The 57,671-nt window shown below is 59.0% G+C and carries 42 protein-coding genes and 1 tRNA gene (1 of these 43 running past the window's edge); 10 read left to right on the plus strand and 33 right to left on the minus strand.

Features of this window, described 5'->3' with window-relative positions; genetic code table 11:
* Positions 1 to 26: 26 nt before the first annotated feature.
* The 7 genes from radA to rpsF form a co-directional block, all read right to left on the minus strand.
* On the minus strand, positions 27 to 1,394 hold the full coding sequence (gene radA / locus A15D_RS03870; RefSeq protein ID WP_102790850.1) for a DNA repair protein RadA: 1,368 nt from the start codon (positions 1,392 to 1,394) through the stop codon (positions 27 to 29).
* A gap of 192 nt (positions 1,395 to 1,586) precedes the next feature.
* Entirely contained in the window at positions 1,587 to 2,648 is a 1,062-nt protein-coding gene (alr, locus tag A15D_RS03875) for an alanine racemase (RefSeq protein WP_102790851.1), read from the minus strand.
* Between the two features lie 82 nt (positions 2,649 to 2,730).
* Positions 2,731 to 4,125 carry a replicative DNA helicase gene (gene dnaB / locus A15D_RS03880; RefSeq protein ID WP_102790852.1) on the minus strand — a complete coding sequence of 465 codons (1,395 nt, stop codon included), beginning with the start codon at positions 4,123 to 4,125 and terminating at the stop codon, positions 2,731 to 2,733.
* 258 nt (positions 4,126 to 4,383) lie between these two features.
* On the minus strand, positions 4,384 to 4,836 hold the full coding sequence (rplI, locus tag A15D_RS03885; RefSeq protein WP_102790853.1) for a 50S ribosomal protein L9: 453 nt from the start codon (positions 4,834 to 4,836) through the stop codon (positions 4,384 to 4,386).
* Positions 4,837 to 4,854: 18 nt separating this feature from the next.
* Positions 4,855 to 5,085, minus strand: a complete 231-nt coding sequence (rpsR, locus tag A15D_RS03890; RefSeq protein WP_022983792.1) for a 30S ribosomal protein S18 — start codon at positions 5,083 to 5,085, stop codon at positions 4,855 to 4,857.
* 14 nt (positions 5,086 to 5,099) lie between these two features.
* Positions 5,100 to 5,414, minus strand: a complete 315-nt coding sequence (gene priB / locus A15D_RS03895; RefSeq protein ID WP_022983793.1) for a primosomal replication protein N — start codon at positions 5,412 to 5,414, stop codon at positions 5,100 to 5,102.
* 2 nt (positions 5,415 to 5,416) lie between these two features.
* A complete protein-coding gene (rpsF, locus tag A15D_RS03900) occupies positions 5,417 to 5,758 on the minus strand; it encodes a 30S ribosomal protein S6 (RefSeq protein ID WP_102790854.1) in 342 nt (113 codons plus the stop codon).
* 286 nt (positions 5,759 to 6,044) lie between these two features.
* Here rpsF and A15D_RS03905 point away from each other — a divergent pair, with 286 nt between their 5' ends.
* Together A15D_RS03905 and A15D_RS03910 are read left to right on the plus strand one after the other, a co-directional pair.
* The gene (locus A15D_RS03905; protein WP_102790855.1) at positions 6,045 to 6,752 is read left to right on the plus strand and encodes a hypothetical protein; all 708 of its coding nucleotides are present in this window, start codon (positions 6,045 to 6,047) and stop codon (positions 6,750 to 6,752) included.
* A gap of 2 nt (positions 6,753 to 6,754) precedes the next feature.
* Complete coding sequence (locus A15D_RS03910; RefSeq protein WP_102790856.1) at positions 6,755 to 7,345, plus strand: hypothetical protein; 591 nt, start codon at positions 6,755 to 6,757, stop codon at positions 7,343 to 7,345.
* A gap of 202 nt (positions 7,346 to 7,547) precedes the next feature.
* On the opposite strand, the gene rlmB is transcribed toward A15D_RS03910, so the two are convergent.
* Together rlmB and rnr are read right to left on the minus strand one after the other, a co-directional pair.
* Entirely contained in the window at positions 7,548 to 8,318 is a 771-nt protein-coding gene (gene rlmB / locus A15D_RS03915; RefSeq protein WP_102790857.1) for a 23S rRNA (guanosine(2251)-2'-O)-methyltransferase RlmB, read from the minus strand.
* A gap of 133 nt (positions 8,319 to 8,451) precedes the next feature.
* Positions 8,452 to 10,884: a ribonuclease R gene (rnr, locus tag A15D_RS03920; RefSeq protein WP_022983798.1), complete on the minus strand. Its 2,433-nt coding sequence runs from the start codon at positions 10,882 to 10,884 to the stop codon at positions 8,452 to 8,454.
* A gap of 126 nt (positions 10,885 to 11,010) precedes the next feature.
* Here rnr and A15D_RS03925 point away from each other — a divergent pair.
* Positions 11,011 to 11,097 (plus strand) — tRNA-Leu (locus A15D_RS03925).
* 97 nt (positions 11,098 to 11,194) lie between these two features.
* Positions 11,195 to 11,431 (plus strand): hypothetical protein, encoded by a 237-nt coding sequence (locus A15D_RS03930; protein ID WP_022985236.1) that lies wholly within the window; start codon positions 11,195 to 11,197, stop codon positions 11,429 to 11,431.
* A 43-nt stretch (positions 11,432 to 11,474) separates the two neighbouring features.
* Here A15D_RS03930 and A15D_RS03935 read toward each other — a convergent pair whose 3' ends face one another.
* From A15D_RS03935 to A15D_RS04035, 21 genes are all read right to left on the minus strand, one after another.
* The gene (locus A15D_RS03935) at positions 11,475 to 12,167 is read right to left on the minus strand and encodes a hypothetical protein (RefSeq protein ID WP_102790858.1); all 693 of its coding nucleotides are present in this window, start codon (positions 12,165 to 12,167) and stop codon (positions 11,475 to 11,477) included.
* 92 nt (positions 12,168 to 12,259) lie between these two features.
* Entirely contained in the window at positions 12,260 to 13,858 is a 1,599-nt protein-coding gene (locus A15D_RS03940; RefSeq protein WP_102790859.1) for an alkaline phosphatase, read from the minus strand.
* Between the two features lie 12 nt (positions 13,859 to 13,870).
* Positions 13,871 to 15,430, minus strand: coding sequence for an alkaline phosphatase (locus tag A15D_RS03945; RefSeq protein ID WP_102790860.1), 1,560 nt, complete (start codon positions 15,428 to 15,430; stop codon positions 13,871 to 13,873).
* Between the two features lie 169 nt (positions 15,431 to 15,599).
* Positions 15,600 to 16,892: an adenylosuccinate synthase gene (locus A15D_RS03950; RefSeq protein ID WP_022985240.1), complete on the minus strand. Its 1,293-nt coding sequence runs from the start codon at positions 16,890 to 16,892 to the stop codon at positions 15,600 to 15,602.
* Between the two features lie 149 nt (positions 16,893 to 17,041).
* Complete coding sequence (locus tag A15D_RS03955; protein ID WP_102790861.1) at positions 17,042 to 18,214, minus strand: ATP phosphoribosyltransferase regulatory subunit; 1,173 nt, start codon at positions 18,212 to 18,214, stop codon at positions 17,042 to 17,044.
* Positions 18,211 to 18,399 (minus strand): DUF2065 domain-containing protein, encoded by a 189-nt coding sequence (locus A15D_RS03960; protein ID WP_022985242.1) that lies wholly within the window; start codon positions 18,397 to 18,399, stop codon positions 18,211 to 18,213. The genes A15D_RS03955 and A15D_RS03960 overlap by 4 nt, the downstream gene beginning before the upstream one ends.
* Before the next feature lie 102 nt (positions 18,400 to 18,501).
* The gene (locus tag A15D_RS03965; protein ID WP_102790862.1) at positions 18,502 to 23,310 is read right to left on the minus strand and encodes a CshA/CshB family fibrillar adhesin-related protein; all 4,809 of its coding nucleotides are present in this window, start codon (positions 23,308 to 23,310) and stop codon (positions 18,502 to 18,504) included.
* A 2-nt stretch (positions 23,311 to 23,312) separates the two neighbouring features.
* Complete coding sequence (locus A15D_RS03970) at positions 23,313 to 26,186, minus strand: hypothetical protein (RefSeq protein ID WP_233192068.1); 2,874 nt, start codon at positions 26,184 to 26,186, stop codon at positions 23,313 to 23,315.
* A 19-nt stretch (positions 26,187 to 26,205) separates the two neighbouring features.
* Complete coding sequence (locus A15D_RS03975; protein ID WP_199175755.1) at positions 26,206 to 26,817, minus strand: OmpA family protein; 612 nt, start codon at positions 26,815 to 26,817, stop codon at positions 26,206 to 26,208.
* Complete coding sequence (locus tag A15D_RS03980) at positions 26,814 to 33,077, minus strand: hypothetical protein (protein WP_233192054.1); 6,264 nt, start codon at positions 33,075 to 33,077, stop codon at positions 26,814 to 26,816. The genes A15D_RS03975 and A15D_RS03980 overlap by 4 nt, the downstream gene beginning before the upstream one ends.
* Before the next feature lie 159 nt (positions 33,078 to 33,236).
* Positions 33,237 to 36,203, minus strand: coding sequence for a DUF11 domain-containing protein (locus A15D_RS03985; protein ID WP_102790864.1), 2,967 nt, complete (start codon positions 36,201 to 36,203; stop codon positions 33,237 to 33,239).
* A gap of 177 nt (positions 36,204 to 36,380) precedes the next feature.
* Positions 36,381 to 36,851 carry a hypothetical protein gene (locus tag A15D_RS03990; protein ID WP_233192056.1) on the minus strand — a complete coding sequence of 157 codons (471 nt, stop codon included), beginning with the start codon at positions 36,849 to 36,851 and terminating at the stop codon, positions 36,381 to 36,383.
* A gap of 341 nt (positions 36,852 to 37,192) precedes the next feature.
* A complete protein-coding gene (gene hflC / locus A15D_RS03995; protein WP_102790865.1) occupies positions 37,193 to 38,251 on the minus strand; it encodes a protease modulator HflC in 1,059 nt (352 codons plus the stop codon).
* Entirely contained in the window at positions 38,251 to 39,426 is a 1,176-nt protein-coding gene (gene hflK / locus A15D_RS04000) for an FtsH protease activity modulator HflK (RefSeq protein ID WP_102790935.1), read from the minus strand. The genes hflC and hflK overlap by 1 nt, the downstream gene beginning before the upstream one ends.
* A gap of 47 nt (positions 39,427 to 39,473) precedes the next feature.
* Complete coding sequence (gene hflX, locus A15D_RS04005) at positions 39,474 to 40,853, minus strand: ribosome rescue GTPase HflX (protein ID WP_102790866.1); 1,380 nt, start codon at positions 40,851 to 40,853, stop codon at positions 39,474 to 39,476.
* Positions 40,854 to 40,976: 123 nt separating this feature from the next.
* On the minus strand, positions 40,977 to 41,261 hold the full coding sequence (hfq, locus tag A15D_RS04010; RefSeq protein ID WP_102790867.1) for an RNA chaperone Hfq: 285 nt from the start codon (positions 41,259 to 41,261) through the stop codon (positions 40,977 to 40,979).
* Between the two features lie 243 nt (positions 41,262 to 41,504).
* A complete protein-coding gene (gene miaA / locus A15D_RS04015) occupies positions 41,505 to 42,527 on the minus strand; it encodes a tRNA (adenosine(37)-N6)-dimethylallyltransferase MiaA (protein ID WP_102790868.1) in 1,023 nt (340 codons plus the stop codon).
* Complete coding sequence (gene mutL, locus A15D_RS04020) at positions 42,527 to 44,350, minus strand: DNA mismatch repair endonuclease MutL (RefSeq protein WP_102790869.1); 1,824 nt, start codon at positions 44,348 to 44,350, stop codon at positions 42,527 to 42,529. Before mutL ends, miaA begins: the two co-directional genes overlap by 1 nt.
* Positions 44,351 to 44,358: 8 nt before the next feature.
* The gene (locus A15D_RS04025) at positions 44,359 to 45,738 is read right to left on the minus strand and encodes an N-acetylmuramoyl-L-alanine amidase (RefSeq protein WP_233192058.1); all 1,380 of its coding nucleotides are present in this window, start codon (positions 45,736 to 45,738) and stop codon (positions 44,359 to 44,361) included.
* A 12-nt stretch (positions 45,739 to 45,750) separates the two neighbouring features.
* Complete coding sequence (gene tsaE / locus A15D_RS04030; protein ID WP_102790871.1) at positions 45,751 to 46,179, minus strand: tRNA (adenosine(37)-N6)-threonylcarbamoyltransferase complex ATPase subunit type 1 TsaE; 429 nt, start codon at positions 46,177 to 46,179, stop codon at positions 45,751 to 45,753.
* Complete coding sequence (locus A15D_RS04035) at positions 46,169 to 47,680, minus strand: NAD(P)H-hydrate dehydratase (protein WP_102790872.1); 1,512 nt, start codon at positions 47,678 to 47,680, stop codon at positions 46,169 to 46,171. Before A15D_RS04035 ends, tsaE begins: the two co-directional genes overlap by 11 nt.
* A gap of 83 nt (positions 47,681 to 47,763) precedes the next feature.
* On the opposite strand from A15D_RS04035, the gene queG reads away from it, so the two are divergent.
* Positions 47,764 to 48,819: a tRNA epoxyqueuosine(34) reductase QueG gene (gene queG, locus A15D_RS04040; RefSeq protein ID WP_102790873.1), complete on the plus strand. Its 1,056-nt coding sequence runs from the start codon at positions 47,764 to 47,766 to the stop codon at positions 48,817 to 48,819.
* A 57-nt stretch (positions 48,820 to 48,876) separates the two neighbouring features.
* Here the strand turns inward: queG and orn are convergent, their stop codons facing one another.
* Positions 48,877 to 49,422, minus strand: a complete 546-nt coding sequence (gene orn, locus A15D_RS04045) for an oligoribonuclease (RefSeq protein ID WP_022985259.1) — start codon at positions 49,420 to 49,422, stop codon at positions 48,877 to 48,879.
* An 81-nt stretch (positions 49,423 to 49,503) separates the two neighbouring features.
* Here orn and rsgA point away from each other — a divergent pair, with 81 nt between their 5' ends.
* The 5 genes from rsgA (at position 49,504) to A15D_RS04070 (ending at position 55,229) form a co-directional block, all read left to right on the plus strand.
* Positions 49,504 to 50,553: a small ribosomal subunit biogenesis GTPase RsgA gene (gene rsgA / locus A15D_RS04050; protein WP_102790874.1), complete on the plus strand. Its 1,050-nt coding sequence runs from the start codon at positions 49,504 to 49,506 to the stop codon at positions 50,551 to 50,553.
* Between the two features lie 103 nt (positions 50,554 to 50,656).
* Positions 50,657 to 51,472 carry a sulfurtransferase gene (locus A15D_RS04055; RefSeq protein WP_102790875.1) on the plus strand — a complete coding sequence of 272 codons (816 nt, stop codon included), beginning with the start codon at positions 50,657 to 50,659 and terminating at the stop codon, positions 51,470 to 51,472.
* A gap of 28 nt (positions 51,473 to 51,500) precedes the next feature.
* On the plus strand, positions 51,501 to 52,364 hold the full coding sequence (asd, locus tag A15D_RS04060; RefSeq protein WP_102790876.1) for an archaetidylserine decarboxylase: 864 nt from the start codon (positions 51,501 to 51,503) through the stop codon (positions 52,362 to 52,364).
* Between the two features lie 135 nt (positions 52,365 to 52,499).
* Entirely contained in the window at positions 52,500 to 53,633 is a 1,134-nt protein-coding gene (locus A15D_RS04065) for an alpha/beta fold hydrolase (protein WP_102790877.1), read from the plus strand.
* 528 nt (positions 53,634 to 54,161) lie between these two features.
* Entirely contained in the window at positions 54,162 to 55,229 is a 1,068-nt protein-coding gene (locus A15D_RS04070; RefSeq protein ID WP_102790878.1) for a glycosyltransferase family 9 protein, read from the plus strand.
* A 128-nt stretch (positions 55,230 to 55,357) separates the two neighbouring features.
* Here A15D_RS04070 and A15D_RS04075 read toward each other — a convergent pair whose 3' ends face one another.
* Both A15D_RS04075 and A15D_RS04080 read right to left on the minus strand, forming a co-directional pair.
* Positions 55,358 to 57,457 (minus strand): metallophosphoesterase, encoded by a 2,100-nt coding sequence (locus A15D_RS04075; RefSeq protein ID WP_102790879.1) that lies wholly within the window; start codon positions 57,455 to 57,457, stop codon positions 55,358 to 55,360.
* Positions 57,454 to 57,671 carry the final stretch of an alkaline phosphatase gene (locus A15D_RS04080; RefSeq protein WP_102790880.1) on the minus strand. Its footprint extends 1,534 nt past the window's final position, so the window shows 218 of its 1,752 coding nt (coding positions 1,535-1,752); the start codon falls outside the window, past its right edge; it ends in the stop codon at positions 57,454 to 57,456. Before A15D_RS04080 ends, A15D_RS04075 begins: the two co-directional genes overlap by 4 nt.

Here is a 57,671-nt window from a genome sequence, read left to right on the forward strand (position 1 = left end):
TATTCACTGTTAACTATTAACTGCTCTTAGAGGTATTCCAGCGCCTGCGCCACATTGCTCACCCCAATCACCTCCACCCCGTCCGGCAAATTCCGGGGCAGGTTCGCTTTTGGCACAATCGCTTTCTTGAAGCCATGTTTCACCGCCTCATGGAGACGCTCCTGCCCCTGGGGTACCGGGCGAATCTCTCCGGACAACCCCACCTCACCGAAGACCACCAGTTCACGCTCCAGTGCCCGGTCTCGGAAGCTGGAGACAATGGCAAGCACCTGCGCCAGGTCCGCTGCGGTTTCCGTCACCTTCACGCCGCCCACCACGTTCATGAACACATCATGGTCGCCCACCTGAATGCCACCATGGCGATGCAACACCGCCAGCAACATGGCCAGCCGGTTCCCTTCCAGGCCGACACAGACCCGGCGGGGGTTACCAAAGTGGGAAGCATCCACCAGCGCCTGCAACTCCACGAGCAGCGGGCGCGTGCCCTCCCAGACCACCGTCACCAGTGACCCGGAAGCAATCTCGTCGGCACGGTTAAGGAAAATTGCCGAGGGGTTCTTCACTTCTTTCAGGCCTTCGCCGGTCATGGCAAAGACACCCAGTTCATTCACCGCGCCAAAGCGGTTTTTCAAGCCCCGCAGCGTCCGGAAACGGGAGTCCGTGGATCCTTCCAGCATCAGCGAACAATCGATCATGTGTTCCAGCACCTTGGGGCCAGCCAGGGTGCCGTCCTTGGTCACATGCCCCACCAGCAACAACACCGTGCCCGTCTGCTTGGCGAAACGGGTCAGCGCGGCGGCACATTCCCGGACCTGAGCCACACTACCGGGGGCCGACTGCAGCGCTGAGAGATACATAACCTGGATGGAATCCACGACCAGAATCCGCGGCTGCTCCTTGCGGGCCAGCTCAAGGATTTGCTCCACATCGGTTTCCGCCGCCAAGCGCAATTTGTCTTTGGGTAATTTCAGACGATCCGCGCGCATGGCCACCTGGGAGAGCGATTCCTCACCAGTGATGTAAAGGGACTTCTGGGTGTCCGCCAGCTTGCACAGGGTCTGCAACAACAGGGTGGATTTTCCCGCGCCCGGGTGCCCCCCGATCAGAATGGCCGACCCCGGCACCAGGCCACCACCCAGCACCCGATCCAGCTCACCCATACCGGAACCAATGCGCGGCGTTTCCTCCAGCACGATGTCGTTGAGGTTTTGCACCTCCGAGAGCTGACCGCTAAAACCACCACGACTACCCGCCCCTTTTGACGCAGGAGTAGCCGGGTCGTGAACGAATTCCTGCAAGGTATTCCAGGCACCGCAGGACGGACACTGCCCCTGCCATTTCGGCGTATCTCCACCACATTCCGTGCAGACAAAAGCGATTTTTTTCTTGGCCACAACAAACCCTTCTTGTGCAGACGAATCTATGAAACCGCTGCAGGAACGTAGCGCAGCGGAGTAACGCACAAAGTGCGGCCCCAAAGGGGTGAGCGCAGCGAATAACACCGCGTGAGTTGCGAATACGAGCGTTAGCGAGTAACGCGACACCATTTTGTCCGCGCCTCAAATGGCGCTACAGCGACCTTCGGATTAAACGACAATACGTGCCGGACGTGCGGTGATCTGACAGAACAATTCATAGCTGATAGTGCCACAGGCCTTCGCCACCGCATCCACCGCTACCGCATCGCCCCACAGTTCCACTTCATCGCCCACCTGTGCATCAATCCCGTTCAGGTCGATGGTCAGCATATCCATGGAGACACGACCGACCAGTATCGTGGGCTGCCCGTTGACCGCCACCGGGGTGCCACTGGGAGCATGACGGGGATAGCCATCCCCGTAGCCGACCGCCACCACGCCGACACGCCCCGCACAGGCCGCGGTCCAGGTTGCCCCGTAACCCACGGACTCGCCGGGCTGAATATCATTGATCGCGATCAGACGGGCACTGAAGCGGTGACTGACCTGCAAGTCCAGATCGCTGGCACTTTGCCAGTCAAGCGGCGAGGAACCGTACAACATGATTCCGGGGCGAACCCGTTGCCCACGGGCATGGGGGTAACGAATCAGCGCCGCGGAATTGGCCGTGGACAGTGGTAATTGCAGACGCTGTGCCACCTCTGTGGCCAACAGAAGCTGCTTTTCAGAAACGCTATCCGTGGCGTCATCAGCACAGGCGAAGTGGCTCATGATACCCAGCGGTTTCATGCCCGCTGCCGCCAACTGCTCTGCCGCCTGCAGCGCCCATTCCGGGCGCAGGCCCAACCGGTTCATCCCCGTATTGAGCTTCAACCAGATGCGGGTAGGTGCCGGCTTTGCCAGCAGCAACTGAACCTGCCAGAGCGAGTGGACCACCACCTCCAGCGAACGCCGCCGCGCGTGTTCCAGTTCATCCGCATCAAAGAAGCCTTCCGCCACCAAGATCGGCCCGGCGATGCCGCTATCCCGCAACGCCACGGCCTCTTCCATCACGGCAACGCCAAAGCCCTCTACCGCCGGCACCATGGCCTGCGCTGCCGTAAGCAGCCCGTGCCCATAACCATTGGCCTTGACCATGGCAAAGAGCTCAGCGTCACCGGCAAGTCTCCGGGCACGGCCGGCGTTGTGCGCCAATGCGGCTGTGCGAATCTCCACCCGGGTGCCCCGCATTACACACGGCTCCCGTGCAAACCCGTATCAAGGCTTGCCCTACACTGACCCGCTAACTTGCCGTTTGAATCGTGCAACGCAATCACTCATCCATTGCAGACAGCTGGGCGTAATACTCTGGCGCCAGATCATCAAAGCGCGAGTACTGGCCCAAGAATGCCAGACGCACGGTACCGATAGGACCATTCCGCTGCTTGCCGATGATCACTTCTGCCACGCCCTTCTCGCTGGTTTCCTTGTTGTACACCTCATCGCGATAGAGAAAGGTGATCAAATCCGCGTCCTGCTCGATGGCTCCGGATTCACGAAGATCCGACATCACCGGGCGCTTGTTGGGGCGCTGTTCAAGGGAACGGTTCAACTGGGACAGGGCCAGCACCGGGCAGTTCAGTTCTTTGGCCAGGCCTTTCAGCGAGCGGGAAATCTCCGAAATTTCGTTGACCCGGTTATCCACCCCCGGCACCTGCATCAGCTGCAGGTAATCGACCATGATCGCTCCCAGCTCGCCGCCACACTCGCGCGCCACCCGACGTGCACGGGCCCGCATTTCCAGGGGGCTCAGCGCCGGGGTGTCATCGATAAAGAACTTTTGCTCACTGAGCATGTGGATCGCCGAGGTCACCCGCGGCCAGTCGTCTTTTTCCAGCTGCCCGGAGCGCACGGCGGTCTGGTTGATTCGCCCCAGCGAGGCCAGCATCCGCATGACAATGGATTCTGCGGGCATTTCCATGGAGAACACCAGCACCGGCTTGCCGGCCTTGATCGCCACGTTTTCGCACAGATTCATGGCAAAGGTGGTTTTACCCATGGAAGGACGGCCGGCGATAACCACCATATCCGCGGGCTGCAGACCACCGGTCATTTTATCCAGCTCGTCAAACCCCGTGGTCACACCGGTGATCGCGCTCTTGTTCTTGTACAGCTCATCAATACGATCCACGGTCTTCTTCAGAACCGACTTGATGTCCTGGGGGCCAGAGCCTTTTTTCTGCTGCTCGGCAATCTCGAAAATGGCGGACTCGGCCTTGTCGAGAATTTCCAGCGACTTGCGACCTTCCGTATTGAAAGCACTTTCCGCCACATCATGAGACACATTGATCAGCTGACGAAGGATGCTGCGCTCGCGCACAATTTCCGCGTAAGCGGTGATGTTCGCAGCACTGGGAGTATTGCGCGCCAGCTCGGACAGGTAGGTCATGCCACCAATGTCGTCCAGCTGCCCCAACTGGGTTAGCGCCTGGGATACCGTCACCAGGTCACAAGGGTTTTCTTCCTCTACCAGTTGCGCGATGACCTCGAAGATCTGGCGATGGGCCTTGCGATAGAAATCCCGTGCACCGACACGCTCAGCCACATCATCCCAGGCGCTGTTATTGAGCAACAGGCCACCCAGGATTGCCTGTTCGGCCTCCACCGAATTCGGCGGCACCTTCAGGTTTTCAGGCAAATGTTTATCCAGCGGCAAAGGTTCGTTCATGGGGTAACCAGGATCCAGTGATGGGTTATGAGCTACAAGCTGCAACACGGGCACAGTCATCATTATTGGAGAGGCCATCACCCGCGCCCCGGACTACCAGCGCGGCTGCAGACATTCAAAATCAAGAGAAGCTGTGATCGCGTTGTAGCTTGTAGCTTGTAGCTTGTAGCTTGTAGCTGCCATTAAAAAGGGCACTGCCCTCGCGGACAATGCCCTGATTCTGTCACCGTGCCCAGTAATGGGCAAACCGGTTATCCGTTACTCGGCAGGCACCACGGCCAGCTTGATGGTAGCGGTAACGTCGGCATGCAGCACCAGGTCGATTTCGAACTCGCCGGTGTTGCGCAGTGCGCCGTGAGGCAGCTTCACTTCCGCCTTTTCCACTTCCACACCCGTGGAAGAGGTGATGGCTTCAGCGATGTCACGGGTACCGACAGAGCCGAACAGCTTGCCCTCATCACCGGCCTTGGCGGCAATGGTAACGGTAGCTTCGTTCAGCTTCTCGCCACGCTCCTGAGCGGCAGCCAGCTGCTCGGCAGCATGCTTTTCCAGCTCGGCGCGACGGGTTTCCACTTCAGCCAGATTGGCTTTGGTGGCAGGCAGAGCCTTGCCCTGAGGGATCAGGAAGTTACGGCCGTAGCCGGAACGTACGTCAACCACAGCACCCAGGTCGCCCAGGTTTTTGATAGTTTCCAGCAGGATCACTTGCATGATAGTAGTCCCCTCGGCTTAGCTGTCGTGGCTGTCAGTGTACGGCAGCAGCGCCAGGTAGCGGGCCTGCTTGATGGCAGAGGCCAGCTGACGCTGATAGCGTGCCTTGGTGCCGGTGATACGGCTGGGCACGATTTTGCCAGTTTCGGTGATGTAGGCTTTCAGGGTGTCGAGATCTTTGTAATCGATGTACTCAACACCTTCCGCGGTAAAGCGGCAGAACTTGCGGCGGCGATAAAAACGGGCCATTGGATATCTCCTGTTTAATCCTGATTGAGAGGTTCCAGCGTCTGGGCAATCAGCTGCAGTCGGTCCCGGGCGTCTCCCTTGTAACCAGCGCGGCTAAGGCATCCGGTTACCTTGATTCGCTGACCCTCTTTCAGGCCCTGGGCCTGTCGGGTCATCCCGCCCGCCAGAATCACGGCGATACGGGCCTGGACTTCACGGGGGTGGCCGTCTTCCAGCTGTCGGGAGCGATGCTCCAGCCACAGCCGTTGGCGGGGTACCCCTGCCGGTGTCAGTGCCACCTTTTCAAGGCTGGCGACGATACCGGTGAGTTCGCAGCAATTGATTTCCAAAATTAGCTGGCAGCCCCCTCCTTCTCATCGTTCTTCGCCAGCGGCGACGGCTCGGTAACAGCGTTGTCGCGACGAATCACGAGGTGACGGATTACGGCATCGTTAAAGCGGAAAGTGTTTTCCAGCTCGGCCAGGGTTTCGCCGTCACATTCGATGTTCAACATCACATAGTGGGCTTTGTGGATCTTGTTGATGGAGTAGGCCAGCTGACGGCGACCCCAATCTTCAACACGGTGGATAGTGCCTTTGCCATCGGTCACGATCGCGCTGTAACGCTCGATCATGGCGGGCACCTGCTCGCTCTGGTCCGGGTGAACCAGGAACACAACTTCGTAATGACGCATGTTAGCTCCTTACGGTTGAGACACCTCACGGTGTCAGATCAGCTTCCCCCGGGCCTGTCGGCACCGCGGTGAAGCAAGGAGGCCTGCCCTCCGGAAACCACCGGAATGCAGGAAGCGCGCGATTCTATCCCATTCGCCCCGGACAACTCAAGCCGTGTGGATTGCCAACGGTGCACAGTCCACGTATCCTCAATGAAAACAAAAATGCTACAAACGCTTACAAAAAGCGTCGTTTACCCTAAGCCTCTGATTTACAGAGGAAAACAACAACAATCGGGATACGACCATGCACTACAGAGCCCTGGCCTTTGGTCTGTGCAGCCTTAGCTTTCTGAATCCTGTTCACGCACAGGATGCCCTGCCCCCCTGCGGCAGCCCCGTGGCCGTGCCGGAAAAACCGATTCTGGAGGATTATCCGGACTATACGGACTTCCTGCTCCAGATCATGAAATACAAGCAAGCCAGCCGGGATCAGGCCGCCCATCGACAAGCATGCCCGGAAGACTACCTGCCTGAGCACACCGCCAGCACCGACCCGACCGTGATCGACGGGCCGGAAACCCTGGATAGCGCTCTGCAACGCACCCCTCGCATACCCGAGATTGATTATCAGGCACATCGCACCTGGCATGACCGCTCCACGTCTCGCAGCTTTGTCCTGTCTCCCCTGACCGCGCCAGTGCTCTCCACCGAGCGACTGCGCACTCTGCTGGGTAACGCAGGCAGTGACGAACCATTGATCCTGCCGATGACCGTGGTGGGCATGCAGCTCAAAGGCGTAAACGATGGTGGCAACGCACAAGGGCTCGAAGAGCAAACCGCATACCTCCAGCTACCTTATGAGGAACGGCAAGCTCAGATTGCCGCGTTCGTTGCAGAAAACCGGGCCCAGCTCGACGACATGTACACCGTGAATGGACTCACCGTGTATCTCAACAAGGACGATGAGATCTACCTCATTGAGGGGATCGGCTACGGGCCACTGGGGTTCTAGGGATGCTCGGGTCCGGGGTAGGTCAGGCAAGACTCCTGCTCAGTGTTCTCCTTACACTGCCCAGCTTTCTGTTTGCCTCTCCGCTGTCACAGCAACAAGCGAACATTCTCGAACGTGCAGCCGGCCCCCGCCCCGAGATTCAGCACTACGAGCGCCAGGACCAGTTTGTCACCGATCTGCTTGCCTGGCAGACCCGCAAAAACCAGCTTCAGCAACGACTGGAAAACGGTGAAAACATTTCACCTCCGCCCCCGCCCAGCCAAGATGACTGGCATCATGTCACCGGCCCCGAAGACCTCGACACCGCCATCCGCAATGCAGAGGGCTATCAGCAGCCCCGTTATCAGGAAGCACGCCGGTTTGACCGCACCACTCACCTGAGCTTCCCGCTGTCGCCATTGGAAAAGGATCAACTGGCCGAAAAAGCCTTGAGCGCAGACGCACTGCCCGAGCCCCGCCCTGATGAAGACATCCCCGAGGTCATCCTCGAAGAAAACACCCGCCTGCAACGGGAAATGGCCGCCAGCCACGCAGGCCCGGCCCTACCCTCCCTGGAACGCCAGCAGTTTGTGAGCCACTCAGAACTACGGTGAGGCAGTGAACAGTTAACAGTGAATAGTGAACAGTTGCGCGAGCAACGGCTCTGCGGTTTTAAACGCATGAGGCCGCGCCCAATGGTTGGGCGCGGCCTCATACGTTTAAACAGTCAAAACCCCAAGATCGCGACGCTGTTCACTATTCACTATTCACTATTCACTATTCACTATTCACTGTTAACTGTTAACTGTTAACTGTTCACTGCCCCCCGCCCTTCTTCTGCGCACAAACAGCAAACAACACCACCCCTGTCGCCACGGAGACATTCAGGCTTTGCACTTCGCCCGCCATGGGAATTTCCAGTAGCTGGTCGCACTTGTCTTTGGTCAGCCGTTTCAGGCCAGCCCCCTCTGCGCCCATGACCACCGCCAGGGCATCCGGGGCCTGGAAATCGAACAGGGAGGTGCTTCGTGATTCCAGCGCTGTCCCGACGACCTGGACCCCGCGCTCTTTGAGCTGGTCCAGCAAGGTCGCCAGGTTACCCACCTCATAATAAGCCAGACTCTCAGCGGCCCCCACGGCGGTACGGCACGCCACCGGCGTCAGACCCGCCGCGCCGCGACGGGGAACAATCACCGCCTGCACCCCCGCAGCATCGGCACTGCGCAGGCAGGCGCCAAGGTTATGGGGGTCGGTGACATTTTCCAGCACCAGCAAAAACGGGTTGGCCGGCTTGCCGTCCAGCCACTTCAGCAGCGCATTTTCATCTGCGGGACGACGCGGACGGGCACGCGCCACAATCCCCTGATGCTGGGGACCGGCATGCTTCTCCAGCACCTCACGGCGGGCCCGCTGGACCGCAATCCCGAAATCCCTGGCGGCCCGAATCATGGCCTCCAGCCGCGGCTCCTCGCGCTCGGCGCGGGAGTCCTGGACAAACAATTCCAGCACCGCCTCGGGGCGATGGCGCAACAGCGCCTCCACTGCGTGGAAGCCGGAATACATCAGGGGTTTCTGGGCTTTACTCATTGGAACGCCTGCACGCTACACGCACCACGCTACACGCGGTGGGAAAAGAGAAATGCAGGAGCTTGCCTGCAAGCGATTCACGCCAGCGACAGGTGGCAAATCGCTTGCAGGCAAGCTCCTGCAGAATGAAAAGCTAGCTCTTCTTGCTGCGCCGGGCCGCCTTTTTACCACGGGGCGGGCCCTTGCGCTTGGCCTTCGGCTTGGGGATATCGCCCTTGGCAAGCTTTTCCCGCTCGGAGAGCCCCTTCTTGCCGCTGCTCTGGCCGGCAGCGCCCTTACCGGACGCCTTGCTGCCGCCCTTGGGCCGCCCCTTGCGGGACGGCGTCGACGACTCCAGCTGCAGGTCGATCTTGCGGTCTTCCGTATGCACTGCCGCGACCCGCACGGTGACAGAGTCGCCCAGACTGAAGCGACGCCCGCTGCTTTCGCCATTCAGGCTCATGTTCACTTCGTCGAAGTGGTAGTAGTCGCTGTCCAGGTTGGCCACATGCACCAGCCCGTCAATATGCAGCTCGTTAAGCTGAACAAACAGGCCAAAGCTGGCCACGCCGCTGATTACCCCCTCGAAGACTTCACCGATACGCGACTCCATAAACTGGCACTTGAGCCAGGAAATCACGTCACGGGTGGCTTCATCCGCACGGCGTTCGGTCATGGAGCATTGTTCGCCGATCACCACCATGTCTTCCTGACTATAGGGCAGGATTTTCTGACGGGGAATCTCCGGCAGGCTACCAGGATTGTCCACATGGGCGGGCAGCCCCTCGGAGCGAATCAGATAACGGATTGCCCGGTGCACCAGCAGATCCGGGTAACGCCGGATCGGCGAGGTAAAGTGGGTATAGGCCTTGTAGGCCAACCCGAAGTGGCCCTTGTTCTCTGCTTCGTATTTGGCCTGGGTCATGGAGCGCAGCATCATGGTCTGGATCACGTTGCGATCCGGACGCTCCAGAATCTGTTCACGCAGCTGCTGGAACACCGCCGGTTTCGGCGCCCCTTCGGACCAGGCAATGCTCAGCCCAAGCCCCCCGAGGAACTGCTGCAACTTGCTCAGACGCTCTTCCTTGGGCGGCTCATGGTTACGGTACAGGGCAGGCACTCTGGCTTTTTCCAACAGCTTGGCGGCACAGATATTGGCGGCCAACATGGCCTCCTCAATCATGATATGTGCCACATTGCGCACCACCGGCACCATGCCTTCAATCTTGTGGTTTTCGTCGTAGATGATGCGGGTTTCTTCACTGTCGAAGTCGATGGCTCCCCGCTCTTCGCGGCGTCGGCGCAGGGCCAGGAACATCTCGTGATAGGCCCACAGCATGTCCAGGGACTCATCATCCAGACTGGCCACTGTTTCCTGAGCCAACTCGGACTCCGGGTCCTCGATCATCGCGCCCACCTTGGTGTAGGTAAGACGGTGACGCGAACGCATTACGCCCTCACGGAACACAAAACCGGACAGCCGGCCATTGGCCGAGATGGTCATGTCGCAATACAGACAGAGTCGGTCCACATGGGGATTCAGGGAGCACAGCCCGTTGGACAGCGCCTCCGGCAGCATCGGAATCACCCGATTGGGGAAGTACACCGAGTTACCGCGCTTGGCCGCTTCGTTATCCAGCGCCGAGCCCGGATACACGTAATGGCTCACATCGGCGATGGCCACAATCAGGCGCCAACCGCCACGGGGACGACGCTCCACATACACAGCGTCATCGAAGTCGCGGGCATCCTCGCCATCAATGGTCACCAGCGGCAGGTCACGCAGATCCACCCGGTTGGCCTTGGCCTTGTGGGGGACACTATCGCCAAATGCATTGGCCTGTTCTTCTACCCCGTCCGGCCATACATGGGGGATCTCGAAACGGCGCAGGGCCACTTCGATTTCCATACCCGCCTGGTCCGGGGTCGCAATGATTTCTTCCAGCCGAACCAGTACATGGTGATCACGGCTGGGGTACTGGGTAATAGTGGCACGGACATGGTCACCCGGGTTGGGCTTGATGCCGTTCTTGTCCTCGACCAGCACTTCCTTGGTGATGCGGCGGTTTTCCGGCTCCACAAAGCTGATGCCGGCTTCCCGGTAATAGCGGCCGACCACTTCGGTGGTGGCGCGCTCGGTAATTTCGACGATACGGGCTTCTTTCTTGCCGAAACGATTGACCCCGGCATCACTGACCAGCACCCGATCGCCGTCCATGACCTTTTCCATCTGGCGGGGGCCGAGGAACAGGTCACTCTGGGATTTGTCATCGGGAATCAGGAAGCCAAAGCCATCCTTGTGGCCCTGGATCTTGCCTGCAATCAGGTCCATGCGGGACACCACACCAACCTTGCCGTTGCGGTTCTGTACCAGTTGGGCATCGCGCAGCATGGCGCGAATACGGCGGTCGAGACCGACCTCACCGTCCTCGCCCACCTCCAGCAGCGCAGCGATGTCTTCGAAGGCCAGGGGCTTACCCTGGTCATTGAGTACGTCCAGGATCAGCTCACGGCTGGGCACCGGGTTTTCGTACTTTTCCGCCTCTCTTTCGGCGTGGGGGTCGCGGTAACGCTTTTTTGGGGGCATTGAGGATTTTTTCGAAAAGGGATTTGACATTCGTCCATCATATACTAGAATGCACGCGCTTTCGCGATGAACCGAACATGAAACGGTAAAAACTTTACCGGACTCATATACGGCTCAGCACGAAACGCCGAGGTGGTGAAATTGGTAGACACGCTAGCTTCAGGTGCTAGTGGGGGCAACCCCGTGGAGGTTCAAGTCCTCTCCTCGGCACCAATTTCGAAAGGGCTCCCAGACGGGGGCCCTTTTTCGTTTCTGGCCTGCCGTCACCCGTCTCCCGACATTCGATGAGGTCGCTATTGCCATGATACTGATGCGTAATCTGCTTGCCGCCTGGGTACTGGCCACCGGCCTGTTCCTGGCACCGGTTTCAGCCTGGTCTGCCAACAGCCCCGAACAAGGCGCCCGCAGCAGCGAGATCCATCCAGCCATCGCCGCCGCCGACGCCCAGCGCGAGAAGGAAGCCCGCCGCAAGCGTTATCTGCTGCTGTTCCCTGCCGCTGTGGTGGTGATCACGGTAGGCCTGATCGTCATCACCCGTCGCAAATAGTCCCCCGCCGCCGCCATCGCTGATGGCCACTGGGGCAGACGGATCAATGCGCGTGTGAGTGCGCCGGTGCCTGCATCGGTGTGCCATCGGCCTGATAGAACCCGCTCGCACCATGCTCCACAAAGCCCAAAGCAATCATGCGGCGCAGGAAGGGATCTGCTTCGTTATCCCCGACATCCGCAAAATCCGTGCTCTGCCAGGCCGACCAACGGGCAAAGGTGTCCCTCTCGGCGACCTGCTCCAGTGATACCAGCTGCCAGACCGTGTCGTTTTCGGCGATCCGGGCCGGCAGTCCTGCCGTCTCCAGCCACAGCACCCGGGCGCCTTCGGCATTCTCGAACTCACCCGCCTCGCACCCCTGCACGACCGCCACCTGATCACTGACTCGCTGATAACCATTCTCCTGCGGCACCGGCCAACCGGTTACCGCACCCCACTCTGAGGACTTGCCCAGCGCCCGCAAGTCCCCGGCGGGATACCAAATGGTGCGCTGATACTGGGGAAACACCCGCAACAGCGACACCTGATCATCCTGCTGTGACCAGGCACTGATCACGTCTCCACGCTGCCAGGCAACCTGATCATCACCACGATAAAAGTCCACGCTGTAACGCTGGGTGCCGTTATACACATCATATCGGGCATGAATCACGCTCCCCGCCGCAGGCTGAAGACATTGAGCCTGAGCCAGCGGCGAAAGCACCAGCAGCAAAGCGATCCCAATCGTTTTTTTCATTGTGACTCTCCCATTGGCCACACAACCCTGTTTCATATTAGCTCCATACAACAAGGAGGCCTCGCGGGCCTCCTGTTGCCACTGCCGGAGGGTTACTCGGGCAGCAGACCACCCGCATGGGCCATCACATGGAAGATCAGGCTTTGCTCGTTGGTCCCGGTGAGCAGGTGCGCCCCCGGACCGCGAGCCCACACTCCCACATCTTCACCCGCGTGGGTTTCAGAGCTGAGCGGCACCAGTGTTTCCTGGTGGTAACCCGGGCTCTCGGTGTTGACGGCGGCCAGATCCTTGCGACCGGCATCAATGGCAGAGCCGTACCGGGCGTCCGCATCGTGCTCATCGCCCAGCTCGGCAAAGCCCAGGCCATTGGTGTAGCCCAGCGTGGTGTAGGGCATGGAATCCGCAGCCAGGGCCGGAGTGCTTTCCGGTTCACCGCTACCGTCGTTGGTAACCACCTTGCCAAGGATCGGGTTGCCCCGGGTCGGATAGCCCGCAATCGTGAAGACATGGCTATGGTCAGCGGTGACGATGATCAGGGTGTCTTCTTCACTGGTCTTGTCCATGGCGGCCTGAATGGCGTTGGCAAACTCCACCGCATCCGTCAGGGCGCTATAGGCACTACCCGCATGGTGGCCATGGTCAATCCGGCCAGACTCTACCATCAGGAAAAAGCCGTCCTCATCCTTGGACAGGATATCGATACTTTTGCTGGTCATCTCAGACAGGGACGGTTCATCCTTGCTGTTGGCCTGACGGTCCGAGTCGTAGCTCATATGGCTGCTACTGAACAGACCCAGCACCTGGGTAGCGCTGGCGGCATCCAGCGCAGCCAGCTCGGTTCCCGTTTGCAGGTAAGAGCCTGAAGGATGCGCGGTTTTCCACTCGTCGGTCAGGTCGCGGCTGTCAGTACGCTTGCCACCGTCTGCGGTAGGCAGGAAGTGACGGCGGCCGCCCCCCATCACCACATCAATACCATCACCAATGTCGAACGACACCAGCTGATCGGCGATGTCCTTACAGCCATTGGTGGTAGCTTCTGCAGTCAGGTTATCGTCGGATTCCCAGTTACGCTCGGGGCTCTTGGAATAGGTAGCCGCCGGGGTGGCATGGGTAATACGGGCAGTGGAAATGATACCGGTGGCCTTCCCCTGATCTTCAGCCAGCTCAAGGGCGGTTACCAGCTCCTTGCCCTGACTGGAGGCACAATCAGACCGTACCGCGCCTTCCGCTACGCCAATCACCCCGGCCTTGGTTTTCACACCACTCATCATGGCCGTCATGGTGCCAGCCGAGTCCGGGGTTTGCTGGTTGGTGTTATAGGTCTTGATCAAACCGGTAAACGGCATTTTTTCGAAGCTGAGCTGATACTCTTCACCATCGAGACCCTGCATTTGTCCGGCCAGGATGCGTGCCGCCGTCACGGTGGAGATGCCCATACCGTCACCGACAAACAGAATCACGTTCTTGGCCGCACCCACCTCGTTATTGACCTGTTTCTGTGCCGCCGCGGCAACAACCGCCTCACCCTGCTCGTACCAGTCGCTGGCTACCTGTGACGCCGGGAAAGACAGCGCAGCCTCGCCGCCGACATCGCGGCCACCGTCCCCGTTTTCATCGTTATTACTGTCGCCCCCACAGCCGTAAAGCAGTGCCGAGGCGGAAATGGCCAGTGCCAGATATTTGATTTTCATTGTCTTGCTCCTTTACTCAGCAGGGGTCACGGAGGTGGCGGTGGTCATGATATGGAACACCGTGTTTTGCTCCACATTCCCCTGCACCATGTACGCGCCGGCGCCGGCGGCATGCAATGAGATATCCTCACCCGCATGGGTTTCAGAGCCCATCGGAATCAGGGCCTCCTGGTGATAGCCCGGCGCTTCGGTATCCACTGACGAGATATCATGGCGACCGCCGTTTGGCGCCATGGCATAGATGGCATCCGCATCCGTTTCTGCCCCCAGATCGGCAAAGCCAAACCCGTTGGTGTAGCCCAGCGTGGTGTAGGGCTGGCCATCTGCAGCCAGATAGGCATCAGATTCCGGCGCACCGGAACCGTCGTTGGTAACAACCTTGCCAAGAATCGGGTTGCCCTTGGTGGGGTAACCGGCGATGGTGAATACGTGGCTGTGGTCTGCCGTCACGAGAATCAGGGTATCCTCAAGGTCTACCTTGTCTTTGGCTGCCTGCACCGCATCGGCAAAGGCGACCGCATCGTGCAAAGCGTTATAGGCATTGCCGGCATGGTGACCGTGATCGATACGGCCGCTCTCGACCATCAGGAAGTAACCGTCTTCGTTCTTGCTCAGCACCTCAATCGCCGCTTCCGTCATTTCTGCCACGGTGGGCTCATCCGCACCGGTTGCCTGGCGGTCAGCGTCGTAGCTCAGATGAGAGGAAGCGAACAACCCGAGCAGCTTGTCGGTGGCCGCCAGATCCGCGCTGGCCAGCTCCGTGCCCGTCTCGATGTACAGCGCGCTCTGCTCGGTATCGGCGTAGCGGTCTTGCCAGATCTGGGTCAGATCGCGGTCGTCGGTACGCTTGCCGCCATCGGTGGTGGTCTGAAAATGACGCCGACCGCCGCCCAGCACCACATCAATGCCGTCACCATAATCGTAGGACACCAGCTGATCTGCGATATCCTTGCAGCCGTTGGTTTTGGCTTCATCCGTCAGGCCGTCGTCGGACTCCCAGTTACGCTCGGGAACACGGGCATAGGTCGCCGCTGGTGTCGCATGGGTAACACGGGCTGTGCTGACCACCCCGGTGGAGCGCCCGGCTTCTTCCATCAGATCCAGAAAGGTGTTGAGCTCATTTCCCTGAGAGGAAGCACAATCTGCGCGCATGCCCGCATCAGAAATGTTGATCATGCCGGCCTTGTTTTTCACACCACTCATCATCGCCGTCATGGTGCCGGCGGAATCCGGGGTCTGCTGATTGGTGTTATAGGTTTTGATCAGTGCGCTGTAGGGAAAGGTTTCAAAGGACAGGTAGTTCTCTTCACCCTCATCACCTGCCAGCTGCCCCTGAAGAATTCGGGCCGCTGTGAGGGTCGAAATCCCCATCCCGTCACCCACAAAAAGGATGACATTCTTCGCGGTCGCGGCCGTACGTTCCAGCTCCGCTTTTTCTTGTACATTTGATTGGCCGTCGGTGAACCAGGCACTACCGGACTGATAAGCCGGAATGGCGACATCTGCATTGGCAGCAGCACAAACGCCAGCAGCCAGCCCACTAAGGGCAAACCGCACGATACGATTAGGCATGACAAATCCCCGATTGATGAATGAACCAAGAGGGCACTATCTAATCGGGAAGTTATTGCAGTTTGATCTCAGCAAAACGGCAAAAGGATGATTTGTGAACCGGATCCGGAATAGCTCCTGATTTACACACAGAGCCACAAAAAAGGGCAGCCGAAGCTGCCCTTGTGCATCATGCGAACGGATGTCGCTTGATGATGGTTTCTACCCGGTCCGGGCCGGTGGAGATGATATCGATCGGCGCGCCGGTCACTTCCTCGATACGCTTGAGGTAAGCCTGGGCATTGGCCGGCAGGTCTTCCACTGCCTTGACGCCAAGGGTGGACTCGCTCCAGCCTGGCAGACTTTCGTACACCGGCTTCACTTCTTCATAGCTGTCCGCATCCCAGGCACACTCCAGGGAGTTGCCTTCCGCATCCTGGTAACCGATACAGATATTCACTTCTTCCAGTCCGTCCAGCACATCCAGCTTGGTCAGGCACAGACCGGAAATGGAGTTGATCTGGATAGAGCGCTTCAGGGCCACCGCATCGAACCAGCCACAACGACGGGCACGGCCCGTGGTGGAACCGAACTCGTGGCCTTTCTCGGCCAGGTAGCGGCCATTCTCGTCGAACAGCTCGGTGGGGAACGGGCCGCTGCCCACACGGGTGGTGTAGGCCTTGGTGATACCCAGCACGTAATCCAGATACAGCGGGCCCACGCCGGAGCCGGTAGCGGTCCCCCCAGCGGTGGTGTTGGAGCTGGTCACGTACGGGTAGGTACCGTGATCGATATCCAACAGAGTGCCTTGGGCCCCTTCGAACATGATGTTCTCGCCCTGCTCACGAGCGTGATGCAGCACGGAGGTCACATCGGTCACCATGCCGCGCACGTCTTCACCCAGCTTGAGGGTTTCATCCAGGGTTTTCTGGAAGTCCACCGGCTCGGCGTTGTAGTAATTGCGCAGCACGAAGTTGTGGTAATCCATCACTTCGCCAAGCTTGGCCGCGAAACGCTCCCGGTGATAGATGTCACCCAGACGCAGACCGCGACGGGCGACCTTGTCTTCATAGGCCGGACCAATACCGCGGCCAGTGGTGCCGATCTTCTTGTTGCCCCGGGCCGCTTCACGGGCCTGATCCAGTGCCACGTGCACAGGCAGAATCAACGGGCAGGATGCCGACAGACGCAGACGCTCACGTACCGGGACGCCGTTTTCTTCCAGGCCGCCGATTTCCTTCAGCAGAGCATCCAGCGCCAGCACCACGCCATTGCCGATGAGGCACTGAACATCTTCACGCAGGATGCCGGAGGGGATCAGGTGCAGGACGGTTTTCTTGCCGTCGATCACCAGGGTATGGCCGGCATTGTGGCCGCCCTGAAAACGGGCCACCAGCGACGCCTGATCGGTGAGCAGATCCACGATCTTGCCTTTGCCTTCATCACCCCACTGGGTGCCCAGAATGACTACGTTCTTACCCATGATTGCTAGCTGCCTGTTGAGTTAACGCTTGCACGCGGCGCGCTTGGCACACGACACGCTTTACCGTAGACAGAGGACAGGCCGAAGCCCATCTCCGCCACCATCACAACGGCGGAGATGGGCTGTCGCCCATTTCCGCCCTACGAATTCTATAAATCCTGGATGACCCAGCCGTTGTCGCCCTGTACCAGCCTGCGCTGACAGCCCAACAGCTGGGCATCATTGTCTGCGCCCGGTAACGCCAGCACGACCCGCTCGCCCTGATCACGCAACGCGGCCACGGCGGCGGCGAAATCCGCATCCTGCAAAGAGCCTTCGGCGAGAATGCCATTATCGCCCGCAGCCACCGTGCGAGCCGACAGCATTTTCAGGTCGGCACTGAAACCCGTCGCGGGGCGGGCACGGCCAAATACCTCACCAATGTGGTCATAGCGACCCCCCTTGGCCACCGGCTCACTTTCGCCGGGCAGGTATGCCGCAAAGACACAACCGGTGTGGTAGTGATAACCCCGCAGCTCACCCAGATCCAGATGCAGAGTAACGCCACGCTGGCTCAGCACCGAGACCAGCGTATCCAGTTCATCCAGGGCTGCCAGCGCTGCAGGGAAATCCTGAAATATCTCCCGTGCCTCGCCCAGTACCGCCGCATCACCCGCCAGCCATGGCAAGGCTGCAAGCGCCTTGCTGGCGGCGTCCGGCAGGCCGCTGTCGGCCAGGAAAGTCTCCAGTTCGACCCGCGCCTTGCGGACCAGAATATCTTCCAGCTGGGCCTGCTGCGCGTCACTCAGGGAGCAATCCGCCAGCAGGCCACTGAACAGGCCCACATGGCCCAGATCCAGCACGACCTCGTTGTCGACCCCTGCCAGCCGCAGGGTTTCCAGCAACAGGGAAATGACTTCCAGATCGCTGTCCACGCCGGAATGGCCGAACAGTTCAACGCCGATCTGGTACGGCAGGCGGGTACCACCGGCCACGGCAGGACGGGTACGCAGGGCACTGGAGCAATAGCACAACCGTGTGGGCGCATTACGGCGCAGGCTGTGAGCGTCCATCCGCGCCACTTGCGGGGTAATGTCGGCACGCACCCCCATCAAACGCCCGGTGAGCTGATCGGTGATCTTGAAGGTTTCCCGCTCCAGATCCCGGCCAGCCCCATTCAACAGGGATTCCAGAAATTCGATCAGTGGCGGGAAGACCAGTTCGTAACCCCAGCGCTGGTACAGATCCAGGGTACCGCGCCGCAGTTGCTCAATCGCCCGGGCGCGGCCCGGCAAGACTTCTTCCACCCCATCGGGGAGTAGCCACTGTGCTTGCTGATTCATTTCATCACCACCAGAAGGACGGCACCCAACACCATGAGCACCAGCCCCAGTATTCTGAGGGACTGCCCGGGCATCCGCGCCAGCTGAAGCGCGGCCTGACGAGCCCGATCGGGCGCCAAGAAGAGCGGAATGCCCTCGATTACCAGCACCAGGCACAGGGCCTTTATCACTATGCTGAAATCCATGATTCCTGCCAGACAGCCACAAAAAAACCGAACCCTCGGGCTCGGTTGCCGCATTCTATCACGGTCTTACGGTATCAGGTAGGTTGAAGCGGGTGCCCCGGATCAGGGACTAACCCGCACATCGTAGACCACCGAACCCTGATTGCCAGGCTGCAGCTGGCCGCTGAACAACCATTGCAGCGCGCCCTCATAGCCAGCGGCATTGGGGCCATCCGGGGTGGTCAGGTTGCAACCGCTGAGATCCGCCGGCAATGGCGCAGGACAGACGGCCGCCTGGCTCAGACTGCTGAACGCAGGTGTGCTGTCATTGATCGTCACCTCGGTCAGCGGCCGCACCCCTTGATTGGAGAAGGTCAGCCGGTAACGCAGCACATCCCCCGGGGAAGCCTGATTGGCGGTCCCGTCCTGGCTGTCCACATCGTCGGCCGTGCCGGCCAGACCATCCGGACCGATGTTTCGCACGGTCTTGTCCAGAATCAGCTTGCCTGCCGTCAGGCGAGTGGTATCTAGCACCTGGACTGTGGACTGCAGTGCTGTGCCTGCAAAAGTCTGGGTGGCGATCAGCGGACGACTGTGCAGTGCCTCAAGGGGCGCATCGGCAGGGGCAAACACCTTGACCAGCAGACACAGGCTGTCTCCTGCCTGCACCGCCACTCCGCTAACCGGTAGCGCCTCGTCTGCAGCAGACAGTTCGCCATCACAATCCGCATCACGGAACAGGGTATCGGTCCAGGCCGGGCTCGCAGGGACGGTTTGGGCTGCACCGAGGCTGAAATCCACCGAACCGGCAGTGCGTGCCGTAAAGCGATGGCTGTAGAGCAGACTGTTACCGGCATCCACCACGCCCTGACGATCCGGTTCCAGCACCGGCAACCCGGCATCACCAAACAGGATATTGTCCCAATCCACCCCGCTGGGCTGCACCTGCAACAACATTACATCATCATCCGCAGCACTGGTGTTGATGCTGGCTCCGCCATCGCCGGGATTCTCGCTGATGGAACGAAACCCGTTGGCTGTTTGCACGACCAGACACGCATTCTTGCCCACATCCGCCAGCACCGGGACCAAACGCCAGCCCCCGTCCCCGTCGGTAAGGGTTTCAGCCAGAACCGTGTCGGAGTCTTCACACACACCGTTATTGTCGGCATCGTGATACAACACCACCCGCTGGTTGGCGATACCGGGTTCGTTACCGGCCTTGATGCCATCGTGGGCGGTGGCGCCGTCACCATTATCCTCGTACACCCAGCCCGACAAAATCCCCCCGGTATTGCCGGAAGAAATGGTCACCAGGTAATCCTCCACCTCACCATCGAACACAACCTGGCCACCCGCCGGCACGTCCGGGGTGCTGGACAGTCGGAAGCGGGAATAGGTGTTGCCGATAAAGGCGCCCGGCGGAACAAACAGGTTCAGCTCGATCACCCCCGGACTGCTATTGGCGTCCTGGGCATCATTATCACGAACGTTCAGGGCGATCTGTTCACTGGCATCGTCAAAGTCATTATCCCGGTTCCAATCGATCCAGCCCTGAACATAATTTTCACCAACCACATCTTCGGTAAGGGTTACCGTGATCGTGGCGCCCGCACCAGGAATCAGCGGCGGGAAGCTGACCCCGTCTTCTTCCGGGCCATCGGCATCCGCGTTGGCAGAGTTCTGGTCTGCATCTTCGGGATCAGGACCAATCTCCCCCAGATAGGGCGTCGCCGGCTGCAAGGTCGCCACCGTCAGGGTATTAACATCCGTATCAGAGGTGGGTTTGCTCCCACCGGTCGCATCTCGACGTGACACATGGCCGCCGCTTTGCGGGTAACCACCCGCGATATCACCATGGTCTACCTGCAGGAAAACGCCAAAACCCACAGCCTGAACCCCCGAGCCATCCACGATGTGTGAGGTCTGGGTCGCATCTTCAGTCAAGGCGAGCAGAGTACCCGTACCTGGCGCCACCCCTGTAGTCAGCACCAGGCGGCGGGCACCATTTTCAAAACGGGCCTGAAGGTCCGACAGCGGAGCGATCGAGAAAATCTCCCAGGGCTCACCGTCGGTTTCCCAGGTCAGGCTTTCATTTTCATCTGTATCTTCCACGTCAGCAGCAATGATATCTGCCGGCACCCTCTGGCCATTGAGATAGACTTCCCAGCCAATATCGAAGTTAGGCTCTGCCCCATTGGTATTGGCAAGACCTACCGGATTAACCCCCTGGTACAGATCATCAAAACGGTCGCCCGACCAGTTACCGCTGTTATAGATGTTCAGCTGACTGGTAATGTTGTCTACGGTTGCACGGATTTCCACCGGCCCGAATACCCAGGTCTTGCGAACCAGCTCACCAGGCTGGTAATTGTTTTTACTGCCACAGTTCCAGTCCAGCCAGTAGACCGCCTCGCGGTACCCCCCCGTACCGCCACTGGCAATCCCGCCACCCGTCGCATCGGAACCTTGCGGACAGAACACCACTTCACGGGTATTGATCAAATAGTCTTCGACTTCGCCGTCATCAGCGCCATCGCCCGCATTCAGATCTTCCGTGGTCGACCAGCGGAAACGTGCAATCACATCATTGGCGTTTTCCGCCTCGGCTGAGGGTGGCACCAGTACTTCGATAATGCCGTCACCATCCGAGTCCTGCAGGTTAGTCGCTACCTGTTCATCAGCATCATCAAAATCCCCGTCGCGGTTCCAGTCGATCCAGGCCTGCAGATAACCGTCATCGCCATGGACCTCAACCTGAATCGGATCAACCCCCGGCACATTGGCCGGAAACGTGACACCATCATCAAAGGTATCGGCGTTGGCGGAGGCGTTGTCGTAGCCGGTGATATCTTCAGAAATACCATCACCAAGACGCACGCCATCAACGATAATGTGCGACGGGCTTCCATAACTGGCAGGCGCATCGGCGTAGTCCACCAGAACCTGTTCCGGGGCATCAATAACACACACTTTCTGGAGATTATTGGATCCCCCCGTTGAGGCAGCCCAACCAAAGAAGACATTCGGGTCCCCAGCAAAATCTTCATTGGTGAAGTCGCGGTTAACCACCGCGACCAGCGACCCATCAAAACGGTATTGCAGCTGATTGGAAACCGGATTCCAGTCCAGAGACACCGTATGCCAGCCGCCATCTTCAATGTTTCCAAGGTCGACAACGGAACTGAGCAGACTACCGCCCCCTGAACTATCGGTATAATTCACCGGGTCGTAAATTACCGTATGGTCATTGGCAATATCGCCGTAACCTGAACCGTTGTTGTAGGTATCGAACTCAACGGCAACGGCAGGATCGAGCCCACCGACCCCCAGCGCGCCACCGAATATACCTGTAGCGCTACTTCCATCCGGATCGCGCTGAAAGGCAAACGCAATACCATCAGCACCATCTGCATTCTTGGTGCCCAGATAGATGGAAAATTCCACCGTAAACGGAGACAACAGACTGATACGATTCTGCGACCAGGCGGAACCCGCCTGATTCCCCGTCGCTTGAGTCAGCGTGATCTCATTTGTCACACCATTACGAGAGGCGGTTCCGCTTAAGGAAAGATCCCCACTAATCTCGGCATTACAGGTCTGCTGAGCCACCGTTAAGCGGTAGTCTTCCACCTCCCCGTCATTGGCATTCGAGCCAACCCCCGGATTGGTGTTTCTGGTAAATTTGAATCGGGAGTAGGTCTGACCTGCTGATACCGTTGAAGGGACATTAATCGTCACCGGCGTGGAGGTAATAAAACTGCTGGAGTTATTTCCGGTTGTCGTTTCCCCATTATTGGTAACCTGACGATTGGTGATGACCCGCTCCCCGCTATCGTTGAAGTCACCATCGCGGTTCCAGTCGATCCAGGCGTTTAGATAACCACTTCCAAAGGTCGTGATGGAAAGCTCACTTTGCTGCCCAGGAAACACCGACGCATCGCTCAAGGTCGAGCCATTGAGCAAAACGCCATCTTCATCGTCGTACTCAGTCGGCGAGCCACCACTGCCGTCATTATCATCCCCGGTCGCAGCGGATGAAGCCTGATTGGCGGCATCATGATCTGGCACCAACCCACGCCCCAGACCTAGTGACGTGGACACATTCTGGCGCCCCGCCCCGTAACTGGCAGGGGCATCGCCATAATCCAGGTTGCCGTCAACAACATCTTCAAAGTCGTTGATCCTGAATGACAGATAAGATACCCGCCGTGCAGTACTCGTATTGGCCTCGTTTCCATAGGCGTTGTTGTTTTGCACCCTGACGGTGGCGGTGGATGTTTCCGCGAACACCACACTGGCCCGACACTCCGGTTGGGCATTGGTTGCGCCATCATCACAGTTGTCATCACGGCCACGGATGCGGGTGTTATAGCTTCCGGTTCCCGTCGTGGTGACGGTTGTCTGGGTATTGGTAGAGACATATGACCGGGTTGTCGGCCCGGTGGTAAAGTACATGTCATCCGTGTCTGTCTGGGTGTTATCACTGCTGCGGTCCAGATCGAAACCGGTCACCACCATGCGATCCACCGTTACCGGCGTGGTACTCCCCTGAGCGACCAGGGTGAGACGCAGATCCGCATAGGCGATGTTCTCGCCACTGTCCTTGTCTCGCAAGCTTACAAACAGCACACCGCTGTCCACACCCACACACTGGAAGGACCCCGCTTGCTCGTTATCTTCCTGGATGACTTCCACCAGCAGGTCCAACGCCTGACCGCTGTAGATGGTATTGGTCCCGAAGCGGTAGGTGGCAAGGGCGCAGTCGCTGCCGCTGATTACCGTTCGCGTTCCGCTCAGCCCAACACTGACGGCATAAGCAGGAGCACTCACCAGGCAGATCCCAACCACCAGCGCCAGAATCAGCATCTGTATTGCCAGCAGTCTCGTCACCAGCTTGCCTTTGTTTTTTTTGGGGCCTTTGGTTGTCATGATTACTCTACCCTCAGACCGAAGATCAGCACCGCCTGCTGACCGGCTCTCAGCTCACCGATATTGACCGATACATCCCCGGTCGCAGCGTCTCCCGGCGCCACAACATCCGGGACACAATCCCCCGCCGGCGAAGAACAGCGTGTCGCCGCGGCCAGCATGCTGGTATAGGGCTGGGTACGATCATTGATGGTCACCTCATACATGCTTTGTGAGCCGCTATTGGTCGCGGTCAGCCTGTAGATGACGCATTGCTCCCCCGGCGTGGCCTGAAACGAGGTGTAAACGAAGCAACCATCCGCCGTACAACTCCCTGGGCCATCTGGCACTCCATCGCAGTTGCCATCCAGAGCCTGTTCTTTGGTAATGGCAACATCCGTGTTGTTGACGGTAGTGGTGTCCGTGGCCTGATCAGAAACGGTTTGTGCAGCGCCCTCAGCAGTAACGGTGAGGGTTTTGATATTGACCGTACCGAACGCAGCGTTGGCAGGAGCAAACAAACGGGCAAACACCGAGATGCTTTCTCCAACACTGAGCACGCCGTCACTTCCCGCTGTCTGCAACGGGCTCCCCTCAATAATTAAAGCGTCATCTGGATCCCACTGGCCATTGTCATTGGAGTCCTCATACAAGGTCACTGACCAACCATTATCTGCCGCCGCCGCGGGCGTTGCCGCCAACAAGACATTGGACAGGTCTACGTTACCGGTATTGGTCAACTGGTGACTGTAAGTGGTGCTTGCGCCCGGTGCGACCTGCCCTACCTGATCCGGTTGCAGCGATATCGCCGGGCCTGCCACAACTGTGACCGCATCATGTTTGATATCGCTGACGCCACTGGTGGGCGACAACGCACGCAGATATAAAGACACAGACTGGTTACCCGATTCGCTCTCAGGCACCTTCACCTGAACACACATCAGCCTCTGCCCACCCGCCGGAACAAGACCAGAGTTGGTCAGTGCTGTACCGAGGCTGCTGCAATCGCCACCGCCACCATCACGATGCCAGGTCACCTGCCATTGCGCAGGGAGCTGTCCTGCCACAAAGTTAGTCGTGCTCACCTGCAGGTCATATGTATCCTGACGGGCACCTGTGTTGTTGATATACACCACAAAAGCACCATGACTACCCGGCGCAATAGACAGGGTTCGCACCGGTGTTGCTTCCGGTCCCGCCCCCTCACCCGGTGCGCTGCCATTCACCGGTTGATCGTTGGTCAGGTCCACACTATTAGTAGTAATGGCCAGCAAGATATCGCTGACCGCATTGCTCACCGAGGTATCGCTGACAGAACGCGCGATCTTGGTCACGGTAAACGGGCCACCCAGGGCATCCGGTGGCAGAGTTGCCCGCAGCACCACTTTAACCCCACAGGCGCCATTGAGTGTGTCGGTCACAAACCTTGCGGGACACTGCCCGGACGTATCCGGACGGGGAATTGGACCGGTATCACTGACACCATTGCCATCAGTGTCCACCAACGGGGTAGCACCGTCTGCCTTGTAGAGCTGGAAGACAGAATTCGCCGGGAAAGGCGTGGCCAGCGCGTTGCCCTGACGGTCGTTTGCGCTGTCCACCAGAATATCAAAGCTGTCTTCGCCGTCGCCGGTATTCCAGATGATATTGTCGAATGCGACGGTTCCCCCCTGGCCTACCGCCGCGACCTCAACCCGGTTGCCGGTGTCAGAAATATCATCACTGCCGGTGACACTGTCAGAGGTGTCGTTGTTCGCGACTACCGCAGGCAGGAGCGCGCGCCCTATCACCCGGTAACTGACGGAATTGGTACTGAAAGGTGAAGGCGAGCCGAACACGGTATCGCCGGCCTGGTTCGCATAGCGAAAACGTGCCGTATTCCGCACCCGGTCGCCTGCGGTGATACCACTGTCGATCATGACATCAAAGGTCAGGATGCCGATACCACCCGGTGGCAACTGCTGCACCTCGGCACGGACTCGGTCATGACAATCCGGATTCGTGGCATCCTCATCGTAAGCGCAGTAATCGATCAGATCGGGAGCACTGCCCTGGCTACCATCTTCACCATCATCGGTCAGCACAGTGCTGCCCGTCTGACTCCAGCGGGCAGAACCCGCCACGTAAGTCATGCCTCCGACCACGCCGTCCACCGTCACGGTGGGAAGAATATCCTCAATAACGATATCCGTTGCAGTCTGGTCAGACGCATTGCGATATTCCAACGTCACCGTAATCGGGCCAGCAGGCGATCGCCCCTCCCGTTCGCTCAGGGATTTTGCCACTTCAATGACCGGGCCGTTAACGACATCCGCTTCATCCGTGTTGGTGGCAACAATGGCATTGTCCTCATTGCTGCTGGCCAACAATCGCATGGAAGGCTGCTGGCCAGCCACTACGGCATTGGACAATTCCGCCTCAATCACCAGCGAGAAGGTTTCATCGGCAATCAGCGTTCGTGTCAATGAATCCCAACAGGCGTCAGAATCAGATTGATTAAACAGGGCGCCACCCACATCGGGCTGACCGTCACCATCTTCATCCCGGTACACCGTCCAGGCAGCAAAGTCGTTACTGATATTGTCGAGACAGAATTGATATTGGTCCGGGCCATTACCGGTATTGGTGAGCACATGGGAAAAGTAGACATAGCCACCCGGCACCGCCGGTTTACCCTGATCGCTGACCAGCTCAAGGCCCGGCACATTGCGAATCACGGTTTGCACAAGGTTAGAGGTAACACGCTGCGCCTCAGCTTGTTCGGTACATCCTTCATCAAGACAGGCACGGTAACTGGCCGATGCCTGGTTCTTGATCAGGGTGCCCGCTGCTGGCGTGGCCGCATGAGCAAAAGCTCCGGCCAGCACCAAACAAACAAGCAGAAAACGTTGCAGCATTTTCACCTCGGACCTCCTGTCACTTTACCGGAGCCGGCGCAACAAACTCATCGCCGCCGCTGTTGGCAAAATCCGCACGCATGACCAGCGGACGCCCTGTTGCATCCAGCGGCATCAATTCCACACGACGATTAATGACTCGCTCGTCGGTGGTACTGCCAGATAACAACGGCGCCCCTTCACCAAGATAGGTGGCCTTGATTCGGCTGCCACTGATGCCTGCCGCTTTCAGGTAAGCCACTACACTGTTCATTCTTTTTTTCGAAAGGATCTGGTTAAGATCATCATTGCCTTTCTGGTCGGTGTAGGCCTGCACACTGATTTGCAAGGCGTCGTAGCGCTGAAGAACGGCGACATTGCTATCCAGTCGCGCTTTCTCACTGTCTTTCAGGTCATCCATATCGAACCCGAAATACACCGCCGGCTCCCACTCCTGACTCTCGGTGGCGCCCGCCGCTACCAGCCCATTACCTGTGGTCGCAATGCCGGTCACCATTACCATCCCGGTGTTGGTCACACGAGCCTCAACCGGACACAGCTCATCATACTGAGCGTACAGGGATTCGGTGGTGGCACAACCGCCCAGGCCCGCCAACAACAATCCCGCTATGAACCCTTTCAACCTGTTCATCGCGCATCTCCCATATAACTGCGTTGGCCTGCAGCCTTGCTGCCCAGCCAGCCCAGATCGTCTTCGTCAAACTTGTATTCCAGGCCCACATACACGCCTTCTGCGTTGTAGCCTTCCGGGTCCAGGTCAGCATCGCGGAAGCCCTGGAAGTTATAACCAACACCCATGCGCAGATTGCGACGAATCAGGGCGTTGACGGTAAAACCGTAACTGTAGCGGCGCTCATCAACACCATCGGTGGTGATCGCCCCCGCATGCAGATCGAGATCAAAACGGCGGGTCATGTCCCAGATGATGCGGCCATCAGCCACATAGGCATCCGTGTGCACATTCAGCGCGCCCAGTTCCGTCTCCTGCCACTTGCCACCAACACGACCAGAGAAGATCCAGTCATCGTGAGGCTGGAAGTTATGGTGCGTAGAGAACAGGTGCACAGTGCGATCAGAGCCGGCAGCACCACCCCACTCTTCTTTCCACTTGTACATGAACAGCATGTGGTGACGGTTGTCACGACGCGGGCGACGGGCCAGTCCCAGAGTCACAATGTTATCGCCCTCTTTGGGGTCAGCATCAAAGTACTGAAGGCGCAAATCATCCCGAACAACACCGGACCAATCCGTATTCAGTCGCCAGATATTGGCTGCACTCAAACCATAATACTCACGGTCATCACCAAACCGGGTTTCTACACGGGCAAGGGTGCGACGGTTCTGGTTGCGGCGATCTTCTGCACCGATAGAAAGCGCAGTGGAGTCCTGGCTGTTGCTGCCTTCCAGTGTCTGGATCCATTCAAAGGTCGGGGTGACCGTCAGTCCAGGCTCAATCTCGATGTTGGATTTAACACCGTTAGCCGCCGCCACATCTTCACCACTCACTGCACCACGCAAACGGTATTCAGAGTAGACATCCGTATTGCGTGTAACAGCAGAACGGACCCCGGTGGTAAATTGCTGCGTCTCTACATCATCATCCAGCGTATTGATGCCATTCAGGCTGTTGATGATTTCGTAACGGCTATACAGGCTGGTTTTCTCGGTCAGCTGCATGTCTGCATCCGCTGCGATACGACGGCGTCCCGGATCCTGGAAGGCCTGCTCGTATTCACCACCAATCTGGAAAGGCTTGCCCAGCAGCGTAAAACCACGATCCGCACCGAGGATATAGGTCCCGAAACGCTCGGTATCCTGCGCGTCTTTCTGTTCAATACCCCGCACCCCGCCTCGCAACGCGGTCGCACCGATCCGCTTTTCAGCGATAGCGCCCAGGCTATTCTGTTCATCTGATGCATCCAGTTGCTTGGAGCGAATACCTTCAATTTCTACAGAGAAATCGTTGGTAATCATCTGCTCATGCCCCAGTCGCATTTCTTCACGGGCTTCGCTAATGCCTGCCGCAGGGTTATCAAACCCGCTTTCAGCACGGGCCCAGCGCAACTCGGTGCGCGAACCATCGACCCACAGACGCTCACCATTAACGCTGTAGGCGCGACCCTCCGGCGAACCATCTTCATGCTCCATGGTACCGGTGGAAACATTCACCCGCGTATTTTCATCCACCTTGTACTGTGCTGACACACTGGTGAGATCATAACCGTCGGTATCGTGATCATCCTGGGTACGGCTTACACCAACTTGCAATTGGTCTGTCAGATCGTAGTTGAGGCGGGCCCCCAACACCGTGTACTCCTCAGCCTCACCTTCCACGTTGTAGTTAACGCGCACGTACACCGGATTCAGGTTTTCATCACGCGTTGGAATGACATCATGGAAGCGGATATCGCCGGTGAAGTAGTTCACCGAATAATCCACGTACCGGGTCAGTGGCGTCGTCTCAATCACCAGCCCGGGGTTGTTTCGGTCACGCACGATGATTTCCACGGTTTCACTGTCACGAGCAGGGTTATTGCTCAACGTGAAAAGCAGTGCCGTACCGTTGCCGGGAATTTCTTCGGTGACCTGTTCCATTTCCGGACGGGCAGCAAACAGCTGGAAACGTGCACGGCCGTTGTCATAGATGCCATTCAGGCCGGTCAAAGTACGCTGCGTACGACCCAGGTCGTAGAATTCATAGCCCGGATCCGTAAGGTAATCCCCCCACATCAGGCTGCTTCGGTCTTTTTCGATTTTGGCGTACAGCTTGCTGCGGCTGCGTGCATCGTAACCCCGCACAGAGGCATCACCCGGGATCGGATAGTAATCCGCAGGATTCAAGTCACGACGTACTTCGTCTTCGGTATCCAGATCCTTGTCGGTATCGTAGGCCAGCGTCAGGTGAGCATCGCCACGCACCTGTCCCTTCATGAATACCGCGGCACGGCCATCAACACCGTCGTCAAACTCATCCGCCACATCCGCAGGCGCATTGCCGTTGTCACGCAATCCACCTGCGCGGCTTTGCACCTGCAGAAAACCGGTGGCCAGCAAGGGACGCAGCGGCGCAATCTGCTCAATCTGGATGCTGTCACTGAAGCGGTCAAGGCTTGCGCGGATACGCACCGGCCCGGTGTATTCGGTGCTGCGTAAATGTACCAGTGCGCGACCATCGACCAGCTTCACCTGATGCCCGGGGGTATCGCTCTGCAGGTCGTCTTCCAGCCACCGACCACGATCGGTTTCCACAGTAACGAAGTGATTGCCAACCGCCGGATTGCCCGCAGCATCGTTGAGTCGAATCCGAATGCCCAGAGTGGAGCGACCTCCATCGGCTGGCAGGGTGTCGGCTTCCGATTCAACCGTAATGGAGGTCGGTGCAGCCGGACGGATGAACTTGCCTTCTGCCATCACCCGGGTGTTACCGAACATGTCTTTAGTGGTCACGGTGAGGGTGTTTTCGCCTTCGGCGAGCTGCACCCCGTACCAGGTAGCTACCTGTGCCCGTTCGCGCTTGTTCACAACCTGCTCGCCCAACTGGGTTTTCGCCACAGGTTTGCCGTTCACGTTCAAGATCGGATCGACCCCGGCACGCACCACCACCTGGAAACGACCATCACGGCTCACTTGTCCACGTGGCCACAACCAGGCACCCTGCTCAGCTTGCTCACGGGTAATGGTGGCAGCCGCTTCCTTGGTCTCCACCATGGCCGCTTCAGGGGTCTGCTCATCAACCAGCCGGGTCGTCCCGGTTTCCGCGCCGCTGACACGAGAAACCTGGTCCCAGGCTTCGTTGAGTGAATCATCCCCCGTTTGGGTGTACACACCACTGCCCAGGTCACCGCTACCATCTGCCTGGCGAATGATCGGGTTGGTGGTCTGCTGGCGCAGCGGATCAAAACGGGCGGCTTCATCCAGCATCCAGTCACCGTTCATGGACGCATTGCGCTGCTTGAGCTGTTCTGCCAGCGCCTCAGCCTGGTCCCCAACAGGGCAAGATGCGGCAAAGTCCGCACGATGGTATTCACCGGAACGCAGATCCACAAAACGGCTTTCCGGATCCGCCGCATGACGATTATCAATCGGCTTGAGCTTGACCCCGGCTGGCAGTGTCAGCGGGTCAATCTTGATGGTGTGCAGCCCAGGCTCCAGACCATAAATGCTGTACTGGCCGTTCTCGTCGGTGATAACCCAGGTGCCATCCTGCATGTACAGCTTGACGCCCCCGATGGGCCACTCACCGTCGTTCTGCAGGTTATTACAATCCGCATCCACATAGACCTTACCGAACAGCATGGCCTTGTCAGAAAGCACGCCTTCGTTACGGATTTTCACTTCGACCTGGTCTTCATTGGAGCGGTAGGTTGAACCGGAAAGCGTATTTGCCTGAGCCGTCGCCCGGTTAATACCGTTGCTGTCGACGGCACCCGCACTAAGGCGCAATCCGTAATGCAGTGTGATGGTATTGCCCGGCTGCAACGGCAGTGCATCCACATTGCCACTGGCCAACAAACGTTCAATCCGGAATGTCAGCTGGGGGCCCGGACGACCCTCGGGCTCAGGCATTTCCACCCGATTTCCATTGACCTCCAGCCAGGCGCTGTCATTGATGTAGCGGAAGCCGTAAGGCAGCGAATCGAACACCCGGCCGGCATACAGTTCACCGGTATGGTTATTAGTGATATCGATGCTGTATGACACAACATCACCCACTGCTGCACTGTCTGTTTCAGAGCGCTTGTCGATGACCAGAATGCCGGCATTTAGGCTGGCACTCGGATCCACCGGAATATTCACAAACACATTGGCGGTTCCCAGCAGGAAGGAACCATTGTTGCTTCCTGCCACACGGGCAGCCTTGCGCCCCACCGGTGCCTGGTAGCCTTCAATACCGTAGGAACTGTCATTCACATCGGAATAAAAGGCGCCCGCTGCCGCAGGCGCAACTTCCGACGGGAAGGTGTAACCCGCAGGCGGGATCACGTCCAGATAGTAGCAGTGTCCCGGGGTTGCATAGGGGTACTGGTAATCCCCAAGTTTGGTTGTGTTGTCGGCATTGGTCGTATTGGTGTTTTCACCATCCAGCGACTCGCCGGTGTAGGGATCCGTACCGACCTCGTAATCGCTCTCGGCGAGGTCCGCACAGGAACCCGCACCACTGGCTGACAGGGTTTGCCGTGACTGATACAGAATGACACTGGCTCCTCCCACCGGATTGCCGTTGGTGGAATCAAATACGGTGCCGGCGGGATCTACAGCTGCGATATCACTCACAACTTCATAGTTTTCGATATTCCCGCCTGCGCCATATACCGGAAGCGTATAGCGCGCCGTCAGCGTATCTCGCTGGGTGCTGTTCAGTACACAGGCGTTGGTCAATGCATCAAGCGTCGTCGTATCGCTGTCGTACTGGCGCACATCCTGCTGACTGGCATAGGAGGGGCAAAGCCGATTATTGCCTCTTTCTTCCTCACTGAGCACAATCGGGAAAATGCTGCGAAACTCACCACTGTTGGCGCCGGTTTCGATCATCACCACCCTGACCGAATCCCCCGTCAAACGTGATTCAACGGTAACGATGATCAGCTGCTGACCATTGGGCGTCTGTTGCAGAAAATCGCGCTGGGTTTGCGATTGATTAAGCTGCGATGCAGTCAGACGGATATACACCCCATCGTGCAGCACGTCATGACTGGCCTCAGGGAGCAAACGATAAATATCTGCGGCCTCGAAATCGCCATCATTACCAAGGTCCGGAGTGCGTTCTCCACGAACAACCGCTGGCGTCGGCCGCTCAAACAGGATGGCCGGTCTGACAGCCCCCCCCATCGTGTTACAGACAGTATTACTCTCAAAGTCCGCAAGGCCATCGCCATCAACGTCCACGTGGGCGGTATTGAAAATACGGGTGCCTGCAGTGGTGCCTGAGGCCACAGAGACACCGAAGGTGTAACCGCCGCTCTCGTTTCTTTCAAGGGTATCTGCCGGCATCAGCATGGCAAACCGATCTACTGGCTCACGGGTATCCCACTGTGCATAGCTGATCCACTGATCTTCCGCATCGCCCGCACGGTGCACCACCGGAAAGGACTGAACCGGAGACACATTGGTCACACTGGATGGGCGCAAGGAGACATTGCCAGGAATTTCATCCTCAACCAGCACCCCTTCATAGGGAGCACCATTCACCAACACCGTGCGCGCCTGGGGAGCCGCACTGCCGTTATTGGTGAAGCTGATCCGGTAGTCGAGATTCTGACCCGCCTGAAGAGGCGCTTCACAGCTCTGGCTAGCCGATTTGGTGATATTCAGGAAGGCTCCCCGGGAAACAGTAATCACATCCTGACGAACATCAGTGATCGCCGAATCCTCAAGAGAGGTAGCACTCACCTCAAGACGCAATTCATCGTCCGGGTTTTGTCCAGCCGGAACACTGCCGGTAACAACCAGAGCAACACTTTCACCCGGTTTTAGTTCAGCGGTTTCAAGCAGTTCTGGCTCGCCAGCATCCGCCTGACCATTGCCATTTACATCCAGGTATACGACAGGATTAATCAGATCCCCATTGTCACCTGTCAGATTGTTCACGGTGATAGAGAAGCGATCAGCCACGTTGCCATTATTACTGATGACATGGGGCAGATTGACCGGCTGCCCCGCCGCTACAGTGGCTTGATTATCGGTATCCAGAGTGACTGCCCGCCACGGCGCCACCACCACCTGGGACAGGTTGGAGCGCATGACAATGACTTCGCCATTGATCGGGTCGAAATAGCTGACTTCTGCCTGGTTGCGCAGCACCGTGCCTGCCTCGGTGGCAGCAACGACAACGCCGCTGGCTATCGCCAGCAGCGTCATCGCTACCATTGTCCACACGAGTCTGTTTTTCACGGCGTTTTCCGTCGTTCCCTGGTACAGCCCGAATCAGCGGGCAAAATATTGTGTTTTGCTTTTTCCTCGATCCCTTGGAGGGCTTTCCCAAACGCTGGCAAGGCAGCCCTTGGGAAAGCCCCCCTCTCCCGAAGGAGAGAGGGGCCCCTTGGGAGGGGCTTAGTTCACCTGCACACAGAACTGCGCATTGGCGCTGTCACCGGCTGCAAGATCACCAATGACCCACTCAACCACTGGCGCAGTGCCAGAGTTGGCCACCGTGTTGCTATCCGAGTTGCGAACAGAATCATTCGCCACCAGGAAAGTGGTGTAAGGGGTAGTTTCATCGGTGATGGTCACGTTCTTGGCCGTGGCCGCACCTTCGTTGGTCGCAGTCAGATCCCAGATCACACACTGACCCGGCTCCACCTGCGTGGTCTGGGTAGCAGCGAACGGCGTATCCGGCGTCCAGTCAGGTGTACCGGCATTACAGCCACAGTCAGCATCAACACCGGCCAGCTTGTTCAAACGCACCTGACCCAGAATCACTTCAGTCACGTCGTTGGCCGTGGCGGACGCAGCCGCGCCTGCGGTGGCATCTTCGTTGGTCGCGCTCAAACTCAGGGTGTCCTGGGTGCCTTGAGAAGCAGTAGCCGGAGCAAACACGGTCACTAGCACTTCAACCTTCTCGCCAGCTTCCAGGGTCAGCTCGGGCAGGTTGTCGCTATCGGCATCCGCAACACCGATCTGCACCGGGTTACCCGCCTGATCACGCACCCACAGCTGGCCTGCAGTAGCAAGACCGGCAAGCTGGCTCAGCTCACGGTAAGCATCCGGGGTACCATCGTTGTTGGTATCCACGAACAGCTGGGTGGTATTGGTGAAGCCCGTTTCGCTGTTGGTGGCAGACAGCTCAACCGTCTCGGTGGAGTTACCGTCGTTGGACAGCACATGCGGGTAATCCACATTACCGCCTGGCTGTACCTGGTTGGCGCCGTCAGGAGTGATGCTCAGATCACGGTCCGCCACCACATCAACCGCATCCAGCTTGCTGTTGGTAATACTGCTGTTGGATGGAGAGGTAACCGTGAACGTGATCGGGTAGTCGCCATCACTATCATTGGTGTTCACTGCATCACCGCCGGTGTAATCCGCACGGGCCTGAGCCACGTTGGAGGACACAGTCACATTCGCGATGTAGTGATAAACCGCACCGGCCGGCAGGTTCGGGGTGGCTGTGACCACATCACCTGCATTGCTGGTGTTGTCCACCGTGCCATTGCCATCGGTATCGACACCCACATCCACAAACTGCACAGACCAGCCCGCGGGTACCGTGCCACCCAGGGTGTAGGACTGAGCGTTGCCGGACTCGTTGGCGACATACAGGTTGAATGAAGTGACTGCACCTGCCGCTGCCGTGTTGGTCGTGGTCGGCGTGCCAGTATTGGCGTCAGCATCGACCGCGCTATCACCCATACCGGTTGCGTTGGCAGTGTTGGCAATATCCACGGCCGCCGCATTGATGGTGCTCAATACACCAGCGGTGGTATCAGACTGGGCATTGTCGCCGGCAGAAGTGGCTGTCAGGTTGAACTGGTACGGGCCTGCACCACTGGCGCTGGCCGGCAAATCGGCTTTAACGGTGATGTTCAGCGCTTCCGCCGGATCCAGCTCGCCGGTATCCGGGTTACCGTCACCGTTGGTGTCAGTGATCTGAACCGTGCCCGCAGCATTCCAGAAGGTAAACGTGGTACCTGCCGGGAACGGATTGGTCGCATCGTTGGCTGCGCTCAGCTCGAACACATCCACGCCGTTACCGTTGTTGGTAATGGTGTGCTTGAAGTCGACCACGGCACCACTAGCCGCACTGGCCACAGTGTAGATGTCGTCATCGGTGCCATCGGTGGCATCTTCGGTGTCGTTGGCATCCACAGCGTAGGTCTGCCCAATCACAGTGGTTACCGTGTTGGAGCTTACCGCTGCTTCGGTGGTGCCCGCGTCGCCATCGAGCTCACCCTGGGCCGCAAAGGTGTTCTTGATCTCGGTGCCGGCAGGCGCCGTCGGATCAAAGCTCACCTGATACACGATGGAAACCGTGGTGTTCACACCCAGGCTGGCATCGGTCAGCAGGATACCGGGGATGCCGGTTTCACCACTGGTGCCGTCACCGTCCAGATCCACACCCGCCGGCTCATCGATGGTGGCCAGTGAACCAGGCGCATACATGGTGGTGGCATCCGCCGGGATATTCTGGTCGGCACCCGTGTTGTCCTCGTAGGTATCTCCGTTCGCCGCCAGCAAACCATTCACCGAAGTGATGTCCACGAAGGTGGCATTGGCCGGTACCGCATCGAAGATGTTGACATCGGTTGCCGCACGGCCACCGTTGTTCTTCACGGTCAAGGTATAGGTAATGGTGTTGGTGGAGGTGTTAACAGACGCAGACTTGGTCGTTACCAGTACCGCATCGGTGGTTACCGTCACCTGATCGTTGTTGGTGTCGTTACCATCAGCAGTACCGTCACCATCCGCATCGTAGGTGCCAGCATCGCCGTTGGTACCAATATCCTGAACCAGACCACCATCAGCTGCGGCGTAGACACCGTCACCCTGAGTAGACTGCGCCAACAGGGTTGCATCAATGGTGGTGCCTGCAGCGGTACCCGACGGCACCGGCACGGCCAGAATCAACTCAACTTGCTGATCCGGATCCAGCTCGACCTGGGTAACAACGTTTTCACCGGCATCTGGCTGACCATTGCCGTTGGCGTCCAGGTAGACGTCATAGCTAACCGCCCCCGTCGCACCGCCAGTACGGCCGCTCAGCACAAAGGTGTCACGGGCGTTACCGGTGTTCTTCAGGCTATGGCTGAAGTACACGGTCTCGCCAGGCGCACCGGCTTTATTACCGTCGTTACGCAGGGTACCTGCGTACACTTCTGCAACGGTGACCACCGCCTCGTTGGACTGGGCGGAATAACTGTTACCGTTGGCATCTTCATAGGTTACGGTTGCCTTGTTCTTGATGTCCGTGCCGGCTTCCGTGAGTGCCCAAGCTTGCCCTGCGGCAAACAGCAACCCACCAGAAACCAGGGACACGGCCATTTTCGAAGACAACACGCCCTTATTGAAGGCATGTTTCATGGCTTCATCCTCAAAGTTTGATGTTTTGACTTACCCTCTAGTTTCAGAAAGCCTTGCGAGAGCGGCCCCTCGTCGAAACGAGTGGTCCGCCCCTCCCCATGCGGCTGACCATGACGATCAAGCCGCTCGCGCAAGACTTCCTCGGAGCGTTAGCTCCTACGTCAGCTCCCCCGGGAGCTACTGCACCTTCACCCGGTAGCGATACTGCTGCTCCTGGTCAGGCTTGAGGCTGCCATTTGGCTGCCAACGCACCTGGGTGTAGTCGCTGGGGGGAACCGTGACGTTCTTGCTCTGGCCGTCCGCGTCCTTCACTTCTCGAGTGACGGGCTCAGCCAGGAAACTGGTTCCGTTATCAATGCTGACGGTGAACGATGCGTCCACCTCGGTGTTGGCGCTACCGCCTACATAGGCAGTGTTGGCCGGTACGGGGCCGGTGATCACCAGCCCGGACAGGGGCTGCTCACCGGTATTTCGATAGGTAAGACGGTATTCCACCACGTCACCCGGAGACGCCTGCTCCGTCGCAACGACAGTTTCCTTGCCGCCTTTTTCCGTCACCAGAAAGGTTTCCATCTGGCTGGTCAGTGGTCCCTCTGCCCAAATCAGAGAAGACAGTGACAACAACAGAACAGACAAATACAGCTTCATTGCTAAACTCCCAGTACCGGCATATTCGCCAAAGAAGATTCCCTACTTCCCGACCAAACCACTATGAAACAAGTTTCTGTGATTGGCGTCACAATGCAGCGTTATTTTTTGTCCGCTTTCTGTGACATGGTGCCTATTTTGCACAAAAAACGGCCGAAATGCGTGAAGGGTTTGTAAAAAAAGGGTGAAAGCAATGGGACTTTAGTGCACTTTTCAGGCGTCAGCAGCCTGTAATCAATGACTTACATCCGTGTAAGCTTTTTCCTACAAATAAAAAAACCCGCCAGCGGCGGGTTTTTCTCGATGAACGGTCGAAATGCACAAATGTGCGGTAGTTCGACCTATTTGGCACCCTTGAGATAGCGGAAAAAATCGCTATCGGGCTCCAGAATCAGCACATCTTCCGGATCCTTGAAACTTTCCTTGTAGGCCTGAAGGCTACGGTAGAACCGGAAGAACTCTTTATCCTGGTTATAGGCCTGCGCATAAGTGGCCGCCGCCTGGGCATCCCCCTCACCGCGAATGGCCTGCGACTTGCGGTAGGCGTCCGCGAGAATCTCGGTGCGCTGACGATCAGCCCCGGCGCGAATTTTTTCGGCTTCTTCCCGGCCCTGGGAGCGGTGAGCCGCCGCATCACGCTGACGCTCTGCGCGCATCCGGTCAAACACCCGGCCACGCACCTGATCCGGCCAGTCCACCTGCTTCACCCGGATATCGACAACTTCGATGCCCAGATCTTCCATGGTGGACTTGTTCACTTCCTGACGGACCTGATCCATCAGCGCTTCACGCTGGTCGTTACCCGACGGCTCACCGGCGTCGGCCACGTCTTCGTCGCTGTCTTCCTGTCCGGCTTCACGCAGAATGGATTCATCCAGTTGATCGGTCGGCACTTCCGTGGTTTCCCCCGTGGCCGGGTCACGAATAATCGCGGTATCCCCTTCCACTTTTTCCACGTCACTCTCACCGGCAACCACCTGGAACACCGTGCGCGAGGCGAACTCGTTACGCAGCGCTTCGTTAACGCGCGGATCCAGCAACTCACGGGCGCGACGCTCCATGACCTGCGGGTTGGCAGAACCACCACCCACACTCACGATGTAGCGCTGCACATTGTTGATCCGCCAGACCACAAAGGCATCCACGTTCAGCAGCTTCTTCTCTGCGGTGAGAAAAGACTGGGTGGGCACGTCGTATACCAGCGCCCGGCCATCCACCTTGACGACCTCCTCAAACAGGGGCCACTTGGGGTAAATACCCGGGGAAATGTCCGCCTTTTCGATCCGGCTAAACTGTTTCAGTACCGCTTTCTCGGTCTGGTTAACAATATAGAAGGAGTCCAGCGCCAGCAGGGCGAGGACACCCAGCGCCAGCAGCGCCAACCATCCACGATTATTCATTAGCGCAACTCCTGTGGTCGTGATGTGCTGTACAGGCTACGGCTGGTGCTACGGCCGCTGCCTCCGTCATCGGCACCCGCCTTGGCGGCATCGCTGCTGGCGGCGCCGGGGCTCTGTTGGGGGGTTGCGCTTCTCGCGTCCCGCCCTTTCACCAGCTGCTCCAGGGGCAGGTAAATCAGGCTATTGCCGTTATCCACGTCCACCAGCACCTTGCTGGTAGCCCCAAACACCTGAGTCATGGTTTCCAGATACAGGCGTTCGCGAGTCACGTCAGGGGCCTTGCGGTATTCCGTGAGCAGATCGGTAAAGCGATCCGCATCACCCACGGCGCCGTCAATTACCCGCTGCTTGTACGCTTCCGATTCTTCGGTCAGGCGTTGCGCCTCGCCCCGGGCCTGGGGAATCACCGCATTGCGGTAAGCTTCCGCTTCTTTCTTGAAGCGGTCTTCGTCTTCCTTGGCCTTGGACACGTCGTCAAAGGCATCCCGGACCGCATCCGGGGCTTCGGTCTTGTCCAGCACCACCTGACGCAACACCAGGCCGGTGTCGTAACGGTTCAGGTATTCGTCCAGACGCTGCCGCACTTGCACCCGAATGGCTTCCCGGTTGTCTTTCAGCACATCATCCATGGAGGCAGAGCCCACCACATGACGCAGCGCCGAGCTGGTAGCGTGCTCCAGGATCTGCTCTGGCTGGGCGACCTTGAGCAAGAAGGGACGCGGATCCAGCACCTGATACTGGACCTGCAGGGTCACGCTGACGATATTGGTGTCCTTGGTGAGCATTTCCTCGGTGATCTCGTAGCGGCGGTTCTGCCCCACATCCACCTTCTGGTATTGCTCAAGAATCGGCGCGCGCCAGTTCAGACCCGGCTCGACAATGCGATCGAACTTACCGAAACGCAGCACCACGGCCCGCTCGCGCTGATCCACCTGAAAGAACCCGACCAAACCATAGACCACCAGTGCGATCACGGCGACCACAGCTAGTAGCGGCAGCGGTGAGCCTCCAGGCTTGCTGCCATCGCCACCCGGACGACCGCCCTTGCCACCAAACACATTGTTGATCTTGTCCTTGAGGTTCTTCAGCGCCTCATCCAGATCCGGCGGCCCTTGATCACCGCCGCCACCCCAAGGGTCTTTCGGCTTGTTACCGCCGGGTTCATTCCACGCCATGTAGGTCTCCAGTCCGTCAGGGCCGGCATGGCCCATGACTTGTAATGTCAGCTCACCTTGGGCGAGCGTTCTGAATTGTAGGAAGGCCCATCTTCCCCTGCAACCGAGGCCGCCGATTCCGGGGCCGGCACCACCAGTTCGTCTTCGTTCAGACCCTGCTCACGCAACAGGCGTTCAAAATGAACCCGATTGACGCTGATGCGCAGCAGCATGCTGCCATCCATTGCGGCCTCTTCATCCAGCACCTCACCAGCTTCATGCAGACGGGCGCGCAGGCGCCCTGCATGGGCAGGTAACCGCACCCAGCAATCGACCCAGCCTGCGGCCAGCCGCTCCGCAATGGCCTCGAACAGCAGATCAAACCCGTCACCGGTCTGTGCCGAGATCCACACCCGCCAGGGCTGGCCCTGCTCGTCACGGTCGATCCGTGGCGACTCATCGAGATTGTCGACCTTGTTATAGACATGCAGCACCGGCAGCTGATCGCCACCGATTTCTTCCAACACCTCATTCACCGCCTCCACATTGCTGTCCCGTTCCTCGGCACTGCAGTCGGTGACATGCAACAACAGGGTAGCATTGGCGGTTTCTTCCAAGGTCGCCCGGAAAGCCTGCACCAGCCGGTGAGGCAGGTGGCGAATGAACCCCACGGTATCAGCCAGAATGGCCGGGCCGACACCCGGCACTTTGACCTTGCGCAGGGTGGGATCCAGGGTGGCGAACAGCTGATCCGCCACGTACACATCCCCAGTAGTAATGGCATTAAACAGGGTGGATTTACCCGCGTTGGTATAACCCACCAGTGAAATCAACGGTGTTTCGGCACGCTGCCGGGCCCGGCGCCCCTGCGCTCGCTGCTTTCGCACCTTCTCCAGTCGCGACTCAATGGCACGAATACGGTCTCGCAACAATCGACGGTCAGTTTCCAGCTGGGTTTCACCGGGCCCACGCAAGCCAATACCGCCTTTTTGCCTTTCCAGGTGAGTCCAGCCACGTACCAGCCGGGTGGACAGGTGACGCAGCTGCGCCAGCTCGACCTGCAACACCCCTTCGTGGGTGCGGGCCCGCTGGGCAAAGATATCCAGAATCAGCCCGGTACGGTCCAGCACCCGGCATTTCACCGCCCGCTCCAGGTTGCGCTCCTGGGCCGGACTGAGGGAATGGTTGAACAGCACCACATCCGCCTGGTGCTGCTGCACCAGTTCGGCCAGCTCATCGGCCTTGCCCGTGCCGATAAAGAGAGCCGGGTCGGGCCTGTCACGCTTGCCCGTCAATTCCGCCACCGGTTCCACACCACTGGAGGTCACCAGATGATGAAATTCGTCCAGATCCTCACGGCCCATGGAGTCCGGCAGGTCCAGATGCACAAGAATCGCCTGCTCGCCGGCGCCGGTGCGTGATTGCTCTGTACGATCAAATAAGTCCATAGGTGCCTGATATGGGGACAGTGGGGCCAATTGTAAACCGCCACAAACGAAAAGGCAGGAGGGGAAACGAAAAGAGCCACCCGAAGGTGGCTCTTTTCAGCAAAAAGGCTCGGGCAACCGTGATTACTGGTTACCGTAGCTCTCTGTGCCCTGTGCGCCCGTGGTGCCATTGCCGGTCGACATGGCCGGGTTGCCACCTGCACGCGGGTTGCGCGCCGGGACCACAGTAGAAATTGCGTGCTTGTATACCATCTGGCTGACGGCGTTCTTCAGCAGGACCACATACTGGTCGAAGGACTCAATCTGTCCCTGCAGCTTTATGCCGTTTACCAGAAAGATGGATACCGGGATCCGTTCCTTACGCAGAGCGTTAAGGAAAGGGTCTTGTAGTGAGTGCCCCTTTGACATGGCAAGTCTCCTTGAAATAACAGTAAAAAGTGGTGCCCAACACTCGGGCAATATCAGCGCTTTACCTGCAGTGAAGCCGTCCCGAACGGCCACCGCATGCCTGATGCGCCATCAGACATTTTTTTGTCAACAACCCAGTGAAATGGTTCCAGGTCCCGACCCATAAGCGACCGAAGGCAGACTCCTGACCTCCCCCAGTCGATAAACTGGTTACATTATAAACCAAAATGCGCGTGTACGGTCTCAACTAAACACAGATTTACAGATCTTCGCAAGTTGGCTAAACAGCGCATTGCGCTCCTGCTCGTTGTTACTGTCGAACCGTTCCAGGTTCGGCCATTTTCTTAGCCAGGTGTATTGCCTTTTCGCCAGTTGGCGGGTCGCAATCACACCCTTTTCGACCATGGTCTCATGGTCGTATTGCCCTTCCAGGTAATCCCATACCTGCCGGTAACCCACGGCCTTGATGGCAGGCAGGTCCCGGTGTGCTTCCGGGCGCGCCATCAATTGGCGCACTTCTTCTTCCAGGCCCTGCTCAAGCATGACGTCAAAACGGCGGGCGATCATCGCATGCAACCAGGCGCGGTCTTTGGGCGCCAGTGCCGCACTGTAGACTGGCCAGGGAAGCCCACTGAACTCACTCAGACCATCCTCTCTCATTGTGACAGTCGTATGATGCTCGGCATGAAAGGCAGAAAGCGGCTTGCCCGTGAGCCGATACACCTCCAGCGCCCTTTGCAGACGCTGACGGTCCATGGGCTTCAGGCGGTCGGCAGTGGCCGGGTCTACCCGGGCAAGCTCGGCATGCACCGCTGGCCAGCCTTGCTCTGCCGCCAGCGCAGCAATCTCGGCGCGCACCGTTTCATCCGCTTCCGGCAGCGGCGCCAGACCTTCGACCAGCGCCTTGAAATACAGAATGGTGCCTCCCACCAGCAGCGGCAAACGCCCAGCAGCATGGACCGTCTCAATTTCTCTCAGCGCATCCGTGCGAAAGTCTGCAGCGGAATACGGTTGGTCCAGGTCACGGAACCCCAACAGCCGGTGCGGAGCCGCTTGCAACTCGTCGTTTGATGGCCGCGCGGCACCAATATCAAGGTCCCGGTACACCAGGGCGGAGTCCACATTGATGATTTCGACCGGGAGAGATTGCACCGCCTCAATGGCCAGCGCGGTCTTGCCAGAACAGGTGGGCCCCATTAAAAGCAGCACGGGCAAGACAGGCCGGGTATCCCCGTCATTCTTCGGCGAGGGGCGGGAGGGCGCCATCACTGCCCCCGCATAAACAGGCGATCCAGATCCTTGAGGCTCATTTGAGTCCAGGTCGGCCGGCCATGGTTGCACTGGCCCGAGCGCTCGGTGGCTTCCATGTCCCGGAGCAAGGCGTTCATTTCCGGCACGGTCAGGCGGCGGTTGGCCCGTACGCTGCCATGACAGGCCATGGTGGAAAGCAGTTCATCGAGCTTTTGTTCAATGCGCTCGCTGCTGCCTTGGGCAAGCAGATCGGAGAGCACATCACGCACCATGCTTTCGCTGTCGCTATTGCGCAGCATGGCGGGCACTTCGCGGACCACCAGCGTTTCCGGGCCGGCGCGCTCCACCACGAACCCCAGCCGGGAAAACACCTCGGGCTGTTCTTCGGCAAAGTCGGCTTCCCGCGACGAGACCGCCAACGATACCGGCACCAACAACGGCTGGCTGCGCACCTTGTCCGTGGACCAACTTTGCTTGAGCCGTTCATAGGTAATGCGCTCGTGGGCGGCGTGCATATCGACCACCACCATGCCGTGCTGGTTTTCCGCGAGAATAAAGATGCCGTGCAGCTGCGCCACCGCATACCCCAGCGGCGGCACGGTTTCATCATCACTGGCCGGCGGCATAGCTGCTGGGGCGCCATCCTCAATACGTGGCTGAACCAACGCACCATAGGCATCTGCCTGGCGCAGGCCCTGACCATAGCCACCAGATGCAGGTGGCGGCGTATAAGGGCGGCCGGAGGGCGCGGTAAGCGACATGCTGCCCTGGCTCGGCTCACTCATCGGCATGGGCGAGTCGTCATACACCACCGCAGGCTCGGCACCTTGCCCGGGGCGCACGTCAGCAATGGTCCGGTGCAGGGAGCTGTACAGGAACCCATGCACCATACGCTGTTCGCGGAAGCGCACTTCGTGCTTGGTGGGGTGAACATTCACATCCACCATGGCCGGGTCCAGTTCAAGAAACAGGACATAGGCCGGGTGACGTCCGTGATACAACACATCCGCATAGGCCTGGCGCACCGCATGATTGACCACCTTGTCGCGAATCACTCGGCCATTCACATAGAAATATTGCAGGTCGGCCTGGGAGCGGGAGAAGGTGGGCAGCCCCATCCAACCATGCAGACGGATCCCGTCACGCTCCACGTCCACCGGGATGGCCTGTTCCATAAAGCCCTTGCCGCACAGCTTGGCCACGCGGGCCGCCCGCAGGGTGTCATCCAGACCTGCCGGTAGCTGATGGATCACTTTCTGGTTGTGGGTCAGCCGGAACGCGGTGTTGAATTCACTCAGGGCAATGCGCCGAAACACCTCTTCCAGGTGATTGAATTCTGTCTTCTCGGTACGCAGAAAGCGCCGCCGTGCCGGGGTATTGAAAAACAGGTCGCGCATGGTGACGGTGGTGCCACGGGGATGCCCCGCCGGCGTGACCGACGGCGCCATGTCTCGACCTTCGACCTGGACCTGCCAGCCTTCGGCTTCCCCTTCCACGTTACTGGCCAGGGTCAGTCGCGAGACAGAGCTGATCGCCGCCAGCGCTTCACCACGAAAGCCCAGCGTGCCAATGGCTTCCAGATCATCCAGCCCGCGAATCTTGCTGGTAGCGTGACGAGACAGCGCCAGCGGCAGGTCATCGCGTTCAATGCCATGACCATTGTCACGCACCTTGAGCAGCTTCACGCCGCCCTGCTCCACATCCACATTCACGGACTCCGCCCCCGCATCGAGGGCGTTTTCCAACAGTTCCTTGAGGACAGAGGCGGGTCGCTCGACCACCTCACCGGCAGCAATCTGGTTGGCCAGGCGGGAATCGAGCAATTGGATCTTGGACAAAACGGACCTCAGGTTCGGGGAATTTTCAGCACCTGGCCGACCATGATGCGGTCACCACTGATATTGTTGGCCGCACGGATAGCCTGCTCACTGACGCTGTACTGGCGCGCGATTTCCGACAGTGTATCACCGGGCTGAATCTTGTACTCATCACCTTTGCCACGGCGCTGGGCGGCGTACCAGCTGTTCGGCGGCGGGTGCGAGGTAAAGTAATCATCAATGCCACGCAGGATGGAACGCGCCAGCTTGGTCTGGTGCGCAGACGAACGCAGGTTACGCTCCTCGGTGGGGTTGGAGATAAACCCGGTCTCTACCAGAATGGACACCATCTCGGGCTCTTTCAGTACCGCAAACCCCGCCTGCTCCACCTTGTCTCGCCCGCCATGCAGCTTGGTGACCTTGCCCATTTCCTGCAGCACCTGCCGGCCCAGATAAAGGCTGCCCGCCATGGATCCGTTCATCTGCAGGTCTGCCAGCACGCTAAGCAACGAACTGTCGTCTTCCTCTTCTTCATACACCCCGGCAACCCGGTCGGATTCATTGGCAATCTTTGCCAGATAGCGGGCCTTGGCACTGGTCGCGCCACGATTGGAAAGCGCAAACACCGACGCCCCATGGGCGCGGGCATCGGTAAACGCATCCGCATGAATGGAAATGAACACGTCCGCACCGTGTGTTTCCCGGGCGATCTTGCGACGCTCCGCCAGTGGGACATAGTAGTCACCGTCACGCACCATCACCGCCCGCATGCCGGCCTGGTCATTAACCATCTTCTCCAGCTTTTTGGCGATCTGCAGCACCACGGTTTTTTCCCAGGTCCCACTGGGGCCACGGGCACCCGGATCCTCGCCCCCGTGACCGGGGTCGATCGCCACCACCATCAAGCGTTGCTCTGCGGGTGCCGATTGGGCAGCAGGCTTTTTCGGGGCAGGAGTGGATGCGGCAGCCGTGGCAGCGGCCCCTGACGAGGTGCCATTCAATTCCTTGTCGAACAGATCGACCACCAGACGCCAGCCATGCGGCTCGATGGGTTTGAGCAGGTTGGTGCGGGTGCGCACCCCCTCTTTCATATCGAATACCACACGGGTCTTGTCGCTGTGCTTGCCGACCCGGATATTGGCGATGGGACTGGTGGCGTAATCCAGCGTCTGGATGTCGAAGTCCAATTTGGCTTCCTGCAGATCCAGCACGATACGGTCAGGATTGGCGAGCTTGTCGAGCTTGTGATCCACCGGCGATGGCAGATCAAACACAATGCGGGTGTGGTCCGGTGCCCGGTGCAGGCGTACGGATTCGATGCTCGCCTGGGCCAGGGCAACGGGCGCCCATAGCATGGCAGCCAGCAGGGTGAAGGCGGTCACAAGCCATTTGTTATTGTTACTGCGCATTATCATAGGCGTTCAGTCACCGACCCAGTCCAGGGTCGCCTTTCTTCCGTGGCCATCCACAGCCAGTGTAATGGTCAAATCCGGCGGCGGCACCACTCCGGCCCCGCGCTCCGGCCACTCCAGCAGACACAGGTCACCAGAGCCAAAATAATCCCGCACCCCGATCAGTTCCAGCTCTTCCGGATCTGCCAGTCGATACAGGTCAAAGTGATAGATATGGACGTCACCCAGCTCGTAGGGTTCCACAATCGTATAGGTTGGGCTCTTTACCGCCCCCTCATGCCCCATGGCACGCAGGATACCGCGAACCAGCGTGGTTTTCCCGGCCCCCAGATCGCCTTCCAGATAGACACAGCCACCGCCGGTCAGTCGGGCAGCCAAGCTGGCCCCCAACGCCAGGGTGGCGGCTTCGTCAGCGAGGGTCTGGTGTTCAATGGGCATACAGGCTTCCTTCGTTCAGTTGTTCTCGCAGCGCACCCAGCAGATCGGTGGCGAGCAAGCCGCGCTCACCGGCCTGCCGGGCACACCGGTCTGCCGCCCGGGCATGTGCCATGGCGCCGAGACGGGCAGCATCATAACCGTTCAATCCCTGGGCCCGCAGCGCCGCGATCACCCCGGTCAGCACATCGCCCATGCCCCCGCTAGCCATGCCCGGATTGCCGTCCACGATCAGGGCACGACAACGCTGGCCGGCGGATTCCCCCTGAATCAAGGTACCCAGCCCTTTCAGCAGCACCGTGCCGCCATAACGCGCACTCAGGGTTTCCAGTGTGGCAAAGCGGTCAGACTGTATCTCCGGGTTGCCCACTTGCAGCAACCGTGCCGCCTCACCGGGGTGCGGTGTGAGCACCCAGTCGTGGGCGCCGATCTCGGCATGCGCAGCCAACAGGTTAAGGGCATCGGCATCCACCACCAGCGGCTTGCCACTGGCCAGCACCCGCTCCAGCAACTGCTGCCCCCAAGGCCCCGTACCCAACCCGGGGCCAACGGCGATGACCGTGGCCGACTCGATCAGTTCATCCGCTGCGCCGCTCTCGTCAGCACCACGCACCATGATTTCCGGTTGCCGGGTAATCGCCATGGCCACATGCTCCGGCCGCGTCAGCAAACTGACCTTGCCCGCCCCGCAGCGGGCCGCCGCCTGGGCCGTCATGATCGCTGCACCGGGAAAGCCATGATCGCCCCCAACCACCAGCACATGGCCATAGCATCCCTTGTGGGCATCCGCGGCTCGCCTGGGCAAGGCTGCGGGCAGCTCCTCCGGCACCGGGACACGACAATCCGGCGAGACCTGCTGATACACCGAGCGCGGGACCTGCAGATCAAAAAACAGCAACTCGCCAGCGAACACCGGCCCCTGACCGGTTAACAGTCCGCGCTTCATGCCGATAAAGGTACAGGTAAGATCCGCCCGCAGTACCGCGCCCAACGGCATGCCGGTGTCGGCATTGAGCCCGGAGGGAATATCCAGCGCCAAACGGGGCACCGGCAGGGCATCCAGCCCGGCCAGCAATGCGCTCATGTCATCACGCAGGGCGCCCGACAATCCGGTGCCCAGCAGACCGTCCACCAGCACATCCGCCTCCACAGGCAAGGCGTCCTCGCGGAGTGGTTGCTGCGGGATCGCCAACGCCTGGCAACGCTGCGCCATGGTCAGCGCATCCCCGCTGAGCGTATCCGGCGCGCGGGTATAAAAAATCTCGGGTTGCAATCCGGCCCGGTGAGCCAACGCCGCGACCACATAGCCATCGCCGCCGTTGTTGCCGCCGCCACACAGTAAGGCGATACGACGCGCTTCGGGCCAACGCTCACACAGGGCATCGAAGGCCGCTTGCCCGGCCCGCTGCATCAGCTCGGCACCGGGTGTGCCAGCCGCAATGGCAAGGCGATCCAGTTCGCGGGTCTGTTCAGCAGTAAATAGCACTGTGGGCAGTATGGTCATGGTACCCTTGGTCCTTTGTTGTGCGCCGTTGCGTACCGCAATATCCCTCATTATACCCACGGGAACCGGCCGTTCAGAAACCCATGGATCTTCAGCAGCTAAAGGAAAACATCCAGCAATGGGGCCGCGAACTGGGCTTCCAGCAGATCGGCATTGCCGATACGGATCTGTCCGCCGCTGAAGCGGACCTGAAAACCTGGTTGGCCAAAGGCTATCAAGGGCAAATGCAGTGGATGAGCGCCCACGGCGACAAACGTTTTCGCCCTGAAGCGCTGGAGCCCGGCACCCTGCGAGTCATCTCTGCGCGCATGGATTACCTGCCACCCGATACGCAACCGGTGAAAATGCTGGGCGAAAAAAACAAGGCCTACGTCTCTCGCTATGCGCTGGGCCGGGATTACCACAAACTGATCCGCAAACGGCTTGCCACACTGGCCGCCCGAATCCGGGCGGAAGTGGGCGACAGTGAACTTGCCCGCGCCTTTGTGGACAGCGCCCCGGTGATGGAAAAGCCGTTGGCGGCCAAAGCCGGGCTGGGCTGGCAGGGCAAACACACCCTGGTGCTCAACCGTGAGGCCGGCAGCTGGTTTTTCCTCGGTGAAATCTACACCGACATCCCCCTGCCCGTAGACCAACCCGGTGAAGACCATTGCGGCAAGTGCAAGGCCTGCATCACCGTGTGCCCCACCGACGCCATCGTAGCGCCCTACCAGCTGGATGCCCGCCGCTGCATTTCCTACCTGACTATTGAGCACGACGGCAGCATCCCCGAGGACCTGCGACGGGGTATCGGCAACCGCATCTTCGGTTGCGACGACTGTCAGTTGATGTGCCCGTGGAACCGTTTTGCCCGGCACACCGGCGAAACCGACTTTCACCCCCGCCACGGACTGGGCGACAGTGACCTGGTGACATTATTCCGCTGGAACGAAGCCGACTTTCTCGAACGCACCGCCGGCTCGGCCATCCGCCGGGCAGGCTATGCAAAGTGGCTAAGGAATATTGCAGTGGCGCTGGGCAATGCCCCCACCTCGCCGGACATTATCCTGGCGTTGAAAGAACGCCTGGATTACCCGGACGAGACGGTACAGGAACATGTGCAGTGGGCGCTGGAACAGCACCGAACGCCTCAGCCGTAGAGGCGACGACCCTACGGCGAGGGGTTTGCGTGTTGTCTGCCGCCTGATGCGTTGCCATCAGGCGTCAATAAAATGCTCGCGGTAATACTGCAGCTCGGTGATGGATTCGCGGATGTCATCCAGCGCCAGATGTTTGTTTTCTTTCTTCAGCCCTTCCAGGATCTCGGGCTTCCAGCGTCGCGCCAGCTCTTTGAGGGTGGACACGTCCAGATTGCGGTAATGGAAGAAGGCCTCCAACTCCGGCATGTAGTTGGCCAGAAAACGGCGATCCTGACAGATGCTGTTACCGCACATGGGCGACATGCCCGCTTCCACGTACTCTTTCAGGAAATCGATCGTTTGCGCCTGGGCCTGCATTTCACTGATGCGACTTTCCTTCACCCGAGCCACCAGCCCGGAGTTGTTGTGGTGGGTGGTATTCCACTCATCCATGCCATCGAGCAACGCATCGCTCTGGTGCACCGCCAGCACCGGCCCTTCTGCCAGCACGTTGAGCTGGGCATCGGTAACGATAGTGGCGATCTCGATGATGCGGTCGTTTTCCGGGCTCAGGCCGGTCATTTCCAGATCAATCCAGATCAGGTTATTGCGCTTGTCGGTCATGGGGGGCTATCTCTCGCTACGCGGTATTCAGGGGGCATGGTAGCATGCCCCCATCGCAAAACAGGAAAACCCGACACCGCCGTGGCCAAACGCAAACTCAATCGCCGCCAGCGCTGGCGCATCGAAAAGATCCAGGCAGAAAAGCGCGAACGCGCCCAGCGTCGCAGTGAGCAGCTGGAAGACCTGGTGGCCGACGATCTGGGGGATGAACAGACCGGCATCATTACCGCCCATTTTGGTCAGCAGGTGCTGGTTGAAAGCCCAGATGGCCCGAACGGCAAAGGCAAACAGCTTCGCCGCTGCCATTTTCGCGCCACGCTGGAACAGCTGGTCGTGGGTGACCGGGTGATCTGGCAATCCCCCCAAAGCGACGGGCTTGGCGTCGTGGTGGCGATCGACCCTCGCGACAACGTCCTCAAGCGCCCGGACCCCTACGGCAACCTGAAACCGGTCGCCGCCAATGTGGACCAGATGCTGGTGGTCTTCGCTCCCCTGCCCACCCCCTCCAGCACCCTGCTGGACCGCTACCTGGTCGCCGCGGAACTGTCTGGCATTCCTGCCACGCTGGTGCTCAACAAGGCCGACCTGATCGACGAAGAGCTGCGCCCGTTCATCGATGACATGAAAGCCATGTATGAACGGCTAGGCTACCCGGTGCTGGAACTGAGCGCCCATGACCCGGCAGGCCTGACTCCGCTGCACGAGGCACTGAAGGGCAAAACCTGTGTGTTCGTGGGGCAATCCGGGGTCGGCAAGTCATCCCTGGTGAATGCCGTGCTGCCCGATGCTGAACTGGATGTGGGCGATCTGTCAGCCAACTCCGGGTTGGGCCAGCACACCACCGTCACCGCCCGCCTGTTTCACCTGCCTACCGGCGGTGAACTGATCGATTCCCCCGGCATCCGCGAATTTGGCCTGTGGCACATCAGCGAAGAAGAGCTGTTGCACGGTTACCGCGAACTGTCCGAACTGGCCGGTTACTGCAAGTTCCGCAACTGCTCACACCGCAACGAACCCGGTTGCGCCTTCCTCGATGCCGCCGACAGCGGCGCCATCAGCGAGGAACGACTGGCCAACTTCTTCCAGATCGCCGACACCCTGGACGAAGAGGGGCGCGACCGATACCAGTGAACAGTTAACAGTGAACAGCGAATAAGGGACAATGCACCGCAACGCCGATAGCGATATCCTGTTTTCGCTGTTCACTATTCACTGTTAACTGTTCACTGATCCCATGTTGCCTCTGCTGCTAGAACCCGCCGAACTCGCCCAGCATCTTGATGATGACAAGCTGCTGATCATCGACCTGAGCAAGCCTGCGATTTATGTACAGGCCCATGTGCCGGGGGCAATCCATCTGGATTTCAAACGCCTGCAGAGCGGCGCGCAGCCGGCGCCGGGAATGATCCCGGATGACGATACCCTCAGTGACCTGTTTTCCAGTCTGGGGCTGACACCGGATACCCATGTGGTGGCCTACGACGACGAAGGCGGCGGCTGGGCCGGCCGCCTGTTGTGGACGCTGGACGCCATTGGCCACAAGCACTACAGCTACCTCAACGGGGGTATCCATGCGTGGCTGGCGGAGGGACACCCCACCAGCAGCGACTTTCCCGAGCCGGTGGCCAGCGATTATGAAGTGGGTGAACACGACCCGCTCACGGAAGTGCACCTGGACTACCTGCTCGAGCATCACACCTCGCCCTCACTAGCCCTGTGGGACTCACGCTCGGAAGAGGAATACGCAGGGGTACGCGCCTTTGCCCAGAAAGCCGGCCACATTCCCGGCGCCATTCACTACGAATGGACCGACGCCATGGACCGCAGCAACAACCTCCGCTTGCGACCGCTGGATGACATCCGTGCGGAACTTGAAGCCCGCGGCATCACCCCAGACAAGGAAGTGATCTGTCACTGCCAGACCCACCACCGCTCCAGTTTCTCCTGGCTGGTGGGCAAGATTCTCGGTTACCCGCGCCTGCGGGGTTACGCCGGTTCCTGGGCTGAATGGGGCAACCACCCGGACACCCCGGTGGCCAAACCCGACTAACCTGTTTGATTACTCTAAGGATGTTCCCTTGAGCCTACGCGACAAGCTTTTTGTGATTCTGCAGTATCTGGTGCCCCAACACGGCCTCTCCCGGCTGGTGGGCTTTCTTGCCCGTAGCGAAGTGCCGTGGATCAAGACCACCTTCATCAACGTTTTCATGAAGAAGTTCGGCATCGACCTGTCTGAGGCCGAGACTCAGGATGCGGACCAGTTCCCCAGCTTTAATGCCTTCTTCACCCGCGCCCTGAAACCGGACGCCCGGCCCCTGGAAGCGGACGCTGCCAACGCCATTGCCTGTCCGGCCGACGGCGCCGTCAGCCAGCTGGGCGCCATCCGAGCCAATCAGGTGTTTCAGGCCAAGGGGCATGACTACTCCCTGTATGACCTGGTCGGTGGCGACAGCGCCCTGGCCAGCGAATTCACCAACGGCCAGTTCGCCACCATTTACTTGTCCCCGCGGGACTACCATCGCGTACACATGCCTTTCACTGGCACCCTGCGCGAAACACGCTATGTGCCCGGCGACCTGTTCTCCGTGAACGAGGCTACCGCCAACGGGGTGCCTAACCTGTTTGCCCGCAACGAGCGTCTGGTGTGTATCTTCGATACCGACAATGGCCCGATGGCGGTGATTCTGGTGGGCGCCATGATCGTCGCAGGTATCGAGACCGTGTTCTCCGGCCAGGTCACCCCGCTCCCCAAACAGGTGGTGACCACCGACTACCTGCGCACCGCCCCGGTTACCCTGCAAAAGGGCGACGAGCTGGGCCGCTTCCTGCTGGGCTCCACCGTGGTACTGCTGTTCCCGGAAGGCAAGGCCGGTTTTGAACCCGAGCTAAAAGCCGGCAGCGTGGTCAGAGTGAAAGGCGCGCTGGGCCACTACCACCCCTGATTCCCTCAGGTTACCCGTCAATGACCGTGATGAATGGGGTAACCGCAAGGACGTCAGCGGCGGGCCGCACGGCAAGTGCACCCGCCGCGTTCTTCCCTACAATGGCCGGCCCGAATCACAACGCCGGTGCATTGCATGCTCACTGACACCCTGCAGCAGAAAGCCCGCCCATGGCTTCACCGCCTGGACAATGGCCGTGCGCGCCTGTTCGACGCAGAGCGCCTGAGCCAGGCAGAACAGACCCCTTACGACACCTTGTTCGACGATGGTCTGGTCAAGCTGCGCTACTACCCGCCACTGCAGGAAAAAGCCATTCCTCTCAGTGACGGAACGGTGATGCCCGTCAGCGAACACACCCAGCGCACCCCGCTGGTGTTGGTCGCGCCGCTGGCGGTGAACATGCTGATCTATGATCTGTTCCCGCAACGCAGCCTGGTGCGCTACCTGCGCGCCCGCGGTTTTGAGTTGTACATGGTGGACTGGGGGCGCCCGGGTAAATATCACAACCACCTGAGCCTGAGCAGCTACTTTGCCGACTACCTGCCCAAGATGTTGGTACAGGTACGTCAGCACAGCGGACAACAGCAACTCAGCCTGCATGGCTGGAGTTTCGGCGGGCTGTTCAGCCTTTGCTACACCGCTCTGGGCAATGATCCGGATATCCGTAATCTGGTGCTGGTCGGCACCCCCTGCGACTACCATCGCAATGGTGCACTGGGCGCCCAGTACCGGCGACTGAGCCGCCAGGCAAAGTGGATTCGCAGCAACACCGGCCTGCGCATCCACGACGTACCGGCACGCCTGCTACGCTCCCCTGGCTGGATGAACAGTCTGGCCTTTAAACTCACCAACCCGGTGGGTAGCCTGCAGGGTTACATGAATCTGGTGAGGAACCTCCACGACCGCGAATTCGTGGCGGCCCATGCCACCAATGGCGCCTTTCTCGATGACATGGTGGCCTACCCCGGCGGCGTCATTCAGGACATCGTTCGCTATCTGTGGACCGACAACGTGGTCGCCCACGGGCAACTGCCCATGGCCAGCAGCGAAGGCAACCTGAGCCGCGTCACCGCCAATATTCTCAACATTACTGGCGGTGCCGACCCCATTGTGACCCGTGACTGCAGTCTGGCCATGGATACACTGGTGCGCAGCAAGGACAAGACCTACCTGACCATCGATGGCGGCCACATGGGCATTCTGGGCAGCAGCGCAGCGCAGACGCAAAGCTGGGGCAGGATTGCGGAGTGGCTGATAGAGAGGGACTAGCTGCAAGCGGCAAGTCTCACGCTGCAACGCGAATTTCCGCCTGGAGCAGCCCGAAAAACAGAAACCGCGCTCAAGCATGAGTGCGGTTTTTTTGGCATGCGGGGAAGGAAAGCGGGTATCGGCAGCCCTCGTTTTGTTCGTTGTAAGTGTTTTTATTGATGTCATGAACCTGTGATTCACGGGGGCATCTAGCGGGATGTGATTTTAGGGTTTGGGTTTGGGTTTGGGTTTGGATGGGGCTCTGGGATCCCTACCTCGCTTGGGCTCGGTTCGCCATGCGAGCATGGCTGCTACCTGGTGCTCGGGTTATTTATTGGCGCCGAACTCAACGATCGGGAAAGCGTTTCCGTTCTTCTAAAAAAACCGGGAACTATTTTTTGTTTTCCATTCCAAACCCAGCGTAGCTGATAGCTGATAGCTGATAGCTGATAGCTGATAGCTGATATCGCCTTTCCTGTTGTCATCTGCTCGTCATAGGCTGTGGCTAGGCTGGTTCTCCATGTTAAGGATGACACTCCCGCTGCTGCCATGCCTCGCCAGCTGATTCTTTTTCCCTGTAGCCATATGGGCAATCTGCTGATTGCCCTGCCTCATCTGAAAGCCATGCTGGATGATCAGGAAGAGTGTTTGTTGGTCATTGATCAGCGTTATCAATCCATTATTGCCATGGCGCTGCCCGGTGAGACCAGGGTGCTGTGGTACCCGGATGCTGAACTGGCCTCTCACAAACCCCTTCTGCATCGCGCCCGCCATTACCTGCGTTTTCTGCGTGCCCTGCGTCGCTTTGGCGCTGAACACAGCGTGGATATCGAGGGTGAGCAAAAATCAGCGACACTCAGTTTGCTCAGCGGCGCAGCCACGCGCCATGGCCCTACCCGCCGGCACAGCCGCTGGTTTTACAGCCATAGCCATGGTGCCGACTTTTCCGGCCATCGTTGGTTGGGGTATGCGAGCCTCAGCCTGCCCGCTGCAGACACACCTGCAAACTACCTGCCCCTCAACGCCACAAGGGCAGGCCAGCAGGACATTGCCCAACATCCGTTACAGCCCACCCAACAACCGAGGCCGATACTGATTCACCCCGGTGCCACCAAGACCTACAAGATGTGGCACCCGGAACAATTTGCCAGCCTCTGCCAACGACTGCGCCGGCTGGGCGCGACCCCGATTCTGATCGGTGCCGGCGCGAAGGATCGCGCGCAGATTGAGCGTATTCAAACATTCCTTTGCGAACCCGCCATGAACCTGTGCGACCAGCTCAGTCTCGAGGCACTGGTGGCCCTGATGCAGCAGAGCCAGGGGTATGTGGGTAACGACAGCGGCCCGATGCATCTGGCTGCGGCTTGCGGGCTTGCCACGGTTGGTTTGTTTGGCCCCACCAGCGACACACTCTGGTCGCCACTATCCCGTCGGGCAACGGTGCTACGCCAACGCCAGTGCCATTCGCAATGCCAGCGCAACAGCTGCGTCATGGACAGCTACCCCTGTCTGCAAGGCATCACCGTAGACAGAGTCATTGCTACCCTGGAAAGCCTGGGAGCACTGGATGGCAACCAAGCTGCCTGTGGACACCACCGCCCGACGGTTATGCGTTAGCCTCATTACAACGTTCTTTCGAGAACTCTCCCACACTACTTCCTGCGCCTCGCACGCTTTTCTTTCGCAAAAAAAAACCGCGGAGCAAGCTCCGCGGTTTCGTACAAGCAAGACAAATGACGACGGCCTTATAACCCGTCAAACAGTCCTGCCAGCAAATTGGTGATCGGCGACAACAGATCCAGCAGCGGCCCCAATGGGCCAAGCACACGTTCATCCAGTTGCTCCGTCACTTCACGTACTACCGTCAGCAACGTGGAGGACAGCGCATCCCCTGGCAAGGTCGCATAATCCCCCGCTTCTGGAATCTGGTTGAGCCAAAGCACATCGGTCACCAGCGACTCCAAAGTCGCATGAACCGTGCCAACCAGCTGCTCCCCGGTGGCCGAGGTATCCAGCATTACCAGCTGCTCAAGGGTATTGGCCAAACCAAACGACACTGTGGACAACACGGACGTCAGCCCCGCCAGCACCGGCACCTCGCCAGGCACCTGTTCTTCAATACCATCGAGGATGTTATTCAGGTTACGCGCCAGCGCCACAAGCGGGCCTGCAATAAACGCAATATCATCGACCGTACCACCTTCGCCCGGCGCGACACCCGCATTACCAAAACCGTCAGCCAAAGACGCAAAGGCTCCGCCCAGCTGGTCGAAGGGAGCGGGCAGTGCACCAGTATCAATGGCTTCAAGCTGCTCCGAAGCCGCCAGCACCGCCTGCAGGGCTTGCTCAATCTCGCCACTGTCACCACTCAAAATAGCCGCGGTAGCCGCATCCAGTGCGTTGAAAAGAATGTCGGTGCCGGCCAGCATCTGGTCAAACACCTGTCGTTGCTCTTCAGGCAAATGGCTCCCTGCCTGTGTAAATCCGGCAAGCAGGGTTTCACGCAGTTCCTTGAGCGGGCCGGTAAAATCTGCATCGAAGCCCTCCGGCAGCGGCAACGGCAAGGCATAGCCCCCCAGTGCCTGCCCCGAAAAATCATTGCTTGGGGCGATCATTGCCATGGGCTGTTTTTCGAAGCAATGGGTATAACTGGGGGTGAGCGTATCACTACCGCCCGCAACCACACCGAGCCCTTCTGTTCCGGGCTTCACCGTGTAGGCCTCAAGGCACAGAGTGGCCGGCGTCATGGTGTCCGGGTCGGCTTCGGTTGCTTTGACCCAGAAGAAGCCATATTCATCGCCCTGCTGAAAGCGGGCCGCATTGCGTTCCGGGTCATCAATGGAACGGGTCTTCCCGGCTGCACCACTCACCACAAACTCTGTGCGCCCACAGGCCGGAACGGCTTCAAGCACCTGAAGATCATGGTCATGCCCGGCCAGGAAGAAATCGGTTTGATCACACACCGCTTCTTCCATAAAGGCTTTCCAGCGCTCACCAGCCAACACCGGAAGAATTTCACTGGGCACACCATCATAGTTACCGGCGTTGCCATGCGTTCCGTTGGAAAGATAGGGGTGGTGTGCCATGGCAATCTTGAACACCGCATTAGAGCTGCCGATTGCATTCACCGCCCAGTTGCGTTGATCAATACCATAGGTGTGATACGCGTAAGCAATATCCGGGTCGGCAAACCCTCCTGCAATGGGGTTGGAATCCAGCGCGAAGAAATCCACCAGCGGGCGCCCCCCGAGGGTCGTCGTCCCGGCACTGTGTTGGTAGTAACGATCCGGCATGTTCCAACGGTTAGACAATTTGCCGTCAAAATAGGTGTAGTCCACCTGGAACATGCCACGGGCGTTCCCCGCGCCATCACCGCCCACATAGCCGGTGTTGTCATGATTTCCCAGCACCATGTAGAAAGGCAGCTGTACCGGCTCAAAAGGCTTTTCAAATTTATCTTCAAACTGGGGATCATCCACACTGGTCACCCCGGATTCATAGATATTGTCGCCCAGCCCTACCACCAGGTCGCAGCCAGGAAAGGCCATATCGTCAACGAATTCATCCTTGCGGTCACACACCTCGGCAATGGCTTCACCGACCGCATACTGACCTTCCGAGCCGCTGCCGGAATCGCCAATGACAATAAACCGCAGGGCGGCCGGGGGATTCCCGGATACCTCTGTGCCATCCCCATTGCCGTCATCCTCGCCGCCAGGGCCAGAGGGAAGATTAGGCGTTGGGGTGTTGCTACCCCCGCCCCCGGAAGAGCCCCCGCTACCGCCGCCACAGGCGACCAATGCAATGGCCGCGACCAGCGGCAACACTTTCCACGGGGATATCATGACAACACCTCTTTACTTGAATTGAGCCCACTAACGGGGGAAGAAACAGGAGGGTGGAACAGGGCGGTACGCAGGGTGCGCGGGCGTGACACAGGGCCATCTTCCACGATACGGCTGTCGCCACTTTTCACCGCAACAACCTTGGTTTTACTGGTATCAATCTGGCCACGCAGATCATACGACTCGATGCTTTGGGCGTAATAGAACTCCCCTT

Origin of the sequence: Alcanivorax sp. MD8A, assembly GCF_002888555.1 — a bacterium.
Classification (GTDB): domain Bacteria; phylum Pseudomonadota; class Gammaproteobacteria; order Pseudomonadales; family Alcanivoracaceae; genus Alcanivorax.

Bases quoted from the DNA above. Each gene is read 5' to 3' on its own strand.
- alr (WP_102790851.1), bottom strand. From the start codon at position 2,648: ATGCGGGGCACCCGGGTGGAGATTCGCACAGCCGCATTGGCGCACAAC.
- dnaB (WP_102790852.1), bottom strand. From the start codon at position 4,125: ATGAACGAACCTTTGCCGCTGGATAAACATTTGCCTGAAAACCTGAAG.
- rplI (WP_102790853.1), bottom strand. From the start codon at position 4,836: ATGCAAGTGATCCTGCTGGAAACTATCAAAAACCTGGGCGACCTGGGT.
- rpsR (WP_022983792.1), bottom strand. From the start codon at position 5,085: ATGGCCCGTTTTTATCGCCGCCGCAAGTTCTGCCGCTTTACCGCGGAA.
- rpsF (WP_102790854.1), bottom strand. From the start codon at position 5,758: ATGCGTCATTACGAAGTTGTGTTCCTGGTTCACCCGGACCAGAGCGAG.
- A15D_RS03905 (WP_102790855.1), top strand. From the start codon at position 6,045: ATGCACTACAGAGCCCTGGCCTTTGGTCTGTGCAGCCTTAGCTTTCTG.
- A15D_RS03910 (WP_102790856.1), top strand. From the start codon at position 6,755: ATGCTCGGGTCCGGGGTAGGTCAGGCAAGACTCCTGCTCAGTGTTCTC.
- rlmB (WP_102790857.1), bottom strand. From the start codon at position 8,318: ATGAGTAAAGCCCAGAAACCCCTGATGTATTCCGGCTTCCACGCAGTG.
- rnr (WP_022983798.1), bottom strand. From the start codon at position 10,884: ATGCCCCCAAAAAAGCGTTACCGCGACCCCCACGCCGAAAGAGAGGCG.
- A15D_RS03930 (WP_022985236.1), top strand. From the start codon at position 11,195: ATGCGTAATCTGCTTGCCGCCTGGGTACTGGCCACCGGCCTGTTCCTG.
- A15D_RS03935 (WP_102790858.1), bottom strand. From the start codon at position 12,167: ATGAAAAAAACGATTGGGATCGCTTTGCTGCTGGTGCTTTCGCCGCTG.
- A15D_RS03940 (WP_102790859.1), bottom strand. From the start codon at position 13,858: ATGAAAATCAAATATCTGGCACTGGCCATTTCCGCCTCGGCACTGCTT.
- A15D_RS03945 (WP_102790860.1), bottom strand. From the start codon at position 15,430: ATGCCTAATCGTATCGTGCGGTTTGCCCTTAGTGGGCTGGCTGCTGGC.
- A15D_RS03950 (WP_022985240.1), bottom strand. From the start codon at position 16,892: ATGGGTAAGAACGTAGTCATTCTGGGCACCCAGTGGGGTGATGAAGGC.
- A15D_RS03955 (WP_102790861.1), bottom strand. From the start codon at position 18,214: ATGAATCAGCAAGCACAGTGGCTACTCCCCGATGGGGTGGAAGAAGTC.
- A15D_RS03960 (WP_022985242.1), bottom strand. From the start codon at position 18,399: ATGGATTTCAGCATAGTGATAAAGGCCCTGTGCCTGGTGCTGGTAATC.
- A15D_RS03965 (WP_102790862.1), bottom strand. From the start codon at position 23,310: ATGACAACCAAAGGCCCCAAAAAAAACAAAGGCAAGCTGGTGACGAGA.
- A15D_RS03970 (WP_233192068.1), bottom strand. From the start codon at position 26,186: ATGCTGCAACGTTTTCTGCTTGTTTGTTTGGTGCTGGCCGGAGCTTTT.
- A15D_RS03975 (WP_199175755.1), bottom strand. From the start codon at position 26,817: ATGAACAGGTTGAAAGGGTTCATAGCGGGATTGTTGTTGGCGGGCCTG.
- A15D_RS03985 (WP_102790864.1), bottom strand. From the start codon at position 36,203: ATGAAACATGCCTTCAATAAGGGCGTGTTGTCTTCGAAAATGGCCGTG.
- A15D_RS03990 (WP_233192056.1), bottom strand. From the start codon at position 36,851: ATGAAGCTGTATTTGTCTGTTCTGTTGTTGTCACTGTCTTCTCTGATT.
- hflC (WP_102790865.1), bottom strand. From the start codon at position 38,251: ATGAATAATCGTGGATGGTTGGCGCTGCTGGCGCTGGGTGTCCTCGCC.
- hflK (WP_102790935.1), bottom strand. From the start codon at position 39,426: ATGGCGTGGAATGAACCCGGCGGTAACAAGCCGAAAGACCCTTGGGGT.
- hflX (WP_102790866.1), bottom strand. From the start codon at position 40,853: ATGGACTTATTTGATCGTACAGAGCAATCACGCACCGGCGCCGGCGAG.
- hfq (WP_102790867.1), bottom strand. From the start codon at position 41,261: ATGTCAAAGGGGCACTCACTACAAGACCCTTTCCTTAACGCTCTGCGT.
- miaA (WP_102790868.1), bottom strand. From the start codon at position 42,527: ATGGCGCCCTCCCGCCCCTCGCCGAAGAATGACGGGGATACCCGGCCT.
- A15D_RS04025 (WP_233192058.1), bottom strand. From the start codon at position 45,738: ATGCGCAGTAACAATAACAAATGGCTTGTGACCGCCTTCACCCTGCTG.
- tsaE (WP_102790871.1), bottom strand. From the start codon at position 46,179: ATGCCCATTGAACACCAGACCCTCGCTGACGAAGCCGCCACCCTGGCG.
- A15D_RS04035 (WP_102790872.1), bottom strand. From the start codon at position 47,680: ATGACCATACTGCCCACAGTGCTATTTACTGCTGAACAGACCCGCGAA.
- queG (WP_102790873.1), top strand. From the start codon at position 47,764: ATGGATCTTCAGCAGCTAAAGGAAAACATCCAGCAATGGGGCCGCGAA.
- orn (WP_022985259.1), bottom strand. From the start codon at position 49,422: ATGACCGACAAGCGCAATAACCTGATCTGGATTGATCTGGAAATGACC.
- A15D_RS04055 (WP_102790875.1), top strand. From the start codon at position 50,657: ATGTTGCCTCTGCTGCTAGAACCCGCCGAACTCGCCCAGCATCTTGAT.
- A15D_RS04065 (WP_102790877.1), top strand. From the start codon at position 52,500: ATGCTCACTGACACCCTGCAGCAGAAAGCCCGCCCATGGCTTCACCGC.
- A15D_RS04070 (WP_102790878.1), top strand. From the start codon at position 54,162: ATGCCTCGCCAGCTGATTCTTTTTCCCTGTAGCCATATGGGCAATCTG.
- A15D_RS04075 (WP_102790879.1), bottom strand. From the start codon at position 57,457: ATGATATCCCCGTGGAAAGTGTTGCCGCTGGTCGCGGCCATTGCATTG.